Annotated in this window: 27 protein-coding genes and 5 pseudogenes; 19 read left to right on the top strand and 13 right to left on the bottom strand. The window is 63.9% G+C overall.

The window, feature by feature from the left end:
* The 4 genes and pseudogenes from G481_RS0109170 to G481_RS0109155 form a co-directional block, all read right to left on the bottom strand.
* Positions 1 to 6,592: pseudogene (locus G481_RS0109170) on the bottom strand (hypothetical protein); the annotation flags it as partial.
* A 338-nt stretch (positions 6,593 to 6,930) separates the two neighbouring features.
* Positions 6,931 to 9,111, bottom strand: coding sequence for a S8 family serine peptidase (locus G481_RS0109165; protein WP_161630518.1), 2,181 nt, complete (start codon positions 9,109 to 9,111; stop codon positions 6,931 to 6,933).
* Positions 9,112 to 9,452: 341 nt separating this feature from the next.
* Complete coding sequence (locus G481_RS25410) at positions 9,453 to 10,655, bottom strand: calcium-binding protein (RefSeq protein WP_084450796.1); 1,203 nt, start codon at positions 10,653 to 10,655, stop codon at positions 9,453 to 9,455.
* A gap of 73 nt (positions 10,656 to 10,728) precedes the next feature.
* The gene (locus tag G481_RS0109155) at positions 10,729 to 11,901 is read right to left on the bottom strand and encodes a nucleotide sugar dehydrogenase (RefSeq protein ID WP_028029765.1); all 1,173 of its coding nucleotides are present in this window, start codon (positions 11,899 to 11,901) and stop codon (positions 10,729 to 10,731) included.
* Positions 11,902 to 12,106: 205 nt separating this feature from the next.
* Between G481_RS0109155 and G481_RS25105 the strand changes: the two genes are divergently transcribed.
* The 3 genes from G481_RS25105 (at position 12,107) to G481_RS0109140 (ending at position 19,278) form a co-directional block, all read left to right on the top strand.
* Complete coding sequence (locus tag G481_RS25105) at positions 12,107 to 14,503, top strand: calcium-binding protein (protein ID WP_051294423.1); 2,397 nt, start codon at positions 12,107 to 12,109, stop codon at positions 14,501 to 14,503.
* Between the two features lie 98 nt (positions 14,504 to 14,601).
* A complete protein-coding gene (locus tag G481_RS25100; RefSeq protein ID WP_028029764.1) occupies positions 14,602 to 17,199 on the top strand; it encodes a calcium-binding protein in 2,598 nt (865 codons plus the stop codon).
* A 582-nt stretch (positions 17,200 to 17,781) separates the two neighbouring features.
* Positions 17,782 to 19,278 (top strand): tetratricopeptide repeat protein, encoded by a 1,497-nt coding sequence (locus tag G481_RS0109140; RefSeq protein WP_028029763.1) that lies wholly within the window; start codon positions 17,782 to 17,784, stop codon positions 19,276 to 19,278.
* A 210-nt stretch (positions 19,279 to 19,488) separates the two neighbouring features.
* Here G481_RS0109140 and G481_RS23370 read toward each other — a convergent pair.
* Positions 19,489 to 20,345: pseudogene (locus G481_RS23370) on the bottom strand (IS256 family transposase).
* A 91-nt stretch (positions 20,346 to 20,436) separates the two neighbouring features.
* Positions 20,437 to 20,718: pseudogene (locus G481_RS26870) on the bottom strand (transposase); the annotation flags it as partial.
* A 345-nt stretch (positions 20,719 to 21,063) separates the two neighbouring features.
* Here G481_RS26870 and G481_RS26965 point away from each other — a divergent pair.
* Positions 21,064 to 21,600 carry an ATP-binding protein gene (locus G481_RS26965; protein ID WP_084450785.1) on the top strand — a complete coding sequence of 179 codons (537 nt, stop codon included), beginning with the start codon at positions 21,064 to 21,066 and terminating at the stop codon, positions 21,598 to 21,600.
* Here the strand turns inward: G481_RS26965 and G481_RS0109125 are convergent.
* Complete coding sequence (locus tag G481_RS0109125; protein ID WP_028029761.1) at positions 21,560 to 21,997, bottom strand: hypothetical protein; 438 nt, start codon at positions 21,995 to 21,997, stop codon at positions 21,560 to 21,562. The two genes, G481_RS26965 and G481_RS0109125, sit on opposite strands and share 41 nt — an antisense overlap.
* 336 nt (positions 21,998 to 22,333) lie before the next feature.
* On the opposite strand from G481_RS0109125, the gene G481_RS0109120 reads away from it, so the two are divergent.
* From G481_RS0109120 to G481_RS25095, 4 genes are all read left to right on the top strand, one after another.
* The gene (locus G481_RS0109120; RefSeq protein ID WP_028029760.1) at positions 22,334 to 23,809 is read left to right on the top strand and encodes a plasmid recombination protein; all 1,476 of its coding nucleotides are present in this window, start codon (positions 22,334 to 22,336) and stop codon (positions 23,807 to 23,809) included.
* 380 nt (positions 23,810 to 24,189) lie between these two features.
* Positions 24,190 to 24,870: a hypothetical protein gene (locus G481_RS0109115; protein ID WP_028029759.1), complete on the top strand. Its 681-nt coding sequence runs from the start codon at positions 24,190 to 24,192 to the stop codon at positions 24,868 to 24,870.
* Positions 24,871 to 25,026: 156 nt separating this feature from the next.
* Positions 25,027 to 25,863 (top strand): metallophosphoesterase family protein, encoded by an 837-nt coding sequence (locus G481_RS23365; protein WP_051294422.1) that lies wholly within the window; start codon positions 25,027 to 25,029, stop codon positions 25,861 to 25,863.
* An 84-nt stretch (positions 25,864 to 25,947) separates the two neighbouring features.
* On the top strand, positions 25,948 to 27,003 hold the full coding sequence (locus tag G481_RS25095; protein ID WP_051294421.1) for an AAA family ATPase: 1,056 nt from the start codon (positions 25,948 to 25,950) through the stop codon (positions 27,001 to 27,003).
* A gap of 235 nt (positions 27,004 to 27,238) precedes the next feature.
* On the opposite strand, the gene G481_RS0109100 is transcribed toward G481_RS25095, so the two are convergent.
* Together G481_RS0109100 and G481_RS0109095 are read right to left on the bottom strand one after the other, a co-directional pair.
* Positions 27,239 to 27,727: a hypothetical protein gene (locus G481_RS0109100; protein ID WP_028029758.1), complete on the bottom strand. Its 489-nt coding sequence runs from the start codon at positions 27,725 to 27,727 to the stop codon at positions 27,239 to 27,241.
* Positions 27,728 to 28,363: 636 nt separating this feature from the next.
* Positions 28,364 to 28,708: a hypothetical protein gene (locus G481_RS0109095; RefSeq protein WP_028029757.1), complete on the bottom strand. Its 345-nt coding sequence runs from the start codon at positions 28,706 to 28,708 to the stop codon at positions 28,364 to 28,366.
* Between the two features lie 440 nt (positions 28,709 to 29,148).
* On the opposite strand from G481_RS0109095, the gene G481_RS0109090 reads away from it, so the two are divergent.
* From G481_RS0109090 to G481_RS0109065, 6 genes and pseudogenes are all read left to right on the top strand, one after another.
* Positions 29,149 to 30,123: a hypothetical protein gene (locus G481_RS0109090; RefSeq protein WP_028029756.1), complete on the top strand. Its 975-nt coding sequence runs from the start codon at positions 29,149 to 29,151 to the stop codon at positions 30,121 to 30,123.
* A gap of 651 nt (positions 30,124 to 30,774) precedes the next feature.
* Positions 30,775 to 31,941 (top strand): hypothetical protein, encoded by a 1,167-nt coding sequence (locus G481_RS0109085; protein WP_028029755.1) that lies wholly within the window; start codon positions 30,775 to 30,777, stop codon positions 31,939 to 31,941.
* Positions 31,942 to 31,987: 46 nt separating this feature from the next.
* Positions 31,988 to 32,983 (top strand): helicase RepA family protein, encoded by a 996-nt coding sequence (locus G481_RS23355; RefSeq protein WP_051294420.1) that lies wholly within the window; start codon positions 31,988 to 31,990, stop codon positions 32,981 to 32,983.
* Positions 32,984 to 32,987: 4 nt separating this feature from the next.
* Complete coding sequence (gene repC, locus G481_RS0109075; protein WP_028029754.1) at positions 32,988 to 33,914, top strand: replication protein C, IncQ-type; 927 nt, start codon at positions 32,988 to 32,990, stop codon at positions 33,912 to 33,914.
* Positions 33,915 to 34,173: 259 nt separating this feature from the next.
* Positions 34,174 to 34,413 (top strand): annotated as a pseudogene (locus G481_RS27025) (DDE-type integrase/transposase/recombinase); the annotation flags it as partial.
* Between the two features lie 254 nt (positions 34,414 to 34,667).
* Complete coding sequence (locus G481_RS0109065; protein WP_028029752.1) at positions 34,668 to 35,888, top strand: ATP-binding protein; 1,221 nt, start codon at positions 34,668 to 34,670, stop codon at positions 35,886 to 35,888.
* A gap of 360 nt (positions 35,889 to 36,248) precedes the next feature.
* Here the strand turns inward: G481_RS0109065 and G481_RS0109060 are convergent, their stop codons facing one another.
* The 4 genes from G481_RS0109060 to G481_RS0109045 all read right to left on the bottom strand — a co-directional run bounded on the left by G481_RS0109060 (position 36,249) and on the right by G481_RS0109045 (position 37,648).
* Positions 36,249 to 36,542, bottom strand: a complete 294-nt coding sequence (locus G481_RS0109060; protein WP_028029751.1) for a CcdB family protein — start codon at positions 36,540 to 36,542, stop codon at positions 36,249 to 36,251.
* Between the two features lie 12 nt (positions 36,543 to 36,554).
* Positions 36,555 to 36,776 (bottom strand): type II toxin-antitoxin system CcdA family antitoxin, encoded by a 222-nt coding sequence (locus G481_RS0109055; protein WP_028029750.1) that lies wholly within the window; start codon positions 36,774 to 36,776, stop codon positions 36,555 to 36,557.
* 282 nt (positions 36,777 to 37,058) lie between these two features.
* A complete protein-coding gene (locus G481_RS0109050; protein ID WP_051294419.1) occupies positions 37,059 to 37,340 on the bottom strand; it encodes a type II toxin-antitoxin system RelE/ParE family toxin in 282 nt (93 codons plus the stop codon).
* 44 nt (positions 37,341 to 37,384) lie between these two features.
* Positions 37,385 to 37,648 (bottom strand): hypothetical protein, encoded by a 264-nt coding sequence (locus G481_RS0109045; protein ID WP_028029748.1) that lies wholly within the window; start codon positions 37,646 to 37,648, stop codon positions 37,385 to 37,387.
* Between the two features lie 552 nt (positions 37,649 to 38,200).
* Here G481_RS0109045 and repA point away from each other — a divergent pair.
* The 5 genes and pseudogenes from repA to G481_RS23340 form a co-directional block, all read left to right on the top strand.
* Complete coding sequence (gene repA / locus G481_RS0109035; protein WP_084450774.1) at positions 38,201 to 39,382, top strand: plasmid partitioning protein RepA; 1,182 nt, start codon at positions 38,201 to 38,203, stop codon at positions 39,380 to 39,382.
* Positions 39,372 to 40,331, top strand: coding sequence for a plasmid partitioning protein RepB (repB, locus tag G481_RS25090; protein WP_051294417.1), 960 nt, complete (start codon positions 39,372 to 39,374; stop codon positions 40,329 to 40,331). Before repA ends, repB begins: the two co-directional genes overlap by 11 nt.
* 278 nt (positions 40,332 to 40,609) lie before the next feature.
* Complete coding sequence (locus G481_RS23345) at positions 40,610 to 41,737, top strand: helix-turn-helix domain-containing protein (protein ID WP_051294416.1); 1,128 nt, start codon at positions 40,610 to 40,612, stop codon at positions 41,735 to 41,737.
* Positions 41,738 to 41,804: 67 nt separating this feature from the next.
* Positions 41,805 to 42,071 (top strand): hypothetical protein, encoded by a 267-nt coding sequence (locus G481_RS0109020; RefSeq protein ID WP_028029667.1) that lies wholly within the window; start codon positions 41,805 to 41,807, stop codon positions 42,069 to 42,071.
* Positions 42,055 to 42,449: pseudogene (locus tag G481_RS23340) on the top strand (ImuA family protein); the annotation flags it as partial. The gene G481_RS0109020 and the pseudogene G481_RS23340, both read left to right, overlap by 17 nt.

The raw sequence follows: 42,449 nt of genomic DNA, 5'->3' as shown, positions 1-42,449 counted from the left end.
CGGCCCCCGCCCCGCCATTCAGCAGATCGCCCCACGACCCGCCGTAAAGCACGTCGTCGCCATCCAGACCAAAGAGACGGTCACGGCCAGAGGCGCCGTCCAGCGTGTCATTGCCGGCCGTGCCGTCCAGCACGGTGGCGATGCCTGCGACCACGGTGAACTGGGCATCGAGGCTGGTGGCCTCGATCCCGTCGCTGACCGAGAACTGGGCGGTATAGACCCCATCGTCCTCGGTGGTCTCGAAGACCATCGCGTCGAACTGGGCCTGGCTCAGCGGCGTCAGATCCGTGACCTCGACCCCGTTCACCAGCAGCCGGCCGGCGGCCAGGCCGGTGACCAGCGTATAGGTCAGGGCATTGCCTTCGGGGTCGTCCACCGCCGGGCGGGCGCCCAGATCGGCCCCGATCGCGCCGGCCTCGACCGTGGCTTCCCAGATGCCAAGGCCCGGATCGGTCACCACCGGCGCCTCGTTGACGTCGTTGACGGTGATCGTCAGATCCTCGGAACGGGTCAGCCCGCCCAGATCGGTCGCGGTCACCGACACCGTGACGGTGCTGTCGGTCTCGTGGTCCAGCGACTCGCCGTCCTTGAGCTTCAGCGTGTAGTCGCTGCCGATCAGCACGATCTCGAACCGGCTGCTATCGACCGAGAAGCTCAGCTCGTCCCCGGCATTGGGGTCGGTGCCGGACAGCGTGGTGATGACCGCGCCGGCCTCGTTCTCGTCGATCGCAGGCGTGTCATCGCCGAACGTGATGTCGTCGGGCGCCACGTTCAGCAGATTGGCCAGGGCCCGCGTGCCATCGTCGAACGCGAAGTTTTCCACGCCGCTGGCGGTGACGGTATTGGTCCCGTCGGTCAGCGTGTAGACCGAACCCGATTGCGTGATGGTGAAATCGGCCCAGTTCCCCGACAGGATGGCGGTATCGGTGCCATCCCCGCCGAACAGCGCATCGGTGCCGGTGCCGCCGATCAGCGTGTCGTTGCCGGTGCCACCGATCAGCGTATCGTTGCCCGCGCCACCATCCAGCGTATTGCCGGCGCTGCTGGCGGCCAGCGCATCGTTGCCGGTGCCGCCGATCACCGCCTCGATGTGCAGCAGCGTGTCGTTGCCGATATCGATGCCAAAGGCCGTGCCCAGCTGCAGGTTGACCAGCACGGCGCCGGTGGCACCGCTGTAATCGGCGGTGTCATGGCCCGCGCCGCCATCCAGCGTATCGTCGCCCGCGCCGCCGATCAGCGTGTCATCGCCATTGCCGCCATTCAGGCTGTCGGCCATCGCCGTGCCGGTCAGCGTGTTGGCCCCGGTGCCGCCCAGGATGGTCAGCCCCTCGCCCGCTGCCGATGCATCGATCCCGACATCGTCACCGCCCGAGATGCTGACGACCTCGACCCCGGTCACATCGGCGCCCAGCACCAGCGTGCCCGACGTGCCGTCGAACGAGATCGTATCCGACCCCGCGCCGCCATCGATGCTGTCATCCGCCGCAAGGCTGCCGTTGGTATAGGCGATGATGTCATCGCCATCGCCGCCCAGGATCGTGTCAGCCCCCGCGCCGCCGATCAGCGTGTCAGCGCCGGCACCGCCTGCGATGGTCACCCCTTCGATCAGGGCCGAGGCGTCGATCCCCGCGCCGGTCCCAACCCCGATGGCCACCTGTTCGACGCCGGTCACATTGGCGCCCAGCACCAGGGTGCCTGTCCCGGCGAACAGGATGGTATCGGTGTCGTTTCCACCGTTCACGACTTCGTCCGAGGTGAAATGCGCGGCATCGGTATAGACGAACACGTCATCCCCCGCGCCGCCATACAGGCTGTCGGTGCCGCCGCGGCCGATCAGGATGTCGACGCCATCGCTGCCGGTCATCGCATCATCGCTGTCCAGACCCTGCAGTTCCGCATCGCGGCTGGTGGCCAGGACGCTGGAGTTGGTGCCGGCAAAGCCCGTCAGGTCAAGCGGCCCCGAGACGCTGTCGAAGTTGATCAGCGACCACAGCGCGCGGGCCTCGACCGACACATTGCTCAGCGAGCTGCTGGCAAAGGCGCCGATCGTGTAGAACGACATCACGTCCGAGCCATAATAGCCGGTGATGGTGATATCCTTCAGAACCAGAGCGCCCGCATCGGCATAGCCGCCCTCGCCGGGCGTGCCAGTGCGGATGCCGGTGACGGTAAAGGCCTTGTCGGCATTGACCGCACCGCTGCTGACCGAACCGCCCCGGAACACGGAATCGCCCTGATCGGCATTGGTGCTGGCCATGGTCACGCCATCGACCGTCAGGTTGCCGTTGAAGCCGAACAGGTTGACATGGCCATGGCCCTTCGTCCCCGAATAGGTTTCCCCGTTCGACAGGAAGGTCGATCCGACGATCGAGATCGTGCCCACGGTGTCCGGGTCGGTCGGGCTCGAGCCGTTCGACGGATTGGCATAGAACATGCCCTGTGCGGCCGCGTTCTGGATGGTGACACCTTCCAGCGCGATGGTGCCGCCGTTGACGCCCTCCACATCGGTGGCCGAGTTGCGCAGGAACAGCCCGTATTGCTGGCCCGCCGCGTCGATCGTCAGATTGGCGAAGCGCAGCAGGTCGGCGGTATCCATCAGGCCGCTGGTGCTGATCGGCCCCTCGATGATCACGTCCTCATCGGCCCCGGTCAGGGTGATGGACTTGTCGGCGATGCTGACGTTCCCGGCATAGGTGCCTGCGGCGATCAGCACCTCGTCGCCGGTCACTGCCGCATCGACCCCGGCCTGCACCGTGGCGAATTCGCCGCTGGCCGAGACCAGCAGCACATCCTTGTCGGCAAAGTCCAGCCGGCCCGCATTGGTGATGGTCACCGTATCGGTGCCGTCCGAGACGGTGGCGATGGTGCCATCCCAGGTGATGGTGTAATCGGCCGCGTCGCCGTCGAAGGTCACGGTATCGAGGCCCGCGCCGCCATCCACCGTGTCGGCCCCGCCGCCGCCGGCAAAGCTGTCGGCCCCGCCGCCGCCGGTCATGTGGTCGTCGCCCGCGCCGCCGGCAAAGTCGATGGCGCCGGTGGTGGTGGTGGCCGCCGCCCAGATCTCGCCGTCATCGCCCAGCGTGACCGACAGGGTCGATGTCGAGACGTTGTCGACCTCGGCCGTAAGCGCATTTTCGATCGCGGTGCCGGTGATCTCGACCGCCGGTCCGGCGTTGGCCTTGCCCGGCTCGCCGACGCGCACGCCGACCGAGGTGCCGTCGATGGTCACGTCGTCGATCTTCAGCGCGCCGTCGAAGGTGGCGCGGTTCGATTCATAGCTGCCATCGTCACGGGTCTTGACGGCAATCGCCGCGCCGCCCATGTGGGTTGTCCCCGAACCGTTGGACAGGCCGACATTCGTGAAGCTGGAGTTCGAGATGGTGATGTCCTCGTAGGGCGTCCCGCTCGAATGCTTCAGGTTGATGTCGATGCCGTTGCCCCATTCGCCGATGTTGCCGAAGGCATCGGTGCGGCCGAACTGGCCCACGTTTTCCATCGTGAGGTTGGTCAGCAGCACCGTATCGCCGGTTTCAAGGTAGATGCCCTTTTCGTTCAGGTTCTCGAAATGGGTGCCGTCGACGGTAAAGTTGCTCAGCCGGCCATCGCTGTTGCTGGCCTTGTAGAGCGTCATCCCCTTTTCCAGGTCGGTGAAGCTGCCGCCGGTGATGGTCAGCCCGTCGATGGTCGCGGCGGTGGCCTTGCGGATACCGGTGCTGCCACCCGAGATGTCCACGTTCGTCAGCGTCAGGTTCTCGATGCTGGTGTTCAGCTCGATCCCGGTGTTGGCGCTGGTGATTGTGATGCCGTCCAGGGTGACGTTGTCGGCCTGCACCGCAATGACATGGGTGCCGCCACCGTTGTAGGCGTTCACGGTTTGCAGCCATCCCGCCACGCTGTCTTCCGGATCCAGACCGTTGACCTGCCGGAAGGTGCCTTCGATCACCACATCGCCCACGGCCTTGATCGTCAGGCCCTCGACCGTGATGTTGAAGCCGCCGGCATAGGTGCCTTCGGCGACCAGGATGGTGTCGCCGGCCTGCGCCACCGCAAGCGCGTCCTGGATGGTGGCGAAGCCGCCATTGCCGACCAGCAGGGTGCGCCCGTCGGCATCGGTGACGATCTCGACATTGCTGACGGTCTGCTCGTCCGCCCCGGCGGTGATCGCCCAGGCGCCCGGCGTGGCCGATTGCGCGATGGTCACCGCGCCGGCATAGGAGTCGGCATAGGACACGACATCCAGCCCGTCGCCCGCGTCGATGGTATCGGCGCCTGCGGTGGCGGTGATGCTGTCATCGCCCGCGCCGGTCTCGATGCGGTTCGCCCCGGTCGAGCCGGTCACCGTATCGTTGCCCGAGCCGGTGGCGATGTTCTCGATCGAGATCAGCGTCGCGCTGGACTCCCCGGCCGAGACCGTGCCGGTCTCCAGATCGGCGCTCATGTTCTCGGTGCTGGCCGAGGCATCATAGCTGTCGGACCCGTCGCGCCCGTCGATGATGTCGATGCCGGCCGAGGCAGTGAAGACGTTGTCCAGCGCATCGCCATACAGCCCGTCATTGCCCGACGTGCCGATGACATTCTCGATGTTCGACAGGCTGTCGATCCCCGTGGCGCTGGAAAAGGCCAGCCCCGAGGCCAGATCGACAAAGGCGCCCGCTGCACCGGCCGCCGACATGTCCAGCGTGTCGGAGCCATCCATCCCGTCGATCGTGTCATTGCCGGCGCTGGCGATGAACAGATCGTCGCCCGGCGTGCCGGTGATCAGGTCGTTGCCCGGCGTGCCGGGGAACACCTCGGTGCCAAGCGCGTTGATGAAGCGGTTGTCCTCGATCGTGCCGGTGGTGTTGTTCTGCAGGAACATGCTGGCCGGAAAGGCGAACTGGCCGCCTTGCGACAGGTCGAACACGTTGTCCTGAATGTCGATGCCGTCACGGCGCGCGCGCAGGGCGGCGGTGAAGGCGCCGGTGAAGCCGATGAAGGTATTGCCGCTGATGGTCGATCCGGTGACGTCGATGGTCACCAGGTTGTTGCCAAAGGGCAGGCCGGTCACGCTGCTGATGCCGCCGGTGGTGCCGCCGACGATGTTGTTGGTAAAGGTGATGTTGCTGCCGACCGACGGCGTGGCGCCGCCGCCATTGCCCATGACGACCATCTGGCGGGGGAAATCGTTGCCCTCAGCGAATTGCCCCGGATTGTAACCGAAGGTGTTGTTCGGCAGACTTTCGGGGTTCGCGCCAACAAAGGTCTTGCCCGAGAAGATGTTGCCGTCGATCATCGTATTGCTGACGTTCGCGTATTCCGACATCAGGCCGGCATCGCCCTTGGCGACGATCTCGTTGTTGCGGACGGTCAGCCCGTCATTGGCGCCCTGGATGTAGACGGCCGCCTTTTCGATGGCGCCATTGCCGTTGATCCCCTCGATGGTCAGGCCCTCGATGGTGACGCCGTTCATGCCCGGGTCGATCTCGATCGTGCCCAGCAGGCCGCTGGCATCGCTGCCCACGATGGTCGTCGCATCGCGGCCGTTCATCGAGGTCAGCGTCAGGCCGGCCTTGTTGATCAGCACGTTCTCCGAGAAGGTGCCATCGCCCAGCACGATGGTATCGCCCGCGGCCGCGGCATCGATCGCGGCCTGGATCGACATGCCTTCGAGCACGAGATAGGTGTTTTCCCCGGTGCCATCGATACGGATCAGCTCCACGCGGTTCAGCACCATGTCGCCCGCATCAAGCGCATCCAGCACCTGCTGGGCGGTCGTGCCTTCGGCAAAGACCACGGTGTCGCTGCCGGCCCCGCCGTCGACCGTGTCGTTCAGCCCGATGACGAAGGTGTCGTTACCGGCCGTGCCGTTCAGCGCATCGGCATTTTCGGTCCCGCTCACCGTCTGGCCTGCGGTCAGGCCATAGATCGTCACCGGAGCGGCGGTTTCGTCGAAGTTGTTTGCCCCAACCGTTGCTCCGACGTCGACATTCGCCCCGGCCGCGCCGACCCCGATATGTTCGACGGTCGAATTGGCAAAGCTGTTGCCGCTGACCGTGCCCGAGGCGGGATAGTCGATCGACATGCCGACATTGTTGCCATCGAAGCCGTTGCCGGTGATCGTGGCCGAGGTCGCGCCGGGGTTCAGATAGATCCCCGTGGCCCAGCCGGAGAAGCTCGATCCGGCAACTTCCAGCCCCTCGCCATACCCGGTCGCGGTAATGACGCCACGGAACGTGCCGAAGCCACCGTCGCGGTCGAAGATCGTGTTCTCGATGCTGGCATTGTCCGCCTGGACATAGATCCCGGCGTTCTGGCCCAGAACCGCGCCGCCATCCTGTACGGTGATCCCGTCGACCGAGGCACCGTCGCCAAAGATGCCGATATACCCATTGATGATGGTTTCATCGCTGCGGTTGCCATCGGCAACGATGCCCGCATTGGCCCCGACCAGCGAGACCCCGGCCCGGTTGATCGTCAGGTTCTCGGCATAGGTGCCAGCCTCGATCTGGATGATCACCTCGGCTTCGCCGGCATAGGTCCCGGATGCGGCGGCCAGCGCATCGGCAATCATGGCATAGGTTTCGGACGCACCAACATTGAGCGTGACAGGCATAGAGAATAGCTCCCGACCAAAAATGTTTCAGGACACAAGCAGACAAGCAGAATTGCCGCGTGAATCGATCACGCGCACCAGGCCGCTCGTGTAAAAAAGGCTCTTCGCCCCCCCGATCCATACACTATTAATCAAATTGCAACAGGAAACCATTTAATCGGTCATTAACCGAGAAATTTTACATACCCCCCCTATTCGGGGGTGGCTGCGGGGCTGAATTGACTGGAATCGCGGCCGGTCCGTGGAATTCATGCCGCGTTATGATTTATTGTAATGCGCGAATTGACCAGGGGTAATTGCAATTCAGAGTTGCACGAATTGCGCGCATTCGATTCGCTTCAAAGCAGCAATGCCTCCGGCATCAGCCAGGCCACACCTGGCAGATCGACGGCCAGATCGGCGCGGGCATCCCCATCCAGATCGACCATCAGCCGCATGGCCTGGGGGCCAAGGCGCACCTCGCCCGGGTGGCCGGAAAACGGCGCTGCCCCGACAAAGGTCAGGCCAGATGCCAGGGCCGACAGGTCGATCCGGTCCTCGCCCGGGGTGAAATCGGTGATCCGGTCGCGCCCGGTGCCCGGATCGGCTGTGCCAAGGACGAACACATCCGCCCCGGCCCCGCCGGTCAGCACATCGCGCCCGGCCCCGCCGATCAGCGTGTCATCGCCATCGCCGCCATGCAGCCAGTCGTCGCCATCCCCGCCGGTCAGCACATCCTGCCCGGCCTGGCCGCGCAGCCGGTCACGCCCGGCCCCGCCGATCAGCGTGTCATCGCCGGCGCCGCCAGACAGCCGGTCATCGCCATCCCCGCCGTCCAGCCAGTCATCGCCGGCCCGTCCGGCCAGCGTATCGGCGCCATCATCGCCTGCCAGCCGGTCGTCCCCGCGCGCGCCGCCCAGGCTGTCGGCCCCGGCCCCGCCGATCACCCGGTCAAAGGCGCTGACCAGATCAAAGCCCACCCCGTCCAGCGCCCCGGCGCCGTCCCGCAGATCCAGCATGACATCGCCGCGCACGGCGGCAAAGTTCAGCGTGCCTGGCCCCTGCGCCGCATGGCCGATCGTCTGGCGCCCCGGATCGGCGCCGGCCAGCCCGGCCCAGGCATCGGTGAACCAGCGCGTGCCATCATCGCCCCCGGTCGCACCAAAGAACCGCAGCTCGGCCCGGGCCAGCGCAAAGCCGGTGCTGGCCTGAGGGTGCGACAGGATCACCGTCCAGTCGCCGGCCACATCCTCGCCCCAGGTGGCGGCGCTGGTGAAGGTGAAGGCCAGCGAGGTGGTGCCCCCGACCGCTGTCAGGTTCGGCGCGATCACCGTACGGGTTCCGGCCGGAGAGACCAGCTCGATCGCCATGGATCGCAGATCGGCATCGCGCAAGGTCAGGTCGAGTTCCACCCATTCGACCCGCAACCCGCCTTCGGGCGCGGCCACCGAGACCGTGATGCGGTGCTCCAGAGGGTCGGGGGCCGTCTCGTCCGTGTCAGGCAGGGCGGTCAGCGCGGCCTCGGTGGCCGCGGTGGCGCCGCCCTGGTGGCGGCGGGCCAGCCGCACCGCGGCTTCGGCATCCAAAAGGCCAAAGCCTGCATCGCGGCTGAACACCAGCCCGCCGCCGTTCACCTGCGCCCCGCCATTCGCCGTGCCGGGGGCGCTGGCCAGCGGGCGGGCGGTCATCGCCAGGATCTGCTGCACATCGCGGTAGCCAAGGCCCGGGTTCACCTCGAGCATCAGCGCCACCGTCCCCGAGACCAGCGGCGCGGCATAGGACGTGCCCGTGACCCAGGCGCGGCCGGTCGCGCCTTCGGCCAGCCCGTCGGTGGTGGTCAGCGCCTGGCCTGGCGCCACCAGCAGCAGATTGGCGCCAGGGCTGGAAAAGAAGGCAACCTTGCCCTCGGCATCGCTGGCGCCGACGGCAATGGTCTGGCGGGCATTGGTCAGGTTGTGAAAGTTGGAATCGTCGCCATGGTTCTGGCCGTCCCTCATCAGCCGCCCGTTGCCGCCGGCAAAGACCCAGACGGTGCCCAGCCCGCCCCGCCCCTCGCGCGCGCCATCCAGAATTGCGCCGGACACCGGCTGAAAGGCGATGGTGCGGAAATTGTCGGCAAAGGCCCGCGACCAGCCCCAGCTGTTGTTCGACACATCCACCGCCGTCTGCCGCAGCAATGCCTCGGCCATGGTGGCGGGGGCGGGCTGGGCGGTGAAATCCATCCGCTCGGCCAGCAGAACGGCCCCTGTCGCCGCGCCCATGCCGCCGATGGCATTGTCGATCCGGCCCGCGATCAGCCCGGCCACCCGCGTGCCATGGGCATCGCTGAGCGCCTGATCCGTCGCCCCGGACAGCGCCTGCCCTGCCAGGAAATCGGAATGGCCCGCGTTCAGCCCGCTGTCCAGCAGGCCCACCCGCACACCGCGCCCCAGCGCCAGCTGCCAGGCGCCTGTCAGCGCCACCCCCCAGCCCGCGGCCCCGGTGAGGAACCAGAAAGGCGTCTCGCCCGGGGATGGCAGCGCCTGGGCACTGATCGACATCAGGACAGGCCCCCCGATGGGGATGCCCGCTTTGGCAACAGGAAAGGGATCGGCAGACATGGCAGCACCAGATCGGGGCCTGCGGGTCAGCGCCCCCCGGGTGGCCCTTCAGCGACGGACAGGGGCCGCGTCAGCCGCAGCCCTGGCCCGTTCTGGTGCCGGATGAATGCATCAAGCCTGCCCGCTCCGCGTTAAGGGCGGGTAAACGGGACAGGCCGGCCTGAGAGAATTCGGAAGATGCCGCCGGATGCCCTGGGTCCGGGGCTAGCGCGATCGGACCCAGGGCATCCAGCGCAGGGCGCCGCGCGTGCGGCTGCACCTGCAGGCGGGCAGGTGCGCCCTTACAGAGCGACGATGCTGTCCGCGAGGCCGTCCAGTGTGCCTGCGCCGACGATCACCACCGTGGTGCCCGCGGCAGCAAAGTCCAGCACCGCATCGCCCGAGGCATTCACGCTGCCAAAGGTATCGACCACCTGACCGGCCGTCAGCGCCCCATGTGTGCCAGTCCAAAGCCCGCGGCTCAGCGCCAGCGTATCGCCCTCGGGGGCGCTGAAATCCTCCAGCAGGTTCCAGCCCGCGCCGCGCCAGAAGTCGAACTGATCGGCCCCCGCGCCGCCCCAGATCCGGTCAAAACCGGGCCCGGCAACGATCGTGTCGGCGCCATCGCCGCCATCGCCGACATCGTTGCCCTTGCTCAGATAGATCAGGTCGTCCCCGGCCCCGCCGTAAACCGTGTCGTGATCGAACCCGCCGGTCAGTTCATCTGCGCCGGCGCCGCCATGGATCAGATCGTTCCCGACCCCGCCGCCCACATTGTCGCCAGTGTCAGCGGCCCGGATCGTATCATTGCCGGCCGCGCCCCACAGCTCGTTCTGGCCACCGGCGCGGGCGTCGATCAGATCGTTGCCAAGGCCGCCCCCGACCGTGTCGTTGCCGGTGCCGCCAAGAATCGTGTCATCTCCAGCCCCGGCCCAGAGCGCATCGTTGCCAATTCCTCCGATGATCACATCATTCCCCGCCCCGCCGATCAGCAGGTCGTTTCCTGCACCCCCATCCAGCACATCGGCGCCTTGACCGCCCTGCAATTTGTCATTGCCTGCAGTGCCAACATGAGAAACCGGTTGCACACCGCTATCATCGTCGATGACAACAAAATCAGCCGAAATAAATTCGGCTCCAAGTACACCACTATAAACCACCAGACGAAACGTCTCGATTCCCTCCGGGAAAGTATCGGCATTCAGTGTCATGCTGAAAACACCTGCAACACCATCAACGCTGACGTATTTTGAGAGCGCAAACTGATCGGCCGGCTCCCCACCGATCTTATTGGACCAGAAATTGTCCCAAAAATCTTCTGTGTGTCCCGTAGATGGCTGAATTTCAACATAAACTGTCCGAAATTCAGGCGCCAGTTGCTCGATGTAAAATGTGATTGTCCGACCTGATCCTTGTACCTTGTCGTTAAGCGTTCCTTCAATCACCGCTGCACCAAAACTGGAGCTGATGCGAAAATTGTTACCTTCGGCAAGTAGTGCAGACATTATAGAAAATCTTTCTGTTTGATCTCTGATGGCTGACCATTACCGGCCCATCCATGGAAAGCAAGTCCCCCGCTCAATCCTTGCCGTACAGATCCCGGGTAAAGACCTTGTCGGCCACATCGTCCAGTTCCGGGGTGCGGCGGTTGGCGATGATCAGGTCGCATTCCGCCTTGAAGGCATCCAGATCCCGGATCACGCGGCTGCGGAAGAAATCGTCCTGGGTCAGCGAGGGCTCATAGACCACCATCTCGATCCCCTTGGCCTTGACCCGTTTCATGATGCCCTGAATGGCCGACTGGCGGAAATTGTCGGACCCTTCCTTCATCACCAGACGATAGACGCCCACCACGCGCGGATTGGCGGCGATGATGCGGTCGGCGATGAAATCCTTGCGGGTGCGGTTCGCCTCGACCACGGCGGCGATCAGGTTCTGCGGCACGTCGGAATAATTGGCCAGCAATTGCTTGCTGTCCTTGGGCAGGCAATAGCCGCCATATCCGAAGGACGGGTTGTTGTAATGGGTGCCGATCCGCGGGTCGAGCCCTACCCCTTCGATGATCTTGGCGCTGTCCAGCCCGTGCATCAGGGCATAGCTGTCCAGCTCGTTGAAATAGGCCACGCGCAGGGCAAGATAGGTATTGGCGAACAGCTTGATCGCCTCGGCCTCGGTCGAGCCGGGGAACAGCATCGGCACATCCGCATCGGCCGCGCCTTCCTGCAGCAGCGCGGCAAAGCGGTGAGCCGAGGGCGTGTCGGGCCCCACCACGATCCGGCTGGGATGCAGGTTGTCATGGAGCGCACGGCCTTCGCGCAGGAATTCCGGGCTGAACAGGATGTTGTCATAGCCTGTCGTCGCGCGCATCCGCAGCGTAAAGCCCACCGGCACGGTGGATTTGATCACGATGGCGGCGCCCCGGTTCACCGCCAGAACCTCGGCGATGACCTTTTCCACCGACGAGGTATCAAAGCGGTTGGTGTCCGGATCATAATCGGTGGGGGTGGCGATCACCACGAAATTCGCCCCGGCATAGGCGGTGGCCGCATCGGTGGTCGCGGTCAGATCCAGCCGCCCCGAGGCCAGCCATTCGCTGCAGTCGGCATCCTGGATCGGCGAGGTCCCGGCATTCACCAGGGCGACGCGGGCCGGGTCGATGTCCACCGCCGTCACGCGGTTCTTCTGCGCCAGCAAAATGGCATTCGACAGGCCCACATATCCAAGGCCCGCCACGGCAATCTTCGTCGACATCGCATCTCCCTGCGCAGCGCGGAGCGCAGAGTCGCCCTGCTTGAGGGGGATTGCAAGGCGAAACCGGGGCGATCCGGGGCCCGTGATCGGGCGCATTGGCGTAGAATTGTTGCCAAAAGCCCGCATCCCGCCACAGTTGCGGCCGCCCCCCGGCCGCCCCGGTCCGCAAGGCTGGACCCGGGTGTGAAACGGACGGGGTGCGCAGATGGACATTCTGCGGCAGGTGCAGTGGATTTCTGCCGCCGAGGCGGGATTCCTGACCGGGATTGGCGATCTGGTGCTGTGCGGCGAAGGGGCGGGGGCGCGGCTTTACGCGATCTCGCGCCATGCGGCGATGACCGGCGGGATCAGCGCCTTTGCGCTGGGGGCCGATGGGGGGCTGGCGGCGCTGAACGGGCTGGCCCTGCCCTCGGCGGCGCAGCTGCATGGCCCGGCAGGGCTGGCGCTGGTCGGGGACGCGGTCGGGGGAGAGGGGCTGCTGATCGTGGCCGGGGCAGACCTGGCGGCGGCATCGGGGGCGGCGCTGCTGGCCGATGGCCAGCTTGACCGGCAGATGACCACGATCGCGGGCGGGGCGGCGGATCTGGCAGCCGTGGCCAGCGTTTCGACCGGCGGGGCGGATCTGGTCTTTGGCCTGCCTGGCGGCGGCGGGGCGCCGCTGGCCTGGACCCTGTCGGGCACGGCGCTGACAGCCGCCCCCAGCGGTGCGGCCAGTGCCAAGGGGACTGCCGCCAATCTGCTGGCGGCGGCCGCGACCGGGACGGGGGCGGTGCTGGTCGCCGCCTCGACCGCCGGGCACCGGCTGGACAGCTACATCGCCCGGCCCGGCAGCGGGCCAGAGCTGGTGCAGTCGCTGGGCATCGAAAGCGGGCTGGGCATCGGCGCGCCCTCGGCGCTGGAGATCGTCGCCCTTGGCGGACAGCGGCTGCTGGTGGTGGCCGGGGCGGCCAGTTCCAGCCTCAGCGTGCTGCGCCTGTCCGACACCGGCAAGATGACGCCGCTGTTCCATGCCATCGACACGCTGAACAGCCGGATCGAGACCGCCTCGGCGCTGGCCTCGGCCGTGGTGGCGGGGCGGGCCTATGTGGTGGCGGGCGGCGGCGATGACGGGGTCAGCCTGTTCCTGCTGTTGCCCACGGGGCGGCTGGTGCATCTGGCCGCGCTGGCCTGGACCCACGAGGCCCCCGGCAATGTCACCGCGCTGGCGATGCGCGCCGTGACGGGGGCAGATGGTGCCGTGCGGCTGGACATCGTTGCAGGCGGCGAAAGCCCTGGGCTGGCCCGGCTGGCCGCGGATCTGGGGGTGCTGGGCCTGCCGCAGCAGGCGGGGCCCTCGGCGGCCGTGCTGACGGGCGGGGCGGGCAACGATCTGCTGATCGGCGGCGCCGGGGCCGTCACCATGACCGGAGGGGGCGGCGATGACATCCTGATCGGTGCCGGGGGGGCGGCGGTGATGACCGGGGGGGCGGGGGCCGATCTTTTCGTGCCGGCCCATAATGGCGCGCTGACCCGGATCACCGATTTCGACCCGGCGCTTGACCGGATCGACCTGTCGGCCTTTCCCATGCTGCGCGACTTTTCCCGCATGGACTTTGCCAGCACGGCCACGGGCGCGCGGCTTGGCTGGCAAGGCTCGACCGTCGAGGTGGTTTCGGCCACGGGGCGGGCGCTGCGGCTGGCCGATTTCGGGCTGGACCCGCTGGGGGGCCTGGCGCCGCTGCCGGTGCCCGGCCCCGGACCTGGCATGGTTCGCGACGGCACCGAAGGGCGCAACCGCCTGGCCGGGGGGACAGGGAACGACACATTGCGCGGCTGGGGCGGCCCCGACACGCTGACCGGCCATGAGGGCGACGATCTGCTGATCGGCGGGGCGGACAACGATCTGCTGCGGCCGGGGGAGGGACGCGATACGGTCTGGGCCGGTCCGGGGGACGACCGTGTCGAGCTGTCCGAAGGCGACAACGAGGTCTGGGCCGGGGACGGCAATGACACGGTGATCGGCGGCACCGGCAACGATCTGGTCGGCGGCGGCCCGGGCGACGATCTGATCGACGCCCGCGCCGGGGGGATCAACGAGCTGTGGGGCGCGGCCGGCAATGATACGATCTGGGCTGGCGGCAATGGCGACCGTGTGGGCGGCGGGGCCGGGAACGATCTGATCCATGGCGGCGCCGGCGCTGACGAGCTGACCGGCGGGGTCGATCACGATACGGTCTACGGCGGGGCCGGGGATGACCTGATCTATCTGAGCCGGGGCAACGATGTCGGCCATGGCGGCGATGGCGCCGACACGATCGTGGCAGGACCCGGCTTTGACCAGATCTGGGGCGGCGCGGGGGCGGATCAGTTCGATTTCTGGCGCGGCGCCGGCTGGAACCGGCTGGAGGATTTCAGCACGGCCGAAGGCGACAGGCTGGCGCTTGGCCGCTGGATGTGGGCCGGCACCCATGGGGCGCTGACGGCCAGGCAGGTGGTCGATATCTTCGGCAGCGTGAATGCCTCGGGCGATGCGGTGCTGGACTTTGGCGCGGCTGGCACCACGGTGGTCGTGGGCGGCGCGGGCACGCTGGACGATCTGGTCGGCAGCATCGTCATTTTGTAGCGCGGGACAAAAAGGGTTTGAGGCACGGGACGGCTGTGGTTAGCTGGCCAGAGAAACTGCCAGGCCACCCACGCCTTCCAGACCCAGGAGTTTTACGCATGTATGTCACGCTGACCGGCCCCTTTCCGCTGGACTACTATTCTCAGGTTCCGTTCTTCGACTATGCCTTTGACGGCGAACTGGACCTGATCAGCGTCTCGCCCACCGCCGTCGTGCTGCAAAGCCCGGCGACCGGGGCCACGACCACCCTGACAGGCACCGGGCTGAGCGCGGATCAGCAGACCGATACGTTCACCGGCACGCTGAACGGCTGGACCACCCGCAATGCCTCTGACACCGTGGTCGCACAGGTGACGGGCATTTCCTGGACCCTGACCGAAATGGCCGCCGCGCTGGACGCGCTGCAATATGACGAAAACGAGGGCCCGATCCTGGCGCTGATGTCGCGCCAGCCGATCACCGTGGATGCCTCGGGCATGAGCGGGCTCAACCGCGTGCTGATGCCCGACGGCATCACCTCGGGCATCACCTTCATCGGCTCGGCCTTTGCCGACGAGCTGCGCGGCAGCGATGGCAATGACACGATCAACCCCGGCACCGTCCCGGATGACGCGGGCGACGTGATCCTTGGATCGCGCGGGAATGACAGGATCGACTTTTCCGGCATCCGGCTTGATGGCGGCTGGCAGGATCTGGTCTATCATCAAGGCCCGGCAACCTCGATCAGCTTCAGCTTCAATGGCAACACCAACACCGGCCAGGTGCAGAAGGTCGGCGTGGGCGTCGACACGCTGGTCGACCTGGGCCGGGCGCTGAACGGCAATGGCGGCCCATCCGTCTATGGCACCGATGGGGCCGACATCTTTACCATCACCACCGCCGATACCCAGTGGTGGATGGCCGTCATGGCCGGCCGCGGGGCGGACAGCTACAACCTGAACCTGCACGAGAATACCGCCGTCCGGCTGGATTTCCGCGGCAACTGGTTCGAATGGGACAGCGCGTCCCAGGCGCTGGACATCGACCTGAGCCAGGGACTGGTGCTGAACGACGGCTATGGCAATACCGAAACCATCACCCGTCTGGGAACCGGGCGGCTGGAAATCTACGGCACCCGCCTGTCGGACGCGATGGTCGGCAGCAACGGGCGCGAGACCTTCATCACCGGCGGCGGCAACGATGTGATCGACGGTGGCGGCGGGGTGGACCGGGTGCGCTATGACCGCAACCAGATGACCTCGGGCGTTCAGGTCGATCTGGCGGCCAATACGGCCACAGGTTTCTGGCTGGGCACCGCCTTTCGCAACACGCTGCGCAATATCGAGGAGGTTCGCGGGACCCGCAGCTATAACGACACGCTGCTTGGCAATGATGCGGACAACCTGCTGGACGGGCGCGGTGGCAGCAACCTGCTGGACGGGCGCGGTGGCAACGACCTGATCCATGGCGCGCTTTCGGGCGCCTCGCAGGACACCATTCGTGGCGGCGATGGCAATGACACGCTCTATGGCCACTATGGCAACGACCTGATCCGTGGCGATGCCGGCGACGATCTGCTCTATGGTGGCGATGGCAACGATACCCTGCATGTCGACACCGGCCGCGATCTGTTCGACGGCGGCAACGGGTTCGACCTGGTCTATGCCGATACCACCAGCTTTGCCGCCAATGCCTTTGTCGGCCGGGTCGATCTGGGCAGCGGGCTGCTGGGCGCCGTGGGCACCACCAATGGCGAGGATACGCTGGCCTCGATCGAAGGCTTCGAGACGGTCGGCAACATCAGCTGGAGGGCGTTTGGCAATTTCCAGAACAATCTTCTGACGCTGGGGTCCGGCAACGATACGATCGATGGCCGGGCTGGCAACGACACGATCCATGGCGGCGCCGGCAATGACATGCTGAGCGGCAGCGATGGAGACGATCAGCTGCATGGCGGCGATGGAGGCGATCTGCTGATCGGCGGCCTGGGCAACGACACGCTGCGCGGCGATGCCGGCAACGATACCCTTTGGGGCGGCGAGGGGGATGACGAGCTCGTCTTGTCCGAAGGCACCAACGAGATCTGGGCCGGGGCCGGCAACGACAGGGTGATCGGCGGCACCGGCAACGATCTGGTCGGGGGCGGCCTCGGCAACGATCTGATCGACGCCCGCGCCGGGGGCATCAACGAGCTGTGGGGCTCGACCGGGCAGGATACGATCTGGGCCGGCGGCAATGGCGACCGTGTGGGCGGCGGGGCCGACAACGACCTGATCCATGGCGGCGCCGGCGCAGATGAACTGACCGGCGGGTTCGATCACGATACGGTCTACGGCGGGGCCGGGGACGACCTGATCTATCTGAGCAAGGGCAACGATGTCGGCTATGGCGGCGATGGCGCCGACACGATCGTTGCCGGGCCCGGCTTTGACCGGATCTGGGGCGGCGCGGGGGCCGATCAGTTCGACTTCTGGCGCGATGCCGGCTGGAACCGGCTGGAAGATTTCAGCGCGACCGAAGGCGATACGCTGGCGCTTGGCCGCTGGATCTGGGCGGCGACCTATGGGACGCTGACGGCCGGGCAGGTGGTCGATACCTTTGGCAGCGTGAATGCCTCGGGCGATGCGGTGCTGGACTTTGCTGCCGCAGGCACCACGGTGGTGATCGTCGGCGCGGGCACGCTGGACGGCCTGGCGGACAGCATCGTCATCTTGTGATGCGGCGCCAGGGGGGCAACAGCCCCCCTGGCCCGTGTTCAAGGACGCCCCCCGCCCGTCAGGCGGGTCCGGGCGCGCTGCGTGACCCGGCCGGTCCCTAAAGATATCGGCCGCCCAAACATCGCCTGTCGTCCGGGCAGTGGTGCCAGCCATGGTTGACCTGGCCTCGAAACGGTCAGCACCCGCGCGCATTGAAGAACGCCCAGGCATGCGCCGCCGGACACTCTTCTGACGCCGACAGTATCAAGGGCCGCGATGGCACCGGCGACCAGGATTACCAGATCGGTCCGCAAGCCAGGGATCCGGGCCACTGTCCAGCGCGTCCCCCGGCAGGATGCCGGCATCAGCGCCCATGCTGCGCAGAACGATCTGCGCGCCGGTCGCCGCGCTGGCAAGCCGCTGGGGATACCATCCAGATGCATGGTCCTGTCGTTGCGGCATGACGATCTGGGTGGAAAAAGACTTTGCAACTCAACCCTGGGGACTTGACCCAGCGTCAGGAATCAAGAACTGAGGCCTTGTTGGCGTCCTCCGGGAATTCGCCAGTTGCCTATGAATGCCGTTCAGGGAGGAACGTCCCTGATGCCCGAACCCAAGCTGCCCCCGTTGCTGATCATGGCCCGAGAGGCGTTGAAGGCAGACGATCCGGCCTGCGCCCTGGCGCTGCTGCAGGACATGCGCCCCAAGCTGCGGGCACGATCCGATGTGCAGGTGCTTGCCGCGACGGCGCATTTGGCGCTTGGGCAGGACAGCGACGCGCTGGCCGCCATTCAGGCCGCCCGCAAGGCGGGGGCAAACACGCTACGGGCGCTGCAACTGCAGGCGCGGATCCAGAACCGCATCGGGGACAAGGCAGGCCGCGCCCAAACCCTGACAGAACTGCTGGAGCGCTTTCCGCAAGAAGCCGGTGCGCGCCACCAGCTGGGGATGCACCATCTGCAGCAGGGCGACCTGGCCGCGGCCGATGCCTGCGCCGCCGCCATGCCCGACACTGCGAAGGGGCTGAAGCTGCGGCTGGCACTGGCCTACCAGATTGCCGTGCAGCGCGCCGATGTACAGGAAATCGGCCAGGTCCTGGACCGGATCATCGCCGAATGCGAAAGCTGCCCCGATCTGCCGGACCTGTATGCCGTCCTTGCGGAATTTCCGCCGGAACCAAAGCAGGATCTGACCGGCCGCCTGATCGCCAGATGGCCCGAGATGGCCGCGCGGCTGCAAGCCAGAAGGGCCGTCCTTGACCCATCCAGGGCGCAGGGCAAGGCAAGCGAGCAGGCCCTGATCCTTGCCCTGACCGGGCAAGCAGAAGAGGCCCGGAATCTGCTGGCCACGCATCGGGCAGATAATCCCGAACTGGCCGAGACCGCCGCGATGATCGCCGCCCTGCCGCCGGACACGGCCCTGCGGCGGCCGCTGGTCGTTGATGAAGGTCAGGATGTGACCGTCAGCCCGCAAGGCGAAACCGGAACCACGCTGCTGGTGTTCACCGGCCTGGCGGATCAGGCGATGGTCCCCATCGAATACATCGACAGGTTCTGCGCCGCCGCCGGGCATTCCGCGATCTACCTGCGCGATTCAGGCCGCACCCTTTATATCGCCGGGGTCCCTGCCCTTGCGGAGGATCTGGATGGCATGATGGCCGCGCTGCGAGGTCTGCTGCAAGATCGCCAGACCTCGCGCCTTTTGTGCATGGGAACCTCGGCCGGCGGGTTCGGGGCGATCCGCTACGGGCTGCGGCTGGAGGCTGAAAAGGTCCTGTGTGCCTCGCCCCCCACCAGCTGCACGGCGGATTTCCTGGCTTCAGCCGAAGACAAAAGGGGGCGTCTCCTGATGCGCCGGCTGTGGGCGCAATTCGACGCGGCCGAACTGGATGTCGAACCCGATCTGCGCGCCGCCTCGGGGCGCTGCCAGGTGGATGTGTGGCACGGGGCAGATTATCCGATCGACGTGGCACATGCCGCCCATCTGGCCGGATGCCCTGGCGTGCATCTGCGGCCCATCGCCGGGCTGGACCAGCACAGCTCCTTTGCGCAGATCGTCATCAACGGGGCGCTGCAGGACTTCATCGTCAATGAAAGGTAGCCATTGATGAGGCCGTCGCTCGACGTGCCTGTGCGTAGCACATAACCACGCAGGCTCTCCTCGACGATCCGGATCTTGTCCTCGTCAGACCAGTGCCGACGACGGCCAACCTAATCGGCGGCGAAGATCTCGATTGGTGAAACAACTGAAGCGCATGCCATACGGCAACGCCATAGAGACTGTGCCGAATTTTGTGCCTGACGCGTTGTGTCAGGCCATTGGGAAGCGGTCTTCGAACATGATGGCGAGCTGCGATCTTACAGCGTGCCATTCGCGGATGGAGCGCTTCCACTCGGTGGATGTAGCATTGAGCGCCAGATAGATCAATTTCGCAGCCGCATCGTCGCTGGGGAAGTGGCCCCGGGTGCGGACGGCGCGCCGGATCTTCGAGTTCAAGGCCTCAATGGAATTCGTGGTGTAGATCAGTTTGCGGACCTCGGGCGGATAATCGAGGAACGGAATGACCTCGTTCCAGGCCCGGCGCCAGCTGGGCGCGATCGCCGGATACCGCTTGGCCAGATCGCTGTCCTCGAACCCGACCAGGACCAGTTCGGCCGCGTCAGCATCCACCGCCGTGTAGATCGCCTTTAGAGCGGCGGCGACGGCCTTGCGGTCCTTGTAACTGGCGAAGTTCATGGAATGGCGCAGGAGGTGGACGATACAGGTCTGAACCCGCGTCTGTGGAAAGGCCGCCTCGATATAGCCTGAGGGAAGCCCTTCAGCCCGTCGACGACGGCGATGAGGATGTCCTGGACGCCCCGGTTGCGCAGGTCGCTGAGAACCTTGGTCCAGAACTTCGCGCCCTCATTGGCCTGGAACCACAGGCCCAGAACGTCCCGCGTGCCATCCGGCAAAACCGCCAGGGCCACGAAGACCGCCTTGTTCGAGACCGCCCCGTCGCTGCGGATATTGACCCGGATCGCGTCCATGAAGACGATCGGATAGCTGGGCTCCAGAGGGCGGTTCTGCCAGGCAGTGACCTCCTCCATCACCGCGTCGGTGATCGCGGAAATCAGGCTGGGCGAGGCTTCGACGCCGTAGATTTCCTCGATATGACCGTTCGCCATTGGGCTCGAACCAATGGCGCCTCAATGGCTCACTCTCGCGGGTGGTCATTCTACGGGCATACATGCTGACGATCTTGCGATCGAGCTCGGGAAAGCGCCGCTGATACTTGGCGATCAGCATCGGATCGAACGTGCCGTTCCGGTCACGGGGGATGTCCAAAACTACCTTGCCGCTGTCGGTGGTCACCGTCTTCTGGCTGCGCCCGTTACGGCGATTGGGGGCCTGGTTCTGGCCCTCAGGCGCTTCTTCGGCGCACTCTTCATCGAGATGGACGTCCATCTCCGTGCTCAGCGCACGTTCCGCCAGTGCCTTGGTCAGTTCCGCCAGGATGTCGGTCTTGCCAAACAGATCGCTAGGCGAGCGGCCTTCCATCAGCCGGTCCAGCAGGTCTTTATCGATGCTCATACGTGGGTCTCCTCTGCGAGCAGTTACCACGTCAGCGCACAAAATTCAGGATAGTCCCACGCCACGATCATTTGCTCAATCAGAGCAGACGGCCTTGATCTGGGGGAACTGCCCGAGGCCCGCGACCTGAAGGAACGACTGGCTCCTCCACAGCGGACTCTCTCGGACGACACGCCCGTTGCACTGACTGAACTGGACGGCTTCGGACTGCGCATGACCGCCCCTGCCACTCCCTGCCCCGTGGATATCCACGCGCTGTCCACCATGCTCAACGCACTGCGCCTGCCTAGCTTCCAGCGCCATTGACAGGCACTGGTCGAACGCGCAGACGCAGAGGGTTGGCCTGCCTCCCGCTTCCTTGCCACCCTCGCTGAACCCGAACTGGCCGAGCGCGAGGCGCGCCACCTCCAGCAGTCCCGGCTTCCTGGCGGCAAGACATTGGCCACCCTCGACTTTCAAGGCCATGCCCGGGGTGACGCGGGTCCGGGGTATGCGCTGGCTGCAGTGGATTGGGTCGAGACCGGCGCCAACCTCATCGCCATCGGCAACTCGGGCGCGGGCAAGACTCACCTGCGGTGCGCCGTCGGCCATGCCCTGATCGAGGCTGGCAGGCGCGTCCTCTACACCGGCACCATCGAGTTCCAAGCCGCGCCACGCGGCCTGGAACTCGAAGCCGCCCTCGCCAAGCCCGCCAAGTTCGACCTGATCATACTCGACGACATCACCTATCGTCATCGTCACTACTCCTCTCAGGAAGCATGGACCCAATCAGCCATACACAGAAGCCCTAACACTCTCATCTTCATCTTCAACGCGGCGCCGGCGTGGCGCTTTCCTCAGGTGAGATGATGGACCGGAGTTCATCGGCGAGTTCCTGAAGGGCTATGGCTCTGTAATCACCGCCGCAATCTGCAAAGTACTCCCTGGCGTCGGCGTCGAACATCGCAGCATAACCGAGGTAGTGCATCCCGGCCGGTCTTACGCCAGAGATTTCCCGGATCTCGTCCAGCGTCGCGATGGTGATTTCCGGATCGCGGCCCTCGCTGTCCTGGGCATAGACGAAGACTGCGATCAGATGTCTGACGTCGGCCATCTCGAACCGGCGGATCGTCTTGTCGAAGATGCGGCTTGCCATATCGGCCTCGCACTGTGCGTCGTGGCTCAAGAAGTCCTCGCGCAGCCTGATTTCTATGATCGGGCCGCTATGGTCATTTGCGCCCCCGTCTTCGGAAACATGTGCATTCATGATCTATCCTTTCGCGCAATGCATATTGCAAATTGTCTCAGCTTCACGAAAAGCAATAGCGATTCAGGCCTTGTATGTTTTTATTTCGAATTCATCTCACGACCTTTAACGCGGCGTTAATAATCTGAGATGAATCCAAGCCGGAATAACTCAAGTCAAAATGTTTCAAAAACATCCTTCCCGCTCTTGCTTTGGTGAATTTTTCTACCACCTTATTCTTGACGGGTGCTTCTGATTTCAACCAAAAAGTAAGAGTTGCGCCTTTCGAATAGTCTACGGCTAGTAGGTTATATGATTGCGCACGAGAATAGAAATTCAAGGGGACAGGAATTTGAAATGACTGAACACAAGAAGCAAATTTCCGGGAGCAATCCGAAGGGCATTTCTGTCCGTCTTGAGCACTACAACACGGATCGAACGAGGTTCCAGATCCTGCACGATGCCCGCGTGGGCCCTCAGCCAGACTATGTCGATTCTGCGCGCTCGCATCTCAATACCTGCGCTCCAGGTCCCTCAGCGGTTGAGTACCGCGACTTGATGCTGACCCGCCGCGCGCTGACGCAGCCGCAGCGCGCGGCGAAGATGAAGACTGTAGCCGTCATGACCGGTGGCATCATCACCTTCGGCCATCTGGTCCAGGCGGACGTTCTATCGCTAGCCATAGAGCAACAAGACGCCATGTACCGCGAAATCGCCGAAGCGATCTGTGCGCAGCTGGGCAACGAGTTGACCGCACTGGCGGTCCATCGAGACGAGGCGGCCCCGCATGCGCATTTCCAGATGCCCGCGCGGCGGGCGGATGGGTTAAGGATGAGCGAAGTGATGACCCCGGCCGTCGCCTCGCGCCTGCAGGATATCGCCAGCGAGATCGCGGCCCGTCACGTGCCCGGGATCGAGCGCGGGACACCAAAGGCGATCACCGGTGCCCGGCACCGCACGGTCGCGCAGCTGCACCGGTATCAGGCGATGGATATTGCTACGCGAGAGGCGCAGATCGGCGATCTGGATCGCCGGATCGAGGAGGGAGAACAACGGGCGTTGGAGCTCGAGATGCTGCGCAAGACGGCTGAAGCCCTTGCCCGAAACCTGATGGGCGCAGCGGGCCAGGCGCGCACACAGCAGATGATCGCCGAAACTTCGGCCTTCCACGAGCGCGGTCGCGCCAGCATCGAAGAGCGCCGGAACGCGGCATTGCGGGCCGAAACTGCAGAGCTTTCTGCGCGCAAAGACGCCCTTCAGCGAACAGCCCGCGAGGAAGGCCTGCGCGAGGCAGAGTCTGTACTGGCGACAACCCGGCAGCTGATTTCCGACGATATCGGCGATCTTCTCTCGCCCACGACGGCCCGGATACGGACCGCCACCTTGGAATGCCGGGGCGCCGTGCAGAAGGCGGGCAGGGACCCGCAGGCGGATCCTTTTGTCCGGCAGCCCTCGCTGCGCGCTGCGGTCCAGGACATCCGGATGGAGCATGGTACGGCGCTCGCAAAGCTGCGGGACGAGCTTAGCAGATTGCAAAAGCGGCAGTCTGACTGGCAGGAGGCCCTCAAGGCCGCAGCCCTGGCGGAGCGCGTTCAGGCGAGCCTGGCAGAACTGGTAGAATGGTGGCGGGTCGCAGCCGAGCTGGTGCTGGGAATGTTCCGCAAGCTGGGCCTCGAGCGCCTGCAGCGGCTGGCGCTGATTTCTCTGGTCGTTGATCTGCTGCCCGACGAGGCGCAAATCCTTGATCCCCTCCGCTCCGAAATCGAGCTGGAAACCGGCATCGTGGCGCTCGCTCGCGCCATCGCGGTCCCGCCGCAACCAACCTACCGCTAGCGATAAGGTTTCCGTCACGCGCGGAGGCCTGTGATCACCGCCGTGAAGGACTCTCAGCCTGTCGTGGCAAAGAGGCAAAACGGCAAGCACCGCAAGATGTCAGATCGGCGTCCCGGTCTGGCGAAGTTCTTCGCCAGTTTCCCGCCGCCTTTCTGTCCCGACATGCAGGCCGGGATAATCTTCCAGCCCCGATCCGGCGCCACGGCTAGCAATAGGTTCACGTCCGGAATTGGCTGCACATTTGCAAGTCTCCACCGGTGGCGGTGCAATTCCGAAGCGTCGCAAATGTACCACAGGTGGCCCGAAGTTTTGCACCCCCGGGCTCCGGATGCAATTCAGACCCGGTAGGTCTTGTGCAAATCACCGAAAGGCCTGCCGCAATGCAGAGACACATCAATAACCTGACAACCACCGAGATCGCGATCATCGACTGGCTGTACAACCGGGCCACGCTTGGCAACACGAGTGATCATCTCGCATTTATCTGGGCGCTGTATCGGAGAGATCATGGGGCTGATGAACTTGATCCCGTCGATCAGGAGGCAAAAGAGATTTTTGAACGCTTCAGCCATGAGTATGCCGGAAACCCGGACACTCTTCTGCAACCCGATATTACGCTCCGGGCCTGTGCGGGCATCAGATGGCTGGTGACGACAATAGTTACCGAATGCCTGCTGGGCATGGATGGATTGGTGCTTGCGGAAGGCATTCTGTCGCGGATGGAGGGTATGGACCTTTACCACAAGATGAGCTGGACCCTGCGCAATTCGTTGCACGAATCCCTGATCGGAGGACGTTATGCCGACCAGATTTACACCGGCCCTGGCCCCCTTGATGCGGACGGTACTGCGATCAGCAAGGACGACATCTGGTACCTCGTCGAAGACCTGCTCTACTACGGCGTCCCGGGCATCACCGAATGGCTGTCGGACTTCCATGTCCGTGCCGTCTACCAGCTGAGCTTTGGTCTGGTCTGCCGGGGCTACGACGTCACGCCGGACGCCCCGGACGCGCAGGTGATCACCGGCCGGCTCGAATATCTTCTCGCCCTCGCCGACTGAAGTCGGTTCGGCACTTGATGTGACAGGGCAACCTGCAAACTGACCGGGGACCACATCAGGCCCGCACATGGCCCTCCACCACGCCCCCCCTTGCAACCGGTCCGGCTGCCGAACGCCGGACCGCCAGACCCCAGTTTGCCATCCCGGAGCAGCCTTTTGAAACTCCTCGTTCTCGCCGACCTACATCTTGACGACTATCCTTCCTCTGCCGCCCGCGAGCCCCTTGCCGCAGCCATTCGCACAGCCGCGCGCCAGGCCGACGCGCTGATCATCGCCGGCGATCTGACCGAGAGCGGTGTCGCGCACTGGGAAGCAGCGCTCAACTGGCTTGCGGCCATCTGTCCACCGGAAAAGATCCATGTCCTGCCGGGCAACCACGACTATTACGGCGGCAATCTCGGCACCGCCGATGGCGATCTGGAGCTGGTCTGCGAAGCTGTCGGATGTGGATTTGGACAGTGCCAGGCCTTGGTCCTGGGCGATACCCGGGTCTTGATGACCACGCTCTGGACCGACATGCGGCTGTTCGCAGAGGAGTTCGGCGAGGAAGGTGTCCGGCAATCGCTGTGGCGAGCCCGGCAGATGATGCCGGATTATGGCTATCGCAGCATCGTGGTCGGATGGCCAGAACGGCCGCTGCGGCCGCTGCATACCGTGGCGGTCCATGAGCAACAAAGGGCGTGGCTGGAGACCGAGCTTGCCAGGCCGTGGCCCGGCAAGACGATTGTCGTAACGCATCATGCGCCATCTGCCACGGTTGCAGGGGGGATCACCTCGCTGTCGCCGTGCTTCGCGTCAAACCTCGACGATCTGATCGACCGCTTCCGCCCCGCAGCCTGGCTTTTCGGCCATACACATCGGCCAGCCGAGACCCGGGCACCCGGAGGCACGCTGCTGCGCAATGTCTCCCTTGGTTATGACTTCGAGCTGACGCCGCCCACGTTGCGGGCACGGGTGCGCAGCGGCCTGATCGACTTGGAGAAACTGGAATGAGGGACGCATGTATGGGGCCTCGCAAGCAACCGGCCGATGTCGCCGCAGAGAGCCCAGGTCGCTTGAACCAAAGGCGGAACCCGCATGGCTGATCTGCCGAAGGGCCAGATGGCGGTTGTTCCGCGCAGCGTTTCGGTCCCGTCGGTGGAGCAGATCGAGGCGCGCTTTACCAAATTCCGGCAGGATTTGCTGACGAGACGGCATGGCAAGGATGCCACGCGTCAGCCGGATTTCAACGCGGAGCGTCGGATCCGGCGCCGGGCCGAGGCGGTCCACAACCGGTTGTTGCGCAAGGCGGGCCTGCAGTCGCTGAAACGCGATCAGCGCGCGCCAATCATCGAGCTTGCGCGATCAGGTGCGCAGCTCTTGGGACCCACAACCTCGGACGCAGTCTACGAACTTGTGGCCCGGCTGCATGCCGAAAGCGGCTGGATGCGCGAGGTGTCGACCTGGATCATGCAGCAGATGCTGCGCCATCTGGCGGCCGGGGGCCACGGGTTTGCCATTCCGCCCTTCATTCTGATCGGGCCGCCCGGGATCGGGAAATCCCACTATGCGCGACGGCTGGCTGAGCTTGCAGGCCTACCCGCCCGGATGATCGATGTCGGCGGCGGCACCGCCGGCTTCCGGATCTCGGGCACCGAGAAGGGATGGGGAAGCGAACAGCCCGGGATCCCGGTCGAGACGATCCTGGCGACAAGAGTCGCGAACCCCGTGATGGTGGTGGATGAGGTCGACAAGGCCGGGACGGCCTACAGCACGAGCGGCGCATCGACGAGCTTGACAACATCGTTGCTGCAGCTGCTGGAGTCGTCCAGCGCACGGCATTTCGAATGCCCGTTCTATCGGATTCCGTTCAATCTATCGCGCGTCTGCTGGATCATGACCGCGAACGAACCGGCAGATATCCCGGCACCGCTGCGGGATCGTGCGCGGTTGTTCATCCTGGAGAAGCTGACCGCCGTGGATGCCATTGCGCACTTCGACGAACTGACTGCGGATTGCGAGGACGAGCAAGGCCGGGCGCGCTGCCGCGACTTCATCGAACGCATGGTCGCCAGGCCCGAAGGGCTCAGCCTGCGCCGAATCCGTCAGCTGGCCGATGCGTTGAATGCGCCGATACCCGATGTGACCCATTGAGGGCTATGCCTTCATGATCTGACGGACGGCAACAATCGCGCGCGGCTTGCAGCAGGAGGAGAACCCGGTGGAAAATATTGCAGGTAAGTTGCAGCACATGAGACCACCATCGTCATCTGACCCGGCCAAATGTCGACCATGACCGGATCTCGGCCAGAGGCAGTCAGGACATGACCCTGCGGTCCCGCGCTTCTGCGACGAAAGGATCATCGTCGCAGAAGCGCTTTCGGAGAAATCAGCCAGACACGCCCTGAACGCTTGCTGCCGTCTTGGCCAATTTTTTCTCCTTTTCCATCAGCGCGAGCAGTTTTGGCAGCGAGATGTGCGAGCGCAATTGGGTCCCCATCACATCATATGCCTGTTTCCTGTGGTCACTATAGATTACAGTATCATGGCACTTGAGTGCATACTTTTCCAATGTCGTCGCGTATCCCCAGAATTTCATATTGGCGAACTGTTCATCCGTAAAGGTCTGAATCTCCGAAAGCTCGGCGATCTGCAACCCGCGCCCGATATGAACTTCATCGTCACCCAGAGTATAGGCAAGGGTGACGAGGATCTGATTGGCATCCGCCGTCATCAGGCGTTGGACCGCAGCATCGAACACCGGATCCAGGCCGTCCTCGATTGCGCCCCACTCCCCAAAATCCTTATGCAGGACAACCGTCGTCATTGGTTCGTATCGGCTCTGCGAATACGTGACTTGGCAAAGATTTGCATTCATTGAAATTCTCCTTCTCTTGAATACGAATTACATATCGCATGGAATTTGTCGGCAATCAATATGAATTATTCACCGCGCCTAAATTGCTCGGGATATCGAAAGAATCTGTTAAAGATCATTCGGGAATTTCAAGTCCGGGCGATCAAGAATTGGCAATTACGGCAAGGGCCGCCGCAACGGGGAAGGTCGTGGCACAAACACGGTACGGCCACGGGCGGGCTTGCGTTGGGAGGGAAGGCGCGGATCGGCCTCGATCCGGCGGGCGGTGCGTTCGCCGAAACCCACAGGGGCGGCAGCGACACGCTGGCTGCAATGGAGACGATCAGTCTTGTAGACTCTCACTTGCCGGTCGGTGACGGGTTTGCCCGGCATGGTCGGATCTCCGCTTGGTCGCAGAGACCATCGACCCTACCGGCCCGCAGCGGCCAGCACCTGCTCCCCGGAAGAGAGCTACGCCGGTGGCCCCAGCCTACGGTCGGGCTACGCCCTCCATCCGCCTGGGGCCACCGGCCATCTCGGTTGACGCTGACAGCCAACTTGGTTGTCGCTCATCAGTGGGCCAGAGCCTTGGTTGGGGGTGGGTAAAAGGAAAGGGGCAGGTGATCCTGCCCCTTCGTGTTTTTCCAGTGTCGCCTTTTACGCCGCGAGCGGAAGGCCGAGGTCGAGCCTTGTCCTGACATAGGCTTCGACCAGGGCCTGGGCTTCCTGTGCCGCCCGCAGAGCCTCCTGGGCAAAAGCCTCGGCGTATTGCGCACGCTCTGCCGCTGCAAACACCGCTGCCTCGGCCACCTTCGCATGCTTCTCGAGCTTTTTCCATGCCTCGGGATTGGCACTGGCATCAGCCTTCAGCATGGACTGAAGCTGCAAGGTCCCATCCAGCATTGCTTCGCGGGTGATCTCTGCGGCTTCCCACGAGCCCTCGATGGCATATGTGCAGAAATACTGCTCGGCAGCCTTGATGATTTTTCTATCATGGTTCATTTGAAATGTCTCCTATATAAGCGACAATCGTATAGGTAATTGATTCAATTGATCGCGTCAATGGCTAATTGCAATATCCTGACGATTTTTTAAATATCCTGTAATTATGGTAAATTGCATTTTGCAAATAATCAATCGGAGATCACGTCATGCTACCTCCCTCATCTGATCTGGCAGTGCCGTTTCGGACTACTTCGGCCCTGCCCTTGCAGCAGGCTGGATCGGCCGAGGAGAGCCGAAAAAATGCGGCTCAGGTACCCGGTGCCGCGAGGGCCGCCAGGCTTGCCGGACGATCGCAAGATTGCGGGACCCATCCGGAAAATGCGGTGCGATACCACCGACCCGGCGGGGCGGGGCACAGCCCGCTTGACGACACCATCATGATGGCCAGACGGATCTGCCGCCAGCTTCCGGCTTTGACGCAGAAAGGGGCTGGGCCTATGATGTTTTCAGTCTTTCCCTGTCTGTTGTGCGCCTCAGGCGCAGGGGGGTGCGCTTTCATCTTCTTTTTCTCGCCGGCATTTTCTCCTGATTTCGAAGGGCCCGAGTTCAAGGCCTTCTGCGAGGCTTGTTACAACGTCCGCGCCAGGGTTCCGACTCTGACCCTCTCGGCGCTGCGCAATCTCCTGCTGGTGGCGGCCGCCGGGAAACCCATGACCATTGCCGACCTGGCCGAGCAGGCCGGTCAGACCTACAAGCAGACCGCCCTGATGGTCGGCCAGCTGTCGGAGGGGCGCGGGTCGCGACAGGGGCTCGGTCTTCTCGGTCGGATTCCTGGCGCCGACCGGCGTCAGGTGCTGGTGCTCTGCCGGCCCGAGGGTCTTGAGATCGCGGCGATCTTCGCCCCGGGACCAGAGAGTGCTGTGCAACGTGCCCCTGCGGCCTCCCGGACCGACCGTGAGTATCTGGCCGAACGTGTGCTGCCCGCCCTTGCCATTGCCTTGCAGCACTTGCCCGGCATCACGCTGGGAACCTTCGCTGTCCTGCTTAAGATCGCCGAGGACCGGGAAAAATTTGCCTTCGACGGTCAGCGGACCGCGGAGATTGCCCGATCGCTGGGGATTTCGAACCTGCCGCGCCATCTGGCGGTACTGAGCCATGCCGGGGCGGTTCCGGCTGACCAGGGCTCAGACCAGCGGCGACTGGTCGTCCTCGCCAGCAATCCGCAAGATGCGCGGGCGCACATTCCCAAGTTGACCTTCGCGGGAATCGAACTGCTTGCCAATGTCGCCGCCGCGCTCTGCGGGGGCGCGCCGCGCGAGGTGCGGGTGCCAAAGGACGCAAGCCTGGAGGCGGCCGGAAGCCCCGATGAGGTGAGCGACTTCGAGGCCTCCGACTACGATGTCCTGCCGATCGAGCCGCTCACGCCACCCGATCTGCCGCAGGGCCGGGCGGATGGGGCCGACACAACCTAGGCAGCGGTAGCGGTGGCCACGCGGTGGGGGTGGGCCTTGTGAGTCGTCGCTGGCCCCTGCGGTCGCGGGGCTGCGTAGTATACTGTCGTATCTGTTAGTGGCGCGTCGCGAGAAGCGTTTTTCCCTTGCGTTTTCAGTGAATTGCCGGATGATGCTCGCAACCGGCAGTACGTGATCCGGCCCCTGAAATACGCGATCCGCGACCATGCGTACGCCTGCGACGACCCGGATCCAAGGCGACGGAAATATCCCCTGTGCGGGCCGAGATTCCGCCTCGAGGTATTGTCAATTGCAAAAAACCGCCCTCCCTCAAAAAAACACTTGAACCCCTCTCTTGGTCATAGTATCCCTTCTACACCAAAGAGGAACAATCATGCGCGCTATAATACAGATATGACCCAGGCCTGCAGTCACTAAGACTGTTCTCCTGATCAATCTGTGCGCGTACCAGAGGCTTCGGTCTCATCTCTTGGTGCCAATCAAAATTTGAAGTCTGGCTTGATCCGCATGCGATGCATGTCCTGGGTTGATGTCTTTTGAGCCCGGGCCAGGGTCATTCACGTCAGATTTCCATATCGATTATCCCGGGCGCCATTTTGGCGCCCGCAGGAAGGCCATTATCAACTTCATGCTTTGAGAAAGGAAATTCGCATGAAAACCGAAACCATCATCTCGAATATGCTGGACATGATCCACACGCAAACCATTTCCCGCATCCTGCCTGCGGCAGATCATGGTCAGTCGGTGCCCAAAATGGCGCAGAACATTCTGAGCGGGATTGTCCGCGCAGATGTCCGCCATATTCTGCCGGCTGTGAGCTTCGAGACCCTCCATGAGCAACTGCCCCAGATCGATCACGCAGGCCCCGAGACGCTGCTTGATGGAACTTTCCTGAAGAAAGGCGGGGCAAGGCTCATGGACATGATCCAACGGTTCGAGGGGAGCGGCAAATATACCTTCTGGCTGAAGACGGCCACGAACACGGTCAGGCTGATCGTGGTCTTTGCGGAGCCGATCTGGACCCTGGCGATGTTCGACATCACCTGTGAGGACGATCTGCCGACGTCCATTATGGCACATGCGTGTTCCTGGCACAGCCTCTCGATCATTCTGGAACGTTTGCGCGGCATGGAACCCCAGATTCCGCTGGCGCACCGGCGCTGGCCTGGGCCGAAGGACGAAGATATCATTCGGACGTTCAACGAGCAGCATTCCCTTGATTGCGCGCGCGCGTCCTTGCGGCTGATGCAAGCGCTGAAAGGACAAGTCCCGCTGCTTTCCGCCGCAAACTGGGCGAATGATCGTGCGTGCAAGACGGCTGAAGCGACCATGCGCGAGGTCGTCTGGGCCGCCGCGCGGCGCGGCGGGAAGGCCCGCCGTGTTCGGCCGGCCGTGAAGGTGATCGACCTCGATTGTTTTGGCCGGCCGATCACGCAGATGGGCCCGCTCCCCATGGAGGATACTGTCCGTCGCCTGAAGGGCGAGGCGCGCCCTCCTGCTGCGGAGAGGACGCCGCAGGTTGAATGCCGTCGTCCCCCGGTTGAGCACTGGGTGGAGGCACACTACCGTAAAATGCGGAATGGCGATCTGCGTTATGTTCGCAGGCACAAGCGCGGCAAACGCGAGGTTCTGGAAGTCTTCCGGCTGGCGGCGCAGCCCTTGACGGAAATGCAGCCCCCGGCACCGCCGCGTAATCGCCCTTCTGCGTGTTGCGATGCCCGGAACCTGCATCAGGCGGATCGTGCACACAAGCATCGCCATCGCAGCCTCCCGGCACCCGCCGCAGCGCCCCTGCTGCCGCAGGCCGAACTGCGCTGAATCTCATCAGACCATTGATTGCGAAACGATTTCAAAGGAGCCTTTCATGACCGTTTCAGTCTACCCCTCCGCCTCGGAGAAAACCTATCCCTCGCTCGGTCGCGCGATCGACATTGCCGCCGCCTTTTGCACCGAGCCCCCGCCGCTGGACTGGACCCTGCCGGGTCTGGTCTCCGGCACCGTCGGTGTGCTGGTCGCCCCCGGCGGGATCGGCAAGAGCATGCTGATGCTGCAGACGGCCATGAGCATTGCCGCAGGGCGCGATCTGTTCGCCATCTGGGGTAGCGGAGGGGCTGCGACCCCGATCATGCGAGGCCCGGTCCTGATCGTTGCGGCCGAGGATACCCGGGATGTCCTCGAGCGGCGGCTCCATGACATCGGCAAAGAGCTGTCGCCAGAGGACCAGGCAGCCGTCTGCGCGCGCCTGCGCCTGCATGTCAGCCATGGCCGCCGATTCAGCCTCGCCCAGCAATCGCCAGACGGGCTGGCGGAAACGGAGGCCGTGCGCGAGCTGGAAGAGTGCATCGAGGCCATGCCGGAAAAGCCCCGTCTGATCGTCATCGACACACTGAACCGCTGCCTCGGCAGTGCCAATGAAAATACGGCGGCCGACATGGGGTTCGTCCTGTCGGTTGTCGAGCGGATCTGCGGCCGCTACGGCTGTGCGGCACTGATCGTGCATCATGCTACCAAGTCCTCGGCGACATCCGGGGGCGGACAGGCGCAATCCGCCTCGCGGGGGTCCTCGGCGATCACCGACAATGCTCGCTGTCAGTTCAATCTGTCCATGCTGTCGCGCGATGAGGCCCGGGATTTCCAGATCACCTCGGACGTGGAGATGAAATCCTGGGTCCGGCTCGACCTGACCAAGGCGAACTATTGCGCGCCCCGCGCGACCAGCTGGCTTCATCGTGGCGAAAACGGCGTCCTGCGCGGGGCGCCGTTCCCCGCGCCGCAGGCGCTGCCCACCAGCAAGGCAAGGGGGTCCCGGGCCGCCCTGGCCGCGCCGACAGCCGCAAATGACAATGCTGTCTGGGAGTGAGCCAATGGTGCTGACACGATTTGCCCGGATCGATCCGGTGACCATGGAAACCGGCCTCTTCTGCCTGCGTCCGCGCGGGGCAGAAAAGGAAAAGGCGACGTTTCTGGTGAAGCATAGACATGGCGCCCGGCGCTACCAATATGAGGCGCCGTACGCGCTCGACCATGTCGCGCTGCGCGTGTTGCTCGCCCTGTGCGCCCTGGCGGCAATGTCGCAGCAACCAGTCAGCGCCGCTCCATCCCAGGAGGGATTCCAGGCCGGTCGGGCACGGCTGAACCCGGAGTTCGAGGCCTGCCAGCTGATCACTGGCAATTGGACCGGCCCGCTGGCCACTCTGACCCGCGAAGCCGGAATGACCACGGCAGGAAGCAACCTGGCCCGCGTGCGCCAGCGTCTGCAAGAACTGGCAAAGGTGCGGGTCACGGTGTTCGACGCCGACACCGACAACTTGATCGGGGCCGCGCAGCTGATCAGTTTCCTCAGCGAGCGGGACAGTAACCGCGTTCTGATCACCCTTGGCCCGTGGTTGAGCAAGTCCATCCTGCCATCGCTCAAGGGACAATATGTCAGGGTCTGCCTCGAGACACTGCGCCAGATCAAGGACCCGGCCGGGCAGATCCTGCATGCCGTGTTCAGTTCGCGGATCCGCGAAAGGCGCACCACACCGGTCCGCTATGGGGTGAACGCAGTGGCCGCCATTCCCTATGCCAAGGGGTCAGCAGCCGGGGGCGCCACCCAGCGCAAGCGCCACGCCAGCGTTCGGCGCGCCATGCGAGCCCTTGCCGCTTCTGGCTGGCGGATCGAGCCTGTGCCGGCGACCAAAGAGGGCTGCTACGATATCCTGCGCCGCCAGACCGTAATTCCAGCGCCGCCTCCGACCCGACTGGCCACCGCGCGCAGGAAATCCCCCGTCCGGGCAAGCGCCGTCTGATGCGGATCGGGCGTGGCGCAAGGTGATCGTCCGAGGACATCAGACGGCATCGGTGTTCCAGATCAAGGTGGGCAGTGGATTGTCAATGGAAGCAAAGCGATACCGCGGTCGGCCAGCCTCATTCGCGACAATCAACAACATGCCCCAGATTGTCGCGGAGCGTCAATCAAACCGCGACAACGCCCTTGCCAGCGACAATCAGGCTGATACCGTCAGCGACACCGCGACGTAGAATCTCATCCAGATTGACGCGCGATATCCGCTGGACAAAGTAAACCGCCAGTTCAGGGTGCCTGCGCCGAACATGCTTTGGGTCAGCGATTTTACCTATGTCGCTACCTGGAAGGGGTTTGTCTATGTCGCCTTCGTCATCGACGCCTATGCCCGCCGGAGGCGCGCCCTCATGCAGCGGAGAGGACGCCGCAGGTTGAATGCCGTCGTTTCGACCAACCTCTCGCGCCAGATCGCGGAAGCGATCAATGCAGCGCGGCAATGGTAGGGTGATCTGCACGCTGGAGGCCAGCGAACCCTTTGACTACGAAGAGACCCTCGAACGCGTGGCGGACAGGCCGACCGACCGACCCAGAAGTGGCCGGCCGACTTCACATGGAGCTGGACTGCGGAAGGCTGGCTCCAGGTCATGGCCGTGCTGGACCTCGCTGCACGGGATATCTTGGGCGCTCCCAGATATCAGGTCATTGACTCCCAATCGGCATGCATACTATTCCCAATCATCAAGGATTGGAAACCAGCATGTACGAGCGGTTCGTTACGCAGCGTGTGGAAGAGGTGCTGGCCGATACACCGGTGGTGCTCATCGTCGGACCACGGCGCGCCGGCAAGACCACGCTGGTTCGCAAGATGAGTGAGGTCGGGCGCAGCTACATCACCCTCGATGATCAGACTGTTCTGGAGGCGGCCCGGACAGATCCTGTGGGCTTCATTCGTGGCCTTGATATTGCAATCATCGACGAGATCCAGCGCGCTCCCGACCTGCTGCTGGCGATCAAGAAATCCGTCGATGATGACTACCGCCCGGGGCGCTTCCTGTTGACCGGCTCTGCCAATGTTCTGACACTGCCCCGCGTGGCCGACAGCCTTGCAGGGCGGATGGAGACCATCCGCATGTTGCCATTGGCTCAGGCCGAGATCGAGGGCAGGACGCCGACTTTCCTGGAGAAAATGTTCGACGGCAAGCCGCTGCACTGTGATCACCCGATTCTTGGCGCGGATCTTGTCAGGCTGGTGCTTCGCGGCGGCTACCCGGAGGCGATCGGCCGCGAGAGCGAGCGGCGGCGGCAGGACTGGGCGCGAGCCTATCTCACCTCGATCCTGACGCGCGATCTCAGGGATATCGCAGACGTCGAAAAACTGACCGAACTGCCGAAGTTTGTCCGGCTGCTGGCGGAGCATGCCGGTCAGCTGGTGAACTATTCCCAGTTCGGGGCCGCCATCAATGTCACGCACAAGACGGGGCAGCGCTATGTTGGCCTGCTTGAGCAGGTTTTCCTGGTCACGACGCTGCAGCCCTGGTTCACCAATGCGCTGAAACGCATCGTCAAGACGCCAAAGCTGCATTTTCTCGATTCCGGTCTTCTCGCCGCCGTGCGCGGTCTGACCTTCGAGCGCGTTCAGGCAGATCGTGGCACATTCGGCACCTTGCTGGAGAGCTTCGTCTTCGCCGAGGTCATGAAGCTGATGACCGCTTCCGAATTGCGGCTCAGCCCCTATCATTTCCGAGATGGTCAGATGCGCGAAGTTGACATCGTGCTGGAGCGGGACGACGGAATGGTCGTCGGTATCGAGGTAAAGGCAAGCGCTACGGTGAAGTCCGGTGACTTTGGCGGCCTTCGGGCTTTGGCCGATGCTTGCGGCGACCGCTTTGCCTTTGGTGTCGTGCTCTACGACAGCGCGGACGTCGTTCCATTCGGGGAGCGTCTGGTCGCAGCCCCCTTGTCCTGCCTCTGGGCGTGAATGTGAGGCAGACGTCCGCGTCAGGTTGGCAGCGGGCCCACGCTGGCCCGGGCTTCCCTGCTGAAACCAACCCGAGGCTCGGCATCTCCTTTTCCGCCAACATCGGGTGATCGGCGCGGTCTCGCCGCAGCAGTCAATCGCATCCCGCCACTCGTCAATGTCATCCTTGGGCAGACCCCGCTCACCTGCTCCGCCTGATCTCTTCAAACGGGCTGATATTCAACTTCACATGCTTCAAGGAGCTTCTGTGAGCATTATTCGTCTATTATGCACGCCACACGAACATCTCTTATAATATCCAATAAGATTGCATTATCGGATATGAAGAATCAGCACGGCATCAAGCGGCTGTTGCCGCGATCAGACCCCGTCGATCAGGATGTCCAGTGCTCGTTTCAGCGCATCACGCTCAGCAGCGAGGCTTGCGACCAGATCGCGCAGCTCCGCGCCCGGAACAGCAGCAAGTTCCTGCACCCGGACGATCCACGTCTCACCCTCGATCTCGACCTTGGGGGTCAGGCCAGGAAACGCCGCATAACGCCCTTCCTCGCGCAGGGGCGCAACGATCCGCGAGGCCTCGATTCCGATCAGATCGGTTTGCAGGTCAACGACCAGCATGCCGCCTTTCAAGCGAAACACGTCAAACTGCGCCATATCGCCCGACTTTCAGAAGGTGCGAAACGCGGCAAGGGGCAACCCCTCGCGGGCCAGTTCCTCGGCATAGGCCGCGTTCGCCGCCCGGTTCTCTTCGCGCCACAGCCGGTTGCGTTCTGCCTTGGTTGCTTCGGCAATCGCCTTTTCAGCAAGACGCGACATGTTGAGACCGAGCGCGCGGGCCATCTCGGCCACTTCGGCATCCAGCGTCAGATTTACCTTGATACGGCTCATCGAACACCCCCAATTCATCCGCACAGATCAGGAGTATAGTCTAGGCGAAAGGGGCGCGCAATGCAGTCGGCCGCCGATCAGTACGCTTGCCCTTTCGCGGGCGCTGGTGCGCATGACCGCTACACGCGGCAGACCCTGGGGTTTTCGCCGCAGCCGCTTCATCGGACGCCGGATGCTTGCGTTCACAGTTGGGTGGACCGACGTCCTATGGCGACACGTGCTGCAGCCTTGGGAACGATCTGGCCCTCACGGCGCGTCCCGGCAGGACACGCCAGGTCGCCTTCACCACTCGGATAATGCGTTCCGACCTGAACTGCGAGTCAGCCAGTCCTGCCCGCCAAAGGCAACCAGAACGACCGAGACCCAGGCGTCGTCGACCCGGTAGACCACCGTCAGGGCACGCCCTGCCCCGCCATGGCGCACCTGCCAGCCCGCAAGCGGCCCGCCAAGGCGTGCCCCCACTGCAGGTTGCGCAAGAATGTCTGCGAGCAACGCTTCGGCCTGATCCAGTCGTCGCAGGGCGGCATCGACATCGCCGCTGACGGTGTAGGCATGTTCGGCCATTGCGCGCAGATCCTGCGCCACGAGCGGATGACGGCGAAGGCGCATCAACGCCGTGCGAGCCAGTCGCGCGCTTCGGCAGTGATCTCGGCCGGGCTGTCCATCGCTTGCCACTGATCAGGCGGAAGTGCCAGACGTCGCTGAACCTCGGCCTCGAGCAAAGCCTGATCGCGCAGCCGCGCCGCCCGCGCCCTTGCGAGCTCGCCCGAGACGGCGGCACTGACATTCGGGTATTCGCCGGCTGCAACCAACGCCTGCACATGATCGAAGGCGGCTTCGGTAAAGCTGACGCTTTGCTTGTGAACGCCCATGATGACCCCCGGCGCTCCATTGGACTACCATGTCCTTGGAACCCTGCCGTAACAACTGAAAACCCCGAGCTTTCGAGACATCCTCATGTCTTATCATCGGCATCGACAAGCAATCTTGGCCCGCCTCTCTCATGCCTGCCCTTCGGGCTAACGTGCAAAGGGCCAGCGCAATCAGCCTTTCCGCAGCGGGGAGCGTCGGTCAACGAGAGATGGTTCGGCCTTTGGCTACGGGCCCAGGCAACCCATGGGCTCGGGCCATGGCAAGGTGAAACGATCAGAGGCAGGTCGCGCCGCACATGGATTGAACCAGATTCGCAAGTCGCCGCCCTGCAACACGGTCGTGATTGATCTGCAGATTTAGCGGTAGAACACCATGCCCACGCCACAAGTTGATGTTGTCACTAAAGATTGATGCGTAACACTATGATTTATCTGTCTTTTCATTCACCAGAAAAGCGCAGCGTCAACAGGTTAGGCGGCCTCAACGGTTTTGTCTGGATCTGTGCTGAATAACTGTTAATGTAAGAAAAACAAAACATAACGAGGGCAGCAATGAGGGCGATACAGGCGTCTCAGCGGTTCGAAACCATGTCCAGCCGGCTTGGGAACCGTTTGCGTGAACATGCCGAAGAGACATTCCCCCCCGACGCCCAGAAAGGGCTGCGGCGCTTTGCGATGCGAGAGGCGGCGGAACTGCTGCGCATCAACCAGAACACGTTCCGCCATCATGTGGCAAATCTGGAGGGATTTCCAGAGGGCCTTCTTGAAGGCGGAAATCGACGCTCGTTCAGCGCCTCGGATCTGGTCGAGGCGCAGCGTGTGCTGCTGGAAACCGGCCGGATCCGGCCCGAAGAACATCCGCGCCGGATCGCGGGTGAGCCCTGCCAGATTCTGACCGTCTTCAACCTGAAAGGCGGGTCTGCCAAGACGTCCACCGTCACGCATCTGGGCCAGCTGATGGGCCTGCGCGGCTATCGGGTGCTGCTGGTCGACCTCGACAGTCAGGCGAGCCTGACGAACCTGTTCGGGATCACGCCCGAACTCGCACCTGACATGCCAACCTCGTACGATCTGATACGGGCCGAATCCCCCCTGCCCGCCTCGGAGGTGATCAGGAAGACCAATTTCCCGACCGTGGACCTGATCCCGGCCTCGATGGACATCATGGAATATGAGTTCGAGGTCGCGCTGAGCTTTCGCAACGGCACGACGACGTTTCACACCCAGCTGCGGGACGCGCTTGAGCCGGTCCTTGAGACCTACGACCTGGTCATCATCGACACGCCGCCTCAGCTGAACTTTTCAGTCATTTCGTCGATCTTTGCATCGACGGGCGTTCTGATCCCGCTCAATGCCTCGATGCTGGATGTGATGTCCCTGGCCAGCTTTCTGAAGATGGCCAGCAGCCTGATGGGGGTGGTCGAATCCCATGCCCCGGAGCATGGGCTGAACTTTGTCCGGGTTCTGCTGACCCGCTATGAGCCAACGGACGGGCCGCAGGTGCAGATCGCCTCGCTGCTTCGGACGGTGCTGGGCGATTCCGTCCTGCCAACCGAATTCCTGAAATCCACGGCCATCGGCGACGCCGCGAACACGCAGCAAAGCATCTTCGAGGTCGAGCCAAGGGACGTGAACCGCAAGACATATGAGCGCGCGATCGAATCCGTCTCTCGGGTGACCGACGAGATCGAGCGCGAGGTTCGCAAGGCATGGGGGCGGTCGAATGGCGCGTAAGGTTTTCGGATCGACCCTCAAGGCGGCCATGAACCAGGGCGCTTCCGCGGGCAAGGTCGAGACAGAAGGCCCGCCCGCCCGTGTCAGCCCGACGGTTGCAAGGGCGCAAGCCTCGGTCATCGAAGAAGACAAGCACGCAACCCGCCTGCTGGACCCGAACCTCATCCGCATGTCCGCGGTCCAGGATCGACTGGACCCGTCGGAGGGGCTGGAAGAACTTGTCGACTCGATCCGCGAGCATGGCCAGAAGGTCGCCGTTCTGGTGCGAAAGCTGGCCAACGGCAATTACGAGATCGTCTATGGCCGGCGGCGCCTTCTTGCTTGCCGCGCGCTTGGGCAGAAGGTCCGGGCCACGGTCATGGAGATGTCGGACGAAGAGGCCCTGATTGCCCAGGGCGTCGAGAACAATGCCCGGCAGGACCCGTCCTTCATCGAGCGGGCAATCTTTGTTGCGGGCATCATCGCTGAACTGGGCAAGACCGAAGAGGCCCGGAAGAACGCTCAGACGGTTGCCTACAGGGCCTTGCAGATCGACGAATCGCTCGTCTCGCGCATGAACAGGATTGCAACAGCGATCCCGATGGACCTGATCCGCGCGATCGGCCCTGCCCATGGGTCCGGTCGGCGCGTTTGGGAAAAATTGTCAAAACTGTGCGAAGCAAACCCGGGACTTGGACAGACATTGGCAGACCGTCTGCCCAAGCAGTCAACAAGCCCCGAGCGGCTAGAGGCCGCGATCGCCGCAATGACACCGCGTGCGGCGCCCGCACCAAGGGTTGAACGGACAGATCGGGTCAAGATCAGCCGCAAGGGCAACCGGCTGACCCTCGAAGCTGACCTGGCGCTTATGCCGCAACTGGAAGAGGCTGTTCGCGGCCTGATCGAAGAGTTTCTTGACCGCGGTCAAGTCAGAGAACCAGAGCAACCAAAGGATGGTGTCGTTTCTTGACCGCGGTCAAGAAGCGGCCGGTCCAAGGACAACAAAAACGAGCAGAAAGGAGGACGGGACCGGAAAAGTAAAGACCCCCCGAAAGCGGTGCTCTCGAAGGGCCTCAATCAGTCTCGACACCTGATTGATACCCCAAAAACGAATCGGCTTCAACACCGCTGTCGGTGAACGGGGATGCTTTTTCATCCTAAATCACCATGACTCACATCACATCCACGGCCCTTGCGGCCGGGGCACAAGGGATTTGCGCCGTCGCCGGGGCGTCCACGCTGCCGGGAATGGGTTCGATCACCCAACAGCCGGTGTTTCGCCCCATCCTGCGCCGCGACATCATGGCCGCGGTCAACACTTGCAGCCGCGACCTCGGGCTGCGGCAAGGCGCGGTCGTTGTCCTCGATGCCCTGCTCAGCTGCCTGCCCTGCCAGGCGCAGGACGGACGCGAGGCGCCGGTGACGCCGGCCACCCTGCTCACGGTCTATGCGAGCAACGACACGCTGTGCTTTCGGGCCAAGGGCCTGACCGACCGCCAGCTGCGCCGCCATCTCGAGACGCTGGAAAAGGCCGGTCTGCTGCTGCGCCGCGACAGCGCCAATGGCAAGCGCTTTCCCGTGATGAAGGACGGCAAGCCGGTTGGCGCTTTCGGGCTGGACCTCTCGCCGCTGTTTGCCCGCGCCGATGAGCTGCTGACGCTGGCGCAGCGCCGCCGCGAAGAGGCCGACGAGCTGCGCGGCTTGCGCGCGCAAATCCTGCGGCTGCGGGCCGCCTGTCTGGACATGCAGCTGGATGGCGATCTTGCCGACTTCCTCGACGGGCTGCGCAATCTGGTGCGCCGCACGACGTTGACCCTGATCGAGGCCCGCGCAGCCCTGTCGCGCCTGACCGCGGTCATCGCGCAGCATGCGGCCGTCCCAGCCCCCGAGGAAAGCCCCCTGCCCTGCCTGACCAGTGTGGAAAACCCCGTCACGGCGGACACCGCACACCACCACGAAGAACCCGCAGCCAGCCCCCTGGCCGCCGTGCAAATCCCTGCCGACCCGCCCATCGACACCAACAAGACGACCGCCTGTGACGGACGGTCTGTCCGCCACATAGAACCAGAGTCAAAGACAAAAAAAGAAAGGGAAACCAGCGGCCATCGCTGGTCCGACCTGACCGAGGTCAGCGCCTTCTACACCGAGCCGCAAAGCGCCAGGGAAACCACCGCCATCGCCTTCGAATTCGGAAGGATGCTGAGAATAAGCCAGGATCTTCTTGCCAGAGCCGCAGCACGGCTGGGAATCTGGCAATTGCTCAAGCTGGAAGACCGCATGGCAAGGAACGCCGGGACGATCCAGAACCCCGATGCCTATTTGCGCGCAACCCTGACCGCATGGCCATCCGCCGCAGCCGGGCAGGGCGCAAGCTGACGGTCGCTCTTGGGGAATCGGTTCTGTTCTGCCATTGTTCTTGCCAGGCCAGCCGCAGGACCACGCCATGAGCAACTTCCATTCGCAAACCAAGGGCCAGGATGCGCGGCGCGCGCTGTTCCGCCCGGTGCTGGAAAAGACATTGGCCGACAGCGCAAGAAACCTGCCGCCGCTGGCCACGATCCATCCGGGCCAGCCAGCGCCCATCATCCGGCGCGGGGCAGGGCGCCGATGGCTGACCGCGGGCACGGCCGAAGCCCTCCAGATGCGGCGCCCCTTGCCAGACCAGGCGCTGACCATTACCGCCGAGCAGACCCGTGCAAATCCTCGCTGACCGACATCTTGCCAAACCGGAGGACCCCCTCACGCTGCTGGGCGCCCGTGTCCACGAGGCCGAGGGGCGGGGGCGCATCGCATTCGCCCTGTTCCAGGCCGCGCGCACGGCCGGGCCGATCTTCTGGATCGCCCTTGCCCATGACCAGGATCGCCTGCTGCCCGAGGGCCTGGCCGAGCGCCTGCATCTGGTCGAGGCCCGCGACGAGACTGACCTGCTATGGGCCACCGAAGAGGCCCTGCGCAGCCCCGCCGTCGCCCTTGTCATCGCCGAGCCCGCAAGACCCCTCTCGCTGACCGTGGGCAGACGGCTCCAACTTGCCGCCGAAGCCGGCCGCACCACCGGCCTCATGCTGATCCACCAAGGCAGCGGAAGCCA

This window comes from Gemmobacter nectariphilus DSM 15620 (assembly GCF_000429765.1).
GTDB classification, from domain to species: Bacteria; Pseudomonadota; Alphaproteobacteria; order Rhodobacterales; family Rhodobacteraceae; genus Wagnerdoeblera; species Wagnerdoeblera nectariphila.
Note: the sequence above shows the minus strand (reverse complement) of the source record. Positions and strands in the feature narration are given on the sequence as shown.

What these genes read in the sequence shown, in the direction of transcription:
- G481_RS0109165 (WP_161630518.1), bottom strand. Translation starts at nt 9,111, where the DNA reads ATGTCGATCAGTGCCCAGGCGCTGCCATCCCCGGGCGAGACGCCTTTC.
- G481_RS25410 (WP_084450796.1), bottom strand. Translation starts at nt 10,655, where the DNA reads ATGTCTGCACTACTTGCCGAAGGTAACAATTTTCGCATCAGCTCCAGT.
- G481_RS0109155 (WP_028029765.1), bottom strand. Translation starts at nt 11,901, where the DNA reads ATGTCGACGAAGATTGCCGTGGCGGGCCTTGGATATGTGGGCCTGTCG.
- G481_RS25105 (WP_051294423.1), top strand. Translation starts at nt 12,107, where the DNA reads ATGGACATTCTGCGGCAGGTGCAGTGGATTTCTGCCGCCGAGGCGGGA.
- G481_RS25100 (WP_028029764.1), top strand. Translation starts at nt 14,602, where the DNA reads ATGTATGTCACGCTGACCGGCCCCTTTCCGCTGGACTACTATTCTCAG.
- G481_RS0109140 (WP_028029763.1), top strand. Translation starts at nt 17,782, where the DNA reads ATGCCCGAACCCAAGCTGCCCCCGTTGCTGATCATGGCCCGAGAGGCG.
- G481_RS0109125 (WP_028029761.1), bottom strand. Translation starts at nt 21,997, where the DNA reads ATGAATGCACATGTTTCCGAAGACGGGGGCGCAAATGACCATAGCGGC.
- G481_RS0109120 (WP_028029760.1), top strand. Translation starts at nt 22,334, where the DNA reads ATGACTGAACACAAGAAGCAAATTTCCGGGAGCAATCCGAAGGGCATT.
- G481_RS0109115 (WP_028029759.1), top strand. Translation starts at nt 24,190, where the DNA reads ATGCAGAGACACATCAATAACCTGACAACCACCGAGATCGCGATCATC.
- G481_RS25095 (WP_051294421.1), top strand. Translation starts at nt 25,948, where the DNA reads ATGGCTGATCTGCCGAAGGGCCAGATGGCGGTTGTTCCGCGCAGCGTT.
- G481_RS0109100 (WP_028029758.1), bottom strand. Translation starts at nt 27,727, where the DNA reads ATGAATGCAAATCTTTGCCAAGTCACGTATTCGCAGAGCCGATACGAA.
- G481_RS0109095 (WP_028029757.1), bottom strand. Translation starts at nt 28,708, where the DNA reads ATGAACCATGATAGAAAAATCATCAAGGCTGCCGAGCAGTATTTCTGC.
- G481_RS0109090 (WP_028029756.1), top strand. Translation starts at nt 29,149, where the DNA reads ATGATGTTTTCAGTCTTTCCCTGTCTGTTGTGCGCCTCAGGCGCAGGG.
- G481_RS0109085 (WP_028029755.1), top strand. Translation starts at nt 30,775, where the DNA reads ATGAAAACCGAAACCATCATCTCGAATATGCTGGACATGATCCACACG.
- G481_RS23355 (WP_051294420.1), top strand. Translation starts at nt 31,988, where the DNA reads ATGACCGTTTCAGTCTACCCCTCCGCCTCGGAGAAAACCTATCCCTCG.
- repC (WP_028029754.1), top strand. Translation starts at nt 32,988, where the DNA reads ATGGTGCTGACACGATTTGCCCGGATCGATCCGGTGACCATGGAAACC.
- G481_RS0109065 (WP_028029752.1), top strand. Translation starts at nt 34,668, where the DNA reads ATGTACGAGCGGTTCGTTACGCAGCGTGTGGAAGAGGTGCTGGCCGAT.
- G481_RS0109060 (WP_028029751.1), bottom strand. Translation starts at nt 36,542, where the DNA reads ATGGCGCAGTTTGACGTGTTTCGCTTGAAAGGCGGCATGCTGGTCGTT.
- G481_RS0109055 (WP_028029750.1), bottom strand. Translation starts at nt 36,776, where the DNA reads ATGAGCCGTATCAAGGTAAATCTGACGCTGGATGCCGAAGTGGCCGAG.
- G481_RS0109050 (WP_051294419.1), bottom strand. Translation starts at nt 37,340, where the DNA reads ATGGCCGAACATGCCTACACCGTCAGCGGCGATGTCGATGCCGCCCTG.
- G481_RS0109045 (WP_028029748.1), bottom strand. Translation starts at nt 37,648, where the DNA reads ATGGGCGTTCACAAGCAAAGCGTCAGCTTTACCGAAGCCGCCTTCGAT.
- repA (WP_084450774.1), top strand. Translation starts at nt 38,201, where the DNA reads ATGAGGGCGATACAGGCGTCTCAGCGGTTCGAAACCATGTCCAGCCGG.
- repB (WP_051294417.1), top strand. Translation starts at nt 39,372, where the DNA reads ATGGCGCGTAAGGTTTTCGGATCGACCCTCAAGGCGGCCATGAACCAG.
- G481_RS23345 (WP_051294416.1), top strand. Translation starts at nt 40,610, where the DNA reads ATGGGTTCGATCACCCAACAGCCGGTGTTTCGCCCCATCCTGCGCCGC.
- G481_RS0109020 (WP_028029667.1), top strand. Translation starts at nt 41,805, where the DNA reads ATGAGCAACTTCCATTCGCAAACCAAGGGCCAGGATGCGCGGCGCGCG.